Raw genomic sequence first — 57,547 nt, forward strand, 5'->3', positions numbered from 1 at the left:
CGAGCGGCGCAATCGGCAACTCGATGGCGCTGGCCGCCCCTGCCGCGTGGTACACGCGCTGCGTGGCCTTCTTGTAATCGCCTGGCTGGGCCAGGAAGATATTCGGCACGAAGGTTTGCGGGTTGCGGTCGTACAGGGGGAACCAGCTCGACTGCACTTGCACGGCGATGCGGTGGCCGGGCAGGAAGACGTGATTCGCATTCGGCAAGGCGAAACGGTAGCGCTCCACTTTGCCCGCCGGAATGGCCGTCGGATGTTCGAGGCTGTCCCGATAACGGCCGCGGAAGATATCCATCGCCACGCCCAGTTGATAGCCGCCCATGGCCGGCTGCGACGGCACTTCGTCAGGATACACATCGATCAGTTTCACCACCCAGTCGGCGTCCGTGCCGCTGGTGGCGGCAAACAGATTGACCACAGGCGCGCCGGCGATGCGCACGGCCGTCTTCAACGGTTCGGAAACATAGCTGAGCACGTCCGTGCGGTCCGCATAGCCGCGCTGGTCGCTGACCAGCCATGGCTTCCACTGCTCGCCATCGCTCAGGCGCACGGGACGCGCGACAAACGGCACGGGTTTCGCCGGATCGGCCACGTATTCGTCGTACGCGCCACTGGCAGAGTCTGATGCCGCTGGCGCCGGCGCAAAGCCCAGCTTGTACCCATCCTGCAGGTAGATCGGCGTCAGCTTGGTTTCGCAGGTCTCGCAAGCCAGCGGCCACTGCCACAAGCGCTGCCACTGGTTCGTGCCGCTCTGGTAAGACGTCACTGGCGGCGTATTGGCTTCCGGTGCGCCATCCTTCAGGTATTGATTGAGGAAGGGCTGCATGACTTTTTCGCGGAACTGGCGCGCCGTGTCGCCGTCAAACTTCAGGGCGCCCAGGCTGGAGCCTTCATAGTTGACGCCGCTGTGGCGCCACGGACCGATGGCCAGGTAATTGAGGTTGTTGCGCGTGTCGCGCCCCTCCATTGCCCAGTAGGTGGCATAGGGACCATAGATGTCTTCCTGATCCCACTGCCCCACCACGTGCATGGTCGGCACGATCAACGGGCGCTTGGCCAGGATCTTGTCGAGCGCCTGTTCCTGCCAGTAACTGTCGTAAGCCGGATGTTCGAACAGTTTTTTCGTGTAGGCCAGCTTGTCGATGCCGAACTTTTTCGCGTAGTCGGCGGCCGAGCCGATGCGCAGATACCCGTCGTAGTCGTCGTAGACGCCCGTCACGGGCGCGTCGCCGCTGCCGCGCACGCTCGTCTGCCACGCCAGGTAAGACAGGCTGGGCATGCGGAAGGCGCCGTTATGGAACCAGTCGTCACCGCGCCAGCCATCGACCATGGCGCTCATGGGTATGGCCACCTTCAGCGCCGGATGCGGGTCCACCAGGGCCATCAGCACCGTATGTCCCTCGTACGATGAACCCACCATGCCTACCTTGCCATTGCTCTCCGGCACGTTTTTCACGAGCCAGTCGATCGTATCCCAGGCATCGGTCACGTTATCGACCTTGGTATTGTTCAGTGGCCCCCGCACGGGGCGCGTCATGACGTAATCGCCTTCGGAGCCATGCTTGCCGCGCACGTCCTGGAATACGCGGATGTAGCCGTTTTCCACCAGGGTATCGTCGCCCTGCGGCAAGGTGGCCAGCATGCTGGCGCTGGTCGCGCGCTGGGCGCGACGGGCCGCATTGTATGGCGTGCGCGTGAGCATGATGGGCGCCCGTTTGGCCTCTTTCGGCACGACGATCACCGTGTACAGCTTGACACCGTCGCGCATGGGGATCATCACCACGCGCTTGACGTAATCATTGACGTCAGGCATCACCAGCTTGGCGCCGATATCGGGCGTCATCGGTGGCGTTTGCGCCATCGCCGGCGCCACAAAGAGGGAACTGCATAGGGAACTGACAACCAGGGCCAGGCCGGTGAGCCGGACGGGGGACGACACGCGCATACTGTTCTCCAATGATTCATGCCACGCAAAAGTGGCCGAACGGCAATAGTACCCGGAAAGCAAGTTCTACAGAAGGCTAGACTATGGCGCAACGCAGCAGATATATCGGCACGCAACTTGACAGAACGCGCACGAACTGCAACCATAACGCCATGAAATTTATCCCGTCACAACACGCCTGCTTGAATTGGTGGTCCTGCTCACTTTCGCGCGGCCACTGCATAGTGATGTGAATTTGATCCACGCCGCCTCGATCGGTGGCGTAACAGGCTCCAGCCTGGATCATCCCCGATGCAGGCGGCTCAAAAGGAAACTTGATGAGCTTGCCTAGTACCCCCAATACCCAAGACCAGAACGACGCAGTCGCAGCACCGCTGTCGGCCGCCGCCATCGCTTCGCAATCCGTGATCCTGACGGGTGACCGCCCGACCGGCCCCTTGCACCTGGGCCACTACGTGGGCAGCCTGCGCGACCGCGTCGCTTACCAGAACAGCTACAAGCAATTCATCATGCTGGCCGACGCGCAGGCGCTGACGGACAATATGGACGACATCGACAAGGTGCACCGCAATGTTGTCGAAGTGGCGCTCGACTACCTGGCCGTCGGCATCGACCCGACGAAAACCACGGTATTCATCCAGTCGCAAATCCCGGAACTGGCCGAACTGACCTTTTACTACCTGAACATCGTCACCGTGGCGCGCCTCGAGCGCAACCCCACCGTCAAGGAAGAAATCCGCCTGCGCGGCTTCGAGCGCGACATCCCGGCCGGCTTTTTGACCTACCCGGCCAGCCAGGCGGCCGACATCACGGCCTTCAAGGCAGGCGTGGTGCCCGTGGGCGAAGACCAGATCCCCATGATCGAACAAACGAATGAAATCGTGCGCCGCTTCAACCGCATGTACAACCGTGAAGTGCTGATGGAATGCAAGGCGCTGGTGCCGGACATCGGCCGCCTGCCCGGCATCGACGGCAAGGCCAAGATGAGCAAGTCGCTGGGCAATACCATCAACCTGGGCGCGACATCGGCCGAAATCACGGCCGCCGTGAAAAAAGTCTACACGGACCCGCTGCACCTGCGCGTCGAAGACCCGGGCCACCTGGAAGGCAACATCGCCTTCACTTACCTGGACGCGTTTGACCCGGAAAAAGCGGCGCTGGCCGACATGAAAGCCCATTATGTGCGTGGCGGCCTGGGCGACAGCATCGTCAAGAAGCGCCTGGACCTGGTCTTGCAGGAAATGCTGGCGCCTATCCGCGCCCGCCGCGAAGAGTTCGCCAAGGACAAAGGCCAAGTCATCCAGATGTTGAAAGAAGGCACCTTCAAGGCACGCGAAGTAGCGGCCCGCACGGCAGATGAAGTCAAGTCGGCACTGGGCCTGAACTACTTCTGATCACAGACAGGAATAGCAAACTGATGCGCCCAGGCGGAGTCGGGTAAAATCCCGCTTTCGCCTGGGCGCAATTCGTTTGTCACCGTGGCATCAGCAATCCGTAGAGAAGACAAAGCGCCATGAACGATACCCCTGTCGAACAGCTGCTGCAGCAGCATTTTTCCATCGATGCGCTGCAACGCTCGCCCGCGCCCCTGCAGCAGGCGCTGCGCATGCTGGGCGGCTGGCTGGCCGCCGAGCGCGACACGCCGTATCCGCACACGCCATACGCGGAACTGCTGACGCAACTGTCCGACACCTGCCTGCCCGCGCACGGCATGCCCGTGGCGGCATTCCTGCAAGAACTCGACGCTACCGTGCTGGCCAATACGGCCCAGCTGAACCACCCGCAATACATCGGCCACATGACGCAGGCCCTGCCCTGGATCAGCGTGCTGGCCGAAGCGTTTACGGCCACCCTGAACCAGAACCAGGTAAAGATCGAGACAGCGTATGTGTCGACCCTGATCGAAAAACAGATCCTGGGCTGGCTGCACCGCCAGGTGTACCAGCACGCCGATAGCGTCTACACGCAGGCGATGGCCGCCACCAGCGGCGCGCTGGGCAATGTCGTCAATGGCGGCACCATGGGCAACTTGACGGCGCTGGCCGTGGCGCTGGAACAGCAGCTGCCCGGCACGCGCAAGCGTGGCCTGTTTGCCGCCATGCAGGAATCGGGCTACGCGGGACTGGCCGTGATCGGCTCGGCCCGCAGCCATTATTCCGTGAAAAAGGCGCTGGCGACCCTGGGCCTCGGTGAAAACGCCCTGCACCTGGTAGCCGTTGACCGCGACAACCGCATCGATATCGCCGCGCTGGAAGCGACGATTGCCGAATTGAAGTCGCGCAAGATCAAGGTCATCGCCATGATCGGCATCGCCGGCACGACGGAGACGGGCGCCATCGATCCGCTGGCCGCCATGGCGGCCATTGCCGCCCGAGAAAGCATCTGGTTCCATGTGGATGCGGCCTGGGGCGGCGCCCTGCTGATCGCGGAACAGTACCGCGCGCTGTACGACGGCATCGCTCTGGCCGACTCCGTCGTCATCGACGGGCATAAGCTGCTGTGGGTGCCGATGGCCCAAAGCATGGTGCTGTTCAAGGACAGCGCCAGCCTGAACCTACTCAAACACAACGCCAACTACATCTTGCGCGACAACTCGGGCGACCTGGGCCAGACGTCGCTGGAAGGCTCGCGCCGCTTCGACGCCTTGAAACTGTGGACCTCGTTCAAAGTGCTGGGCGTGTCCGGCTACACGACCTTGCTGCAGCAGGCGGCCACGTTGTCCGGCCAGTTGCAGGATTTATTGGCTGACCAGCAGGATTTCGAACTCGTCACGCGTTCGGACACCTTCATTCTGACCTACCGCTACCTGCCCGCACACTTGCGCCAGCGTATGGAAAGCTTGCTGGCTGATGGCCAGGTGGAGGCGGCGACCGAACTGAACAAGCAGTTGAACACACTCAACGCCAAGCTGCAAAACCGGCAAAAAGCGCAGGGCCACAGCTTTGTCTCGCGCACGGTACTGGAATCGACGCGCTATCCTGGCCCCACCAATGTGCTGCGCGTGGTCATGACGAATGTCAAGACGCGCCCCCACCACTTGCGCGCCATCCTGGCCGAACAGCGCGCCATCGGGCAGGCGTTGGTGGCGGAACTGGGCCTGCAAGGAATCTCCCCCAATCAGCCTTGACTGGATGTCCGATGCAGCGTCTTAGCGCCCTTACCGATCTGTTACGGCATCTGTTGAAATGGCTGCTGCTGGCCTTGGTCGTGGCCGTGCTGGCCGGCTCGGCCTCGGCCGGTTTCCTGTTCTCACTGGACTGGGCGACGCGCACCCGGATGGCGCACGCCTGGCTGATCTGGCTGCTGCCCGTGGCCGGCTTTGCCGTCGGCTGGCTGTATTTGCGCTACGGCAGCAGTGTCGAAGGCGGCGCGAATCTGCTACTCGATGAAATCCACGACCCGAAAAAAATCATTCCGCTGCGCATGGCGCCGCTGGTGCTGGGCGGCACCGTCATCTCGCATTTGTTCGGCGCTTCTGTCGGGCGCGAAGGCACTGCCGTGCAGATGGGCGGCGCGCTGGCCGACCAGCTGACGCGCATGTTTCGTTTGAACAATGACGACCGACGCATCATCCTGATGGCCGGCATCAGCGCCGGCTTTGCCTCCGTCTTCGGCACGCCGCTGGCGGGCGCCATCTTCGGCCTGGAAGTGCTGGCCATCGGCCGCCTGCGCTATGAAGCCATGCTGCCCTGCCTGCTAGCTGCCGTCATCGCCGACCAGGTGGGCCTGTGGTGGGGTGTGCAACACACGCATTACGCCGTGCCTTTGACCCCCGCCCTCTCTGCCTGGCCCCTGTGCGCCATGGTAATCGCGGGCGTGCTGTTCGGCGTGACGGGCAAGGTGTTTGCGCAAGCCACGCATGGCTTGAGCGGGCTGATGAAACGCTGGATCGGCTACGCCCCGTTGCGTCCGCTGGCCGGCGGCCTCGCCGTCGCCATCGCCGTGTGGCTGCTGGGCACGGATCGCTACATCGGCCTGGGCATTCCCACCATCGTTGACGCCTTGAAGCAGCCGCTGCCAGCCTACGATTTCCTCGGCAAGATGGCGTTTACCATCGTCTCTCTGGGCACGGGCTTCAAGGGCGGCGAAGTGACGCCCCTGTTTTACATCGGCGCGACCCTGGGCAATGCGCTGGGCCCGCTGCTGCACCAACCCGTCACCCTGCTGGCCGCCATCGGCTTCGTCGCCGTGTTTGCCGGCGCGGCCAACACGCCCATCGCCTCGACGCTGATGGCCATGGAGCTGTTCGGCGCCGAGATCGGCGTCTATGCCGCCATCGCCTGCGTCGTGGCCTATCTGTTTTCCGGCCACGCGGGCATTTACCGGGCACAGCGCAGCGGCCACGCCAAACGCACCATACACAAGGATACGGACACATGACACAGAACATCTACGACAACGACACCTTCTTTACCGGCTACAGCCAACTGCCCCGCTCCGTCGGCGGCCTCGATGCGGCGCCCGAATGGCCAGCCCTGCGCGCCATGCTGCCCGACTTACAAGGAAAAAACGTGCTCGACCTGGGCTGCGGCTATGGCTGGTTCTGCCGCTGGGCAGTGCAAGCCGGCGCGGCGCGGGTGCTGGGCGTGGACGTCTCGGAAAAGATGCTGGCGCAGGCGCGCAGCATGGGCAATCAGGCAGCGCTCGGGTATGCCCGACTCGATATGGAACAACTGACCTTGCCACCGGCCAGCTACGACCTCGTCTACAGCTCGCTGGCCTTCCACTACATCGAAGACTACACCACCCTGCTAGCCACCATCCGCCAGAGTTTAAAGCCAGGCGGCAAGCTGGTATTTTCTATCGAGCATCCGATCTTCATGGCGCCGCGCCAACCCGGCTGGCTGACCGATGCGCAGGGCCGCAAGCACTGGCCCGTCGACAGTTACCAGCAGCAAGGCCCGCGCATCTCGGACTGGCTGGCGCCCGGCGTGATCAAGCAGCACCGCACCCTGGGCACGACCTTGAATGCCTTGCTACACGCCGGTTTCCAGCTGGAACAGGTGGAAGAATGGGGCCCGACAGACGATCAGATTGCGCAGCAGCCGGCGCTGGCCGAAGAGCGCGAAAGGCCGATGCTGTTGCTCATAGGCTGTGGCGCGCCTTAATTTCCCCGCCATGCAGCGCCAGCGGCACGGCCCTGGCCCAGCGGTTCGACGACAGCGAAAACGTCAGCGCGCGGACCTGGTGGTACCAGCCGGCGGGCACGTACAGCATATCGCCCGGCTCGACGAGGCATTCGATCATCAATGCCTGGCGCGCCAGCGGGAAGCGCTCGAAATCGGGCGCTTCCGGGTCGAAGGGTGAACCGAACAGGATGGCGTTCGCCTCGCGCGGATACAGGAAGGCGTCGTGGTGCGGCGGCGATAAAAATAGGCGCTTGCGGCCCCACACTTGCGCGAAGATATTGTCGTCGTAATCGCAATGCAAAGGCGTCACCGTGCCGGCCGGCCCCACCCAGAAACGCGGCGGGCCCATCTTGTCGAAATACGTGGGCCAATGGCACAGGCGGTTCAGCTCGCGCAATTCCAGGTTGCCCAGATACGGCGGCAGCGCGTATTTGCCTTCTGCCACCAGGTCCAGGTATTGCCCCATCGACATGTCCTGCATGGCGCGGTCGGCCGCAAACGCCGTGTTGATGTAGTCGCCCACCCGCGCACGCACGGGCACGTGGCTGAACTGCTCGCGCAAGACGGCAGGCTGCAGCCTGGACAGGGGCCAGCGCTGCACCAGCCCGCGCATCAGGAAAGGCAAGCCCAGCGCGGCGCGCGCACGGAAGGCGGCGGCGTCCAGCATGGCCAGGCGCGGCACCTCGGTGATGGTGGGCAAGTCACGCGCCGTCTGCTTGATGGCCACGCGCATGGCGTCGATGGAGGTGACGCCGCGCACCTGCGCATCCTTGTCTTCGCGCGCCTGCTTGCGCGCGAGTGCCGCTTCGGGCGAACTGAATTCTGCTGGCGGCCTGGGCGGCAACGCGCGCGGCGATATGGGGGTGGCAGCAAACGGGAGCGGCACTTCTTTTTCTACGGACATAAACCTTCTTTGCGATCAGGCGCCGCGCCGCATGGCGCGACAGTGCGCCATTTTAAGCCAGCAAGGCCCGCATGACACACTATCCACGACGCATCGCAAGCCGCCTATGCCGACGCGCAGCAGGTTTGCTCAGGTGTTCCTACACAGGCGTCTTGAATATCGGATCGACGATGAACTGCTGCGCCTTGATGCGCAAGGTGCGCTCCTCGTCCAGTTCGGCGCGCGTTTCGCCCAGCTCTTCGCGCTCCGCTTCCAGTTCCAGGCGCGCGGCCGCCAGTTCCGTTTCCACGCGCGTCAGGCTTTCCAGCTTCAGCTGGGCCTGTATCAGTTCGGCGCGCGCCGCTTCGGCGGCCTCTTCCAGGCGCGGGATGCCTTCGAGCTTGAATTGCGCCTTGGCCAGGTCCATGCGCGCCTGCTCGGCCGCCTCTTCCAGGCGCGGCAAGCCTTCCAGGCGCAGCTGCGCCTTGGCCAGGTCCGTGCGGGCCTGGTTTGCCACTTGCCGCTCCCGTTCCAGCTCCTCGCGCAAGGTTTCCAGCTCGCCCGCTTGCAGGTCGAGCATTTCTTGCTGGCGCTCGTTCTCGCTGGCCAGGTCCATCAATTCCTGCTGATTGTCGTTCATTTCGGCTTCATGCGCGCTGTGGCTGGCGCTTAATTCCTGTCCTACATAATCGAGGATGGCTTGCTGCAGCACGGGCGACAGTTCGGCGGCGGCAGCGATCTGGCGCTGCGCGCCGGCCTTGCGGCGCAGCAAGAGCTTGCTGATGGTACCCAGGCAAGCGCCATGGCCCAGTCGTTCGCGCAAGGCGCGCACCGTGATGGCCTGGCCTTCGCCCGCCATCGCATCCATTGCCGCATTAATCTGTTCCGCGCTTACTTTTGACATTGTCGTGTACTCTTGAGTGTTGCCCAGGGCAATCTTGCCCAAGGGCATTATCTTATGCCAGCGGCGGCAAAGCGTAAAGTATTTCTCAATAGAAATTGCAATTGCACAACGGAAGTGTGTGCAAGCATGCGGCTTGCGGTGATTTACTCTTCCAGCAAGCCATTTTCCGTCAGCATGTCTTGCACCAGTTCCAGGCGCAGCACGGGATTGTCTTGACTCAGCAGCAATTGCTTTTGCATGGCGCTCAGGGACAGCAGCTCGCACCAGCGGTTCGCCACCCAGCCGCACTCGTCGAGCCGGTAAGGCGGCTGTAGCGGCATTTGTTCGGGCGGGATCTTTTGCTCCTGCAAGGTGCGGATCAGGGCACCGAGCGCGTCGGCCACGTTCTGCTGCTCTTGCGGGAGGGGAATGATTTTATCGGGCGGCAAGGTTTCGACTTGCGCCATCCACAAGCCGTGCTTGAGCTGTTCGCTGGAAACGATGTGAAAACGCTGCAAGCCCATGCACTTGATTTGCAGCAAGCCCGACAGGGGCGCCGCCCAATCGACGATACGCGCCATGGTACCCACGGGCGCCAGGGCTTCCTGCTGGCCCGGCTTGCGCACTTCCGTGCCATCGAGCAGCTGCACCACGCCAAATGGCTGCTCGTCCATGATGCACTGACGTATCATGTCAAGATAGCGTACCTCGAAGATCTGCAGGGGCAAATAGCCATCGGGATACAGCACCGTATTGAGCGGGAACAAAGGGATCGAAGTCATAGCCGCATGATGGCACGAATGCCATATCCCTGCAGCGCGCCTTGCGCCTGCGATTATTTATAAAAACGGCGCTTCTTGGCCCGCTCGGCCGCCTTCGGCGCCAGTACCTTGACGGCTTTCTTCTCGATGGTGCCGCCGGCGGACGTGCCCGGCACGCGGTGTTCCGCCTCGAAACCGGGCTCCTCGTTGCGTTTGAGGGTTTGCCGCGTCAGCGCTTCGACGGCCGACAACAATTCCACCTCGTCGGCGCAGACGAGGGAAATGGCGACACCCGAGGCGCCCGCGCGGCCCGTGCGGCCGATGCGGTGGATATAGTCTTCCGCCACGGTGGGCAAGTCGAAATTGACGACGACGGGCAATTGCTCAATATCGAGCCCGCGGGCGGCCACGTCGGTGGCCACCAGCACCTGCACCTCCGCCGCTTTGAAACGGGCCAGCGCACGCAAGCGGTTCGGCTGCGTCTTGTCGCCGTGAATGGCATCGGCGCGCACGCCCTGTTCCAGCAAGGTGTTCACCAGTAACTCGACACCTTTGCGCGTCTTGACGAAGACCAGTACCTGGCCCCAGCGCTTTTTCTTCAGCAAGTGCAAGAACAGTTCCGGCTTGCGTTTCTTGTCACATACGATGAGCGATTGCTGCACGGCCTTGACCGTGCTGTTGCGCGCACTGACCTCCACCGTGACGGGGTCTTTCAGCATGGTTTTCGCCATGGCGCGGATGGCATCCGAGAAGGTGGCCGAGAACAGCAGGGTCTGGCGCTGCTTGGGCATAGTCATCAGCAATATATCGAGCTCACGCTCGAAGCCCAGGTCCAGCATGCGGTCCGCCTCGTCCAGCACCAGCGTCTGCACTTGCTCGAACTTCACGGCGCCCTGCGTCTGCAAGTCCAGCAAGCGGCCCGGCGTGGCCACCAGCACGTCGAGGCCCTTGCGCAGTTTGCTGATCTGCGGCTCGATGGGCACGCCGCCATAGGCGACAAAGCTGCGCAGCGGCAAGTTACCGCCATAGCTGCGGAAGCTGGCATACACTTGCTCGGCCAGTTCGCGCGTGGGCACCAGTACCAGCACCCGCACGCACTGCGGCGCCACCACGCCCTCCAGTGTCAGACGCTGCAGCAGCGGCACGGCAAAGCCGGCCGTCTTGCCCGTGCCCGTCTGGGCGGCAGCCATCAGGTCGCGCCCGGCCAGCACGGCAGGAATCGCTTTCGCCTGCACGGGCGTGGGCTTGGCATAGCCGAGCTCATCGAGTTTGCGGACCAGGGGATCGATCAGGCCGAGGGAGGAAAACGTCATGGGGAAAGCAATCTTGGCAAAGGAAAAGGTGGCGCGCACGAACTGGCCGTGCGCGCAATTGCCGAGATTATAGGCCAGCGTGGAGGCGGGCCGGGGTTTTCAGCACAAAAACATGGCCATCAGAACTTCATTTCCAGGGTCGCGCGCGCCTGCGGCGAGCTCGGTGAAATGCTGTTGCGCAGGATCGTGCCGCTGGCGTCCGTATAGATGGTGTCGCTTTCGAAGTCTTGTGCCAGCAGGTTTGACACAGCCAGGCGCAGCTGGTTCTTCGCATCGAATTTCCACAGCGCATAAATGTCGAGGTCGCGTCGCGGCGAGGTGTAGGCGCTCTGGCGCTCGGTGATGCGCACGGGGCCGCCGTTGCGGAAGTTAAAGCTGCCCCCCGTGGTCAGCATGCCGCCGGGTGTCTTGTAATCGAGACCAAAGTTGCCGCTGACGGGGGTTTGCTGGTCGAGCCGGTTATTCGGTCCCGGTACCTGCTCCACCTGCGACCAGTTGCGGCTGACGCTGGCGCGCAAGTCGATGCCCGGTACGGGCGCGGCCATCACGGCGCGCAGCGGGAACTTCGCCTCCAGCTCCAAGGTCTGCGTATTCGCGCGGCCATCGTTGACGGGCGTAGAGACCCAGCGGTCATTCATGAACAGCAAACCCTGGCGCGTATAGCCGTCGATGCGGCGGGCCGAGGCGCGCGCGCTGAGCAAGGCGCCTTCGGCCCAGTAGTGTTCGTAGGAGGCATCGATGCCCAGCGCCAGCTCCGGTTTCAGGTAAGGATTGCCTTCTCGGTCGGGGTCCGTCTGGCTATTGTTGGTCGAAGTATTGCGACGCGGAATCAGGCTGGACGTCGGTTGCGCCTTGTAGGTGCGCGTCAGGGCCAGGCGTACCTGGTCGCCCTTGGTATCGGGCAACTTCCACAGGGTTTGCAGCAGCGGACTCCAGACGCTGGTGCGCTGATTCACTTCGTCGTAGGTATTGCCTGCGCTGCGCGTATCGATGCCTTCCCAACGCACGCCCGCATACATGGACCAGCGCGGCGTGATGTCCCATTCATCCTGCACGTACAGTGCCAGGCGCTTGATGGTGGCGTCGAAACCCTCGTCGCTGTTGACGGGCGGACGCGCGCCCAGGGCCGCTTCGCGCTGCCGGCGCGCTTCCTCGCGCTCGGTGTAAGCACCATCCCAGCCCATGGACAGGGCATGGCCGGGCAGCAAGGGCGTGGAATACTTGCCGGTCGAACTGACGCCGTTTTCAGTCGCCTTCAAGCCCACCTTGCGCTCCAGCGCCAGGCCGCTGCCATCGATAAAGCCTTGCTGCAAGCTGTCGGACGTATTGCGGGCGGCCGAGGCGCCGATTTTCAATTCCAGTTTGGCGCCGCCGGCCAGCTTGTGCATCCACGTCAGGTCGCTGCGGCCAAAGGCATTGTGATTGCTGGAGTTGCCCGTATTCATGTCGTAGTCGGGGCGCAAGCCCTGCTCCGTCACGGCGCGGCTGACATTGCGGTGGTTCGAGCGTCCGCCATTGAAGAAGAATTGCGCCGTCACGTTGTCGCCGCCGGCCAGCACCCAGTTCAGGCGCGGCGACAGGTTGATGCCTTCCGGGCGGCCATCGCCCGTGCCGCTCGTGCGGCGCAGCAGGTTTTGCCGTCCGTCGGGCGCATAACCGAGTTCCAGCCCGGGATTATCGTAATGGTAATCGTAGCGGTACAGCGAGCCGGCCAGCGAATACGAGAAATTGCCGTCGCGGTCAGACAATTGCACATTGACGCTGGGCGAAAAGCTCACGTCGCTGCCCTGCACGCCCAGCTTGAGCTCGCGCTGCGCTGTTTTGACGGCCTTTTTCAGCACCACGTTGATGGTGCCGGCGATCGACTGCGTGCTGTACTCGGCACTGGCCGCGTGCAAAATCTCGATGCGTTCGATCACGTCCGGCGACAAAGTATCGAGCGAAAAACCGGCCGGCGCGCGCTCGCCGTTGAGCAATATCTGCGTGTAGCCGCTGCCCAGGCCACGCATGCGGATTTCGCCGCCCGAGCGCCCGGCCGCGCCGGACACCGTAATGCCGGGCAAACGCTTGAGCACGTCGGTGACATTGGTATCGCCATACTTGAGGATTTCCTCGCTGCCCACGACCATCTTGCTGGCCGTATCGTCGCGGCGCGGATCATAGCCGCTGCCCTTGACTTCCACGGTTTGCATGGCGGGCGCGGCGGCCTTCTCGGCCTTCAGCGGCGCGACGGCCGGCGTTTCGGATTGCTGGGCCTGGACATTCCAGGCAAACAAGACGGCGGAGGCAATAACGGTGAGGCGGAGGCAACGGCGTGGCATCATGAGCTGGCTAAAAAAAGTTGGCTGAATAAAAATGGCTAAAAGCTAAAAAACTGGCCGCCGTATTGTGCGACAATTTTGCTCTTATGACACAGTTTCTTGAAAATATACCCTATGGCAAATTAAATTCGGCGGCAGACAGTGCTAGGTACCCTTGCATACGGTACATATCATTGCGCGCCACATCGCCGCTATAATGCGTTTTCGCCATTTCCCATCACCCCGTCAAAGGCTCCCCATCGTGTCTGACCGTCTTGCCGTTTTGCCTCAATATCTGCTGCCCAAGGGAGCGTTGACCAATTTTGCCGGCTGGATCGCCGGTGCCAAGGGCGGCGCCATGACGACGCGCCTGATCCGCTGGTTCGTCGGCCACTACAACGTCAACATGGATGAGGCACTGGACCCGGACATCACGCACTACGCCAGCTTCAACGACTTTTTCACGCGCGCGCTGCGCCCCGATGCCCGTCCGCTGGCGGCAGCCGACTACGTCTGCCCCGTCGATGGCCGCATCAGCCAGTTCGGCACGATCGACAAGGACCAGATCTTCCAGGCCAAGGGCCACAACTTCAGCACCACGGCCCTGGTGGGCGGCGATGCGGCCCTGGCGGCCCGGTTCGAACACGGCAGCTTCGCCAACCTGTACCTGAGCCCGCGCGACTACCACCGCATCCACATGCCCTGCGATGGCCGCTTGACGCGCATGATCTATATTCCCGGTGAACTGTTTTCCGTCAACCCGACCACGGCGCGCGGCATTCCCGGCCTGTTCGCCCGCAACGAACGCGTCGTCTGCGTGTTCGACACGGCCAACGGCCCGTTCGTCATGACCCTGGTGGGCGCCACCATCGTCGGCAGCATGGCCACCGTCTGGCACGGCGTCGTCAATCCGCCCCGCACTGGCCAGGTGCGCGACTGGAGCTACGCCAACGACAATGTGGTGCTGAAACAGGGCGAAGAGCTGGGCCGCTTCCTGCTCGGCTCGACCGTCGTCATGCTGTTCCCGAAAGATACCGTGGACTTCAATGCCAACTGGCAAGCGGCCGGCCCCGTGCAACTGGGCGAAGTCATGGGCAACGTGCCCAAATAAGGGACATGCGCCTGTTTAAACAGGCGCGTCCGTCTGATACATTTCTTCCATCAAGTCGAGAAACGCGCGCGTCTTGGCCGGCATCAAACGCCGGCCTGGAAACACAGCCCAGCCCGTGACCAGCGGAAAGCACCACTCGGGCAAGACCCGCACCAATTCCCCCGTCGCCACATACGGCTTGGCGAAGCGGTCCGTGCTGGCCGCGATGCCCACGCCAGTGCAGGCCATGCGCACCAGCAATTCCGGCGAATTGGCCAGCAGGCGCACGGGTAAATCGCGCTCCCACGTCGTCTTGCCACGGATCAAAGTCCAGTGCACCAGGCCATGCACGGCGCGTGGCAAGCTGAGCAAATCATGGCCGTACAGGTCGTCGGGATGCTCGGGCAAGCCGTGCACGCTCGTGTATTGCGGCGAGGCATACAGTGCCAGAGTGCTGAACGCCACGCGGCGCGCCGACAGGCTGGCGTCGTCGGGCAAATTGCCCATGCGGATGGCCAGGTCAAAATTTTCTTCCAGCAAATCCACGCGGCGCGCCGACAAGTCCAGCTCCAGCGAAATGGCCGGGTAGCGGCGCACGAATTCAGCCAGCACCTGGCGCATCAGCGTGTCGCCGAAATCGGCCGGCATGGAAATGCGCAGCAAGCCGCTGGGCCCCGCCTGGCGGTGCTGCGCCAGCGCGCCGGCCGCCTCCGTTTCTTCCACCACCTTGCGCGCATGCTCGAGCAGGCTGGCGCCAAACTCCGTCAGCGCCAGCTTGCGCGTGGTACGCAGCAGCAGCCGTTCGCCCAACTTCGCTTCCAGCAGCGAGATGCGCCGCGACAGGGTTGACTTCGGCAAGTCCACGCGCACGGCGGCGCGACTGAAACTACCGCATTCGACGACGCGCGCAAACAGCAGCAAATCTCCGGGATCGATATCCATCGCCTACCTTTAACTTTATTGTTCCATGAGTGGATTAATGTTATCCATTTTAACGGCTTCCGCATCAATTTTGGAATTGCTATAGTTCATCCATCGCAAGACACCTCACAACGGAGAAAACAAGATGAACATCCTGCAAATTAATTCCAGCGCCCGCAGCACCGGTTCCGCCTCGACCCGTCTGGCTGACGCCATCGTTGCCCGCGTACAAGCGGCCAATCCACAAGCAAGCCTGGCGCGCCGCGACCTGGCAGCCACGCCGCACCCCGTGCTCGACGAGCCGACCCTGCAGGCGCTGTTCACGCCAGCGGACCAGCGCACGGGAAGCCAAGCGGCCCGCATCGCCCTGGATGACGCGCTGATCGCGCAAGTGCAAGCAGCCGACGTCATCGTCATTGGCGCGCCGATGTACAACTTCGGCATCACCGTGCAACTGAAAAGCTGGTTCGACGCGATTGCCCGCGCCAACGTCACCTTCAAGTACACGGAAAACGGCCCTGTTGGCCTGCTGACCGGCAAGAAAGTCTACGTGGGCCTGTCCCGCGGCGGCTTGCACCGCGATAGCGCCAACGATAGCCAGGTGCCTTACCTGAATACCATGTTCGGCTTCCTGGGCCTGACCGACGTGCAATACGTGTATTCGGAAGGCATGGGCATGGGCCCGGAAGCCGTGGCCAAGGCGCAAGCGCAAGCGGACGCCGAGATCAACGCGATCCTGGTGTAATCCCCAGCAGTAAAAAGGGGCGGCGCACTGGCGCCGTCCTGGCCTACAGGAGAGAACAATGAGCGATACCACCACCGTCAAGCAAGCACGCGCCGTCGAGCGCGTGATCGCCGGCCAGGCCGTCATGGATGGCGCCGGCGTGAAGATCAACCGTGTGCTGACACAGCCGTTGCAGCGCCGTCTCGACCCGTTCTTAATGCTCGACAACTTTGCCAGCGACAAGCCGAACGACTATATCGCCGGCTTCCCCGAGCATCCGCACCGGGGTTTCGAAACGGTCTCGTACATGATCACGGGACGCATGCGCCATAAGGACAGCGCGGGCAACGAAGGCTTGCTGACGTCGGGCGGCGTGCAATGGATGACGGCCGGCAGCGGCGTGATCCACTCGGAAATGCCGGAGCAGGAAGAAGGCGTGATGGAAGGCTTTCAACTGTGGCTGAACCTGCCAGCGCGCGACAAGATGCGCACGCCGTGGTATCGCGATTTCACCAGCGATGAAATCCCCCGCTACACGACAGACGCGGGCGTGGCAGTGCAAGTGATCGCCGGGACCAGCCATGGCGTGACGGGCGCCGTGCAGCGCGAACTGACGGAACCGCTGTACCTGGACATCGACTTGCCGGCCGGCAGCAGTTTCGAGCAGCCCTTGCCGCCAGGCCATAACGCCTTCCTGTACACGTTTCGTGGCGAAGTGCAAGTCGATGGCAAGGCCGTGCCCGCCCTGCGCATGGCGATCTTCGCCAACACGCCGGGCAGCGATGGCGTGCGCATCGAGGCGCCCGAAGGCGGCCGCGTGATCCTCGTCGCCGGCCAACCCTTGAACGAGCCGATCGCACAGTATGGCCCGTTTGTCATGAATACCCAGGCAGAAGTGTTCCAGGCCGTACAGGATTTCCGCGAAGGGAAGTTTGGCGAGACGGCGCCGCAGTAAGTCTGTCTCAGTCACATTGCTTGCTACAGGAAAGACCTGCAGTGCCTCTCGGCCTGCAGGTTTTTTTACGCGCCGACTATGTTGTTGCTTTTCAATTACACTGACGGCAACCTCATTCCACAAAGCATTCCATGCAGCCGACGCAGACCGAACACGACGCCACCCATTTGCACGCCCACCGGAAGGGCGACGCCCAGCACACCCACTCGTTCGAAGGGCGCAGCCAGAGCATCCTGGCGTGGGCGCTGGGACTGACCCTGTCGTTTGCCGGCATCGAAGTGATCGCCGGCTTCCTGTCCAATTCGCTGGCCCTGATTTCCGACGCGGGCCACATGGTCACCGACGCGGCAGCGCTGGGCCTGGCCCTGCTGGCGCAAATCATCGCGCGCCGCCCGCCTTCGCCGCGCCACTCGTTCGGCTTTGGCCGCGCCGAGGCGCTGGCCGCCTTCGTCAACGGCCTGGCCATGCTGTGCGTGGTGGGCTGGATCTGCTATGAAGCCGTGCTGCGCTTTTCCGCCCCGCAAGCCGTCAAGGGCGGCATGGTCTTCATCGTCGCCTTCATCGGCCTGGCGATCAACGTGGTAGTGGCGTGGGTATTGTCGAAAGACAAGCAAAGCGTGAATACGCGCGCCGCCCTCGTGCATGTGATGGGCGATTTACTCGGTTCGGTCGCCGCCATCATCGCCGGCGCCGTGATTTACTTTACGGGCTGGATGCAGATCGACCCGCTGCTGTCCGTGCTGGTGTCGCTGCTGATCCTGAAATCCACCTTCGGCGTGCTGCGCGAGTCCTACCATTTCCTGATGGAAGGCGTGCCCATGCACATCGACTACATCGAAGTGGGCACGGACGTGGAGCAAGTCGATGGCGTGGTTGCCGTGCACGATTTACATGTGTGGGACATGTCGCCGGGCCAGCCGGCCCTGATCGGCCACGTGGAAATCGAGCACCTCGACCACTGGCCCAAGGTCTTGCGCGCGATCAAGAAGATGCTGTTGGCCAAACATGGCATCGATCATATTACTTTGCAGCCGGAGACGGCGGCGATGGCGGGCTTGCATGACGGCGACAAGACACATCAGCCAGGACTGGGGTCAGACCCTCGGCCACGTTAGCGCAGGGCTTTACGTTAGCGGCATTGGGGGTCTGCCCCCGGCAGTTCATTGCGTCAGCTACGCCGCGCCTCAAGCACCCCGCTGACGTCCTTGATCACATTCAGCGCCTTCAACAACTGCGCCGTCGCGCTGATCTCGGCCGTAAACGTCATGCGGGCCTGGCCCTTGGCGCTTTGGGTGTTGACGCCGATCACGTTGATCTTTTCGCGCGAAAAGATTTCCGAGATGTCGCGCAGCAAGCCCTGGCGGTCACCGGCCAGAATGAAAATATCGACCGGGTAGACGGTGTCGTGGCCGCCCGTGCTGCCCCACTCCGTGAAAATCACGCGCTCGGGTGCCTTGGCGCGCATTTCCTCGAAATTCTTGCAAGTGGCGCGGTGGATGGAGACGCCCTTGCCGCGCGTCACGAAGCCGACGATGCTATCCGGCGGCGCCGGCTTGCAGCATTTGGCCAGCACCGTCATCAGACCTTCCGTGCCCACCACCAGCACGCCGGACTTGGCGCCCTGCTCCACGCTGGAAGCGCGGCTTTTACCGACCAGCACGGCATCTTCCGGCACCACCACTTCGCCATTGTCGTGCAGCGCCTGCTCCACGTGACGCAGGCTGAATTCATCCTTGCCCACCGACAGGAACAGCTCGTCGACTTTCGCAAAGCCCAGCTTTTGCGCCAGCGCCTCGAGGTTGACCGCTGTCTTGCCTTCGCGCTGCAGCGATTTTTCCACCAGCGCGCGGCCGTGGGCCAGGGTTTCCTGCATGTCGATGGCGTGAAACCAGGCGCGTATCTTCGAGCGCGTGCGCGTGCTGACGGCGTAACCGGTGCCCAGCCAGTCGCGCGACGGCCCGGCCGTGCCTGGCGCACCCTTGGCCGTGATGATTTCGCAGGTCTGGCCGTTTTTCAACTGGGTATTCAAAGGCACCATGATGCCGTCGACCTTGGCGCCACGGCAGCGGTGGCCCACATCCGTGTGCAAGTGATAGGCAAAGTCGACAGGCGTGGCGCCCACGGGCAACTCCAGCACGCGCGCCTGCGGCGTCATGACGAAGATGCGGTCGTCCAGGGTGGCCGATTTTAACTTTTCCACCCATTCGCGCTGGATTTCTTCCTGGCCCACGACGGCGTCTGCCACTTCCGTCTTCCAGGCCAGCAACTGGCGCAGCCAGGCGATCTTTTCGTCGTATTTCTGGCCGGCAAAGTTCGAGCCGCCCTCTTCTTTGTAGCGCCAATGCGCGGCCACGCCGTATTCGGCAAAGCTGTGCATTTCATTGGTGCGGATTTGCACTTCCAGCGGACGGCCATCCTCGGCCGTCACCACCGTGTGCAGCGACTGATAACCGTTCGGTTTCGGCCGCGAAATGTAATCGTCGAATTCTTTCGGGATGGGGGTCCAGATATTGTGGACCACGCCCAATACCGTGTAGCAAGTCTTGACGTCGGCAACGATGACGCGGAAGGCGCGCACATCGTACAGGGCCGTAAAGTCCAGCTCCTTGCCGCGCATCTTGTTCCAGATGCTGTAGATGTGTTTCGGGCGGCCAAACACTTCGGCCTGGATGCCGGCCGAAGCCAGTTCCGTTTGCAGGCGCAGAATCGCCGAGGAAACGAAGCCCTCGCGCATCATGCGCTTTTCTTCCAGCATCTTGGCGATGCGCTTATACGCTTCCGGTTCGATGAAGCGGAAGGACAAGTCTTCCAGCTCCCACTTCAGCTGCCAGATACCGAGGCGGTTGGCCAGCGGCGCGTACAAATCCAGCGTTTCCTTGCCGTATTCGCGCGTCATTTCATTGAATAACTTCAATTCGGCGAAATAGCGCAAGGTCGTCACGCAGGCCGCCAGGCGCACCAGCACGACACGCATGTCGGACGCCATCGCCAGCAACATCTTGCGCAAGGTTTCCACCTGGGCCACGGCTTGCTGTGCCGCATTCTTGCCTCGCCCGCCAGCGCTGCCGTGCTGCGCCTGGGTCAGCGCCCGCAAGCGTATCAGCTGGCGCACGCCGGTCGCCAGGTCGCACACCTGCTTGCCGAAGCGCGGTTCGATATCGGCCGCCGTATCGGGTTCCAGCAGGGTCAGCTCGAACATCAGGCCGGCGATGCGCGTTTCGGCATCGCTGCGCAGGAAAGCCAGAGTGGTAGCCACGCCGAGAGCGAACTCCAGCGCGGAGCGGCCAGCAAAGGTCTGCTTGTCGCCATACGCTTCGGTGGCATACGCGAGCGCGTCCAGCACGCGCGCGCTGTCCGGCGCACTCAAGCCCTCTACCAGTTGTTCCGATGTGGCGCTATTCGGGGCCGAGATGGAAACCATGTAATGCCTTATAAACTTAACAACTAAATAACTGAATGACTTAACGCTCTGCAGCGATGACGACGATTTCAACCAGGCAAGCCGGATTGGCCAGCTTCGCTTCCACCGTGGCGCGCGGCGGCGTGTGGCCGGAGGCGACCCAGTCATCCCACACTTCATTCATGCCGGGGAAGTCTTTCATGTCGGCGATATAGATCTGGCACGACAGGATGCACGTCTTGTCGCTGCCCGCTTCCATCAGCAAACGGTCGACGTGACCGAGCACTTCGCGCGTCTGGCCGACGATGCCCTGCGTGGTGTCTTCGGCGATCTGGCCAGCCAGGTAGATGGTGTTGTTATGTATCGCTACTTCGGAGAGGCGTTTGCCTACGTGCAGTCGTGTAATTTCCATGCTTCTTCTTTCGGTTGTTTCAAAATCTGTACAGCGTTATGGCTACATTGATAGCTGATTACTTGCCCAGCAAAAACTGGCGCGCGATGGCGATCTGGTCGTCGTGGACAAAAGTGGGTGCGTGGCCCACGCCGGCGATTTCCACCAGCTGCGCTTTCGGGCCGCGGCCCAGCATGCTTTGCGCCGTCGCGTGCGACAGCAGATCGGACTCCGACCCGCGCACCAGCAAGGTGGGACAGCGCACGGCATCATACGCGGCCCACAACATGGCTTCGTCGTTGGCGGCCGATTCCGGCGTGGCCGAGCGGAACGGCATGGCCAGCCCCATATCATAGTGGCGGCGCCAATGGCCATCCTTATCCTGGCGCAACACATCGGTGGCCAGTTTATGCCACTCCGCATCCGTATGTGGGCCGAAGCTGGCGGAGACGTCGCGCACAAACTTGGCGCCCTGCTCGAAGGTGTCGAAACGCAAATCCTGGCCGATGTAGTCGCCGATGCGCTGCAAGGCGTCCGGCGCCAGGGTCGGGCCGATATCGTTCAGCACCAGCTTGCTGATCGGGCTGTTGGGCAAGGAAGCCAGACCCAGGCCGATCAAGCCGCCCATCGAGGTGCCGAACCAGTCCACCGTCTGGCGCTCGCCATCGGCGAGCACGCGCGCCAGCAGAGTCACCATGTCGCTCACATATTGCGGTACGCGGTAAAACTGCGGGTTGGCCAGCCAGCCCGAGCGCCCGCGCCCCACCACGTCGGGACAGATGACGCGGTAATCGCTGGCCATGGCGCGCGCCAGGTTGTCGAAGTCGTCCGCCACGCGCGTCACGCCATGGGCGCAGACGAGCACGTTCGGATTGTCGAGCGCCCCCCACTCCTTGTACGACATGGTATGCAAGCCTGCGGGAGAGATGCACTGGACGGATTTGATGCTCGCTTCGATCATGCCAATTCCTTATTTCCTTATGACACCGGAGAAAACCTGCTGCGCGTCGCAGGCCACAATCCCCTTGCGCTCGCTACGGTTTTGTCCGGCGTCGTTATTTGGTAGTAAAAAAGAAGAAACCGGCGATTTGCCGGCTGCCTCGTGCGCGACACTATGGCAGTGTAGCGCAGCGCGGGCAATGCTCCAAGCGCGCGCCTGAAATGCTGCGCCGCAGCACACCATGCCTGGCGCAATACCCGATATAGCGAAACGGCATATCTGCGGTTATCCACAATTGAGCCAGCTCAGCAATGGGCGGATGATCGCAGCATCAACCCGCAAGAGGAGACCACTCATGAAAAAACCATTCTATAAAATCCTGTACGTGCAGGTGCTGTTCGCCATCGTGGCTGGCGTGCTGCTGGGGGTGTTTTACCCTTCCAACGCCGTCGACATGAAACCGCTGGGCGACGGCTTTATCAAATTGATCAAGATGATCATCGCCCCGGTGATCTTCTGTACCGTGGTCTCCGGCATTGCCGGCATGCAAGACGTGAAGAAGATCGGCCGCGTGGGCGGCAAGGCGCTGCTGTACTTTGAAGTGGTCTCCACCTTCGCACTGGGCATCGGCTTGCTGGTTGCCAATATCCTGAAACCGGGTGCCGGCTTCAACGCCGATCCCGCCCACCTCGACGCCAAATCGATCGCGCAATACACGCACGCCGAAGGCCTGTCGACGGTGGACTTCCTGATGAACATCATCCCGAAGACCTTCGTCGATGCCTTCGCCAAGGGCGACATCTTGCAAGTGCTGCTGATCGCCATCCTGTTCGGCTTTTCGCTCTCGCTGCTGGGCGAACGCGGCCGTCCGGTCACCAAGCTGATCGACGAACTGTCGCATGCCATCTTCGGCATGGTCAACATCATCATGAAAGCCGCGCCCGTCGGCGCCTTCGGCGCGATGGCCTTTACCATCGGTAAATACGGACTGGCGTCGCTGATTCCCCTGGCTAAGCTGATGGGTTCCTTCTACCTGACCTGCTTCCTGTTCGTCTTCGTCGTGCTGGGCCTGATCGCCAAGTACACCGGCTTCTCGATCGGCCGCTTCTTGCTGTACATCAAGGAAGAACTGCTGATCGTGCTGGGCACCAGCTCGTCGGAATCGGCCCTGCCGGCCCTGATGAAAAAACTCGAGCGCCTGGGCTGCTCGAAACCGGTAGTCGGCCTGGTCGTGCCTACCGGCTACTCGTTCAACCTGGACGGCACCAACATCTACATGACCATGGCCGCCCTGTTCGTGGCGCAAGCGACCAACACGGACCTGACCATCTGGCAGGAACTGACCATCCTGGGCGTGGCGATGCTGACCTCGAAAGGTGCCTCCGGCATCACGGGGGCCGGCTTCATCACCCTGGCCGCCACGCTGGCCGTGGTACCGACGATTCCCGTGGCCGGCATGGCGCTGATCCTGGGCATCGACCGCTTCATGAGCGAATGCCGCGCGCTGACCAACTTCGTCGGCAATGGCGTGGCCACCATCGTCGTGTCGAAATGGGAAAAAGAGCTGGACATGGACAAGCTGCACAGCGAGCTGGCCCATCCCACCCACCCGACCGACGACGCTTATGTCGCGCCGAGCGTGAATATCGTCAAGTAAGCGGCAACAGCCAGATAGAAGCCCCGCGGAGCGATCCGCGGGGCTTTTTTCATGTGCGCGCACTTTAGCCCATCATCAACAAACAGTAAATCATGCATCAATATTTACCATAATGATCAATGAATAAAAAACCATTACAGTAGTCTCTATGACTCGCCGCCTGGCTCCCGCATAATCACATTGCGTTAATGCAAGCCTGACACCGAGCTATCCACCCTTTTTGAATGGAGTACCTCATGTTCCTCTCGCCCGCCCTCCTCGCCACCTGGACCCCACGCCTGCTAGGCCTGCTGCGCATCATCGTCGGCTTCCTCTACCTGCAGCACGGCACCGCAAAACTGTTCGGCGCGCCACACGTGGCCATGTTCGATGGCTTGCAACTATTTTCACTGATGGGCGCGGCCGGCGTGCTCGAACTGGTGGGTGGCACTCTGCTGCTAGTCGGCCTGTTCACGCGCCCCGTCGCCTTCATCCTGTCGGGCCAGATGGCGGCCGCCTACTTCATGGCGCATGCACCAGCGGCCTTCCTGCCCATCCTGAACGGCGGCGAACTGGCCGTGCTGTACTGCTTCACCTTCCTGTACTTCGCCGCGGCGGGTGCCGGTGCCTACAGCCTCGACGGACTGCGCGGCAAGGCGGGCGCATAAAAAAAGGCGGAAATCGCTGTCCGCCCTTCTTCGTCACGACGCGCCGCTGCTATTGCGCGGCGTATATTGTACTTAGACGGCGGAAACGTCCAGCTCGGCGCCCGTGGCAGCCTGCACCTGTTCCTTGGTCACGCCAGGCGCCAGTTCCACCAGCTTCAAGCCGTTTTCCGTCACGTCGATGACACCCAGGTCGCTGATGATGACGTCGACCACGCCCACGCCCGTCAGCGGCAAGTCGCACTGCTTGAGCAACTTGTGCGACGTCGTGCCATCCTTGGCCGTGGCCACGTGTTCCATCAGCACGACCACGCGCTTGACGCCGGCGACGAGGTCCATGGCGCCGCCCATGCCCTTGACCATCTTGCCTGGAATCATCCAGTTTGCCAGGTCGCCTTTTTCCGACACTTGCATGGCACCCAGGATGGCCAGGTTGATCTTGCCGCCGCGAATCATGCCGAAGGAGTCGGCCGAGCTGAAGTAGGCGGCGCCGGGCAAGGCCGTTACCGTCTGCTTGCCCGCATTGATCAGGTCCGCATCGACTTGCGCATCGGTGGGGAACGGGCCGATGCCCAGCAAGCCGTTTTCCGACTGCAGGAACACTTCCATATTTTCCGGCACATAGTTCGCCACCAGGGTCGGCAAGCCGATGCCCAGGTTCACATAAAAGCCATCCTGCAATTCCTTTGCCGCGCGCGCGGCCATTTCGTCACGTGTCCAAGCCATAATCATCTCCCAATCTTGTATTTAGTCGGCGCGCACGGTGCGCTGCTCGATGCGTTTTTCCGGGTTCGCATTGACCACGATGCGGTGCACGAAGATGCTGGGCGTATGCACCTGGTCCGGGTCGATCTCGCCCACTTCGACCAGTTTTTCCACTTCGACGATGGTAATCTTGCCGGCCATGGCCACGTTCGGGTTGAAATTGCGCGCCGTCTTGCGGTAAACCAAATTACCGGCACGGTCGGCCATGTAGGCTTTCACCAGCGACACATCGGCCACCAGGCTGCGTTCCATCACGTATTGTTCGCCGTCGAATTCGCGGATTTCCTTGCCATCGGCGACGATGGTGCCCACGCCGGTCTTGGTGAAGAAGGCGGGAATGCCGGCGCCGCCGGCACGCAATTTCTCGGCCAGGGTGCCTTGCGGCGTGAATTCCAGCTCCAGTTCGCCGGCCAGGTACTGGCGCGCGAATTCCTTGTTTTCGCCCACATAGGAGGCGATCATTTTCTTGATCTGGCGCGTGGTGAGCAGCTGGCCCAGGCCGAAGCCGTCCACGCCGGCGTTGTTGGAAATGGCCGTCAGGCCCGTCACGCCCGAATCGCGCAAGGCAGCGATCAGCGCTTCGGGAATGCCGCACAGGCCGAAGCCGCCGACGGCGATGGTCTGGCCATCTTGGACGATACCGGCCAGCGCCGAGGCGGCGTCAGGATAAACTTTATTCATGAGTGTCCCTCTATCTTTTGTTAAGCTTAGTTCTTGAGTCCATGACTCAGGTAGCGACTCAGCATAAAATACGCGAGCGGAAAGTACAATACCGTAGAACTACCGGCGCCGTGCCGGCCATCCCACTGTGAGAGTGATACGTATCAGATGAACGCCGCGTCAGCCATCGATTATGAAAGCATCTTCCTGCACGCGCCCGTGGGCATGTGCATGTCGGAAAACCGCATCATGCGCAGCTGCAACGAAGCGCTGGCGGCCATGTTCGGCTATACGCGCGCCCAGCTCGACGACCAGTCCTTCGAAGTACTCTACCCCACGCACGACGAATTCCTGCGCACGGGTGAACGCATCATTCCCATCATGAACGCCAAGGGCCGCTATTCGGACGAGCGCATCATGCGCCGCAGTAATGGTGAATTGTTCTGGTGCCACGTCACGGGCCACGCCATGCTGTCGAACCAACCGCTGGGAGCGGGCATCTGGACGTTCGAGGATGTCAGCGAGAAGCGTCCCGTGACGGCCGAGTTGACCCCGCGCGAGCGCGAAATCGCCGCCCTGCTGGTGGAAGGCAAGACCAGCAAAGTCATCGCCCGCCAGATCGACCTCAGCCCCCGCACGGTGGAAATGCACCGCGCCAAGCTGATGCGCAAATTCGCCGCCGCCACGTCATCCGAGCTGGTGCACAAGCTGGTGGGACTGCAGCTGCAGCGCTAGGGCTGCAGCCAAGGTGACTATCGTTTAACGCCAAGTAAAACCGTCGTGAGCGGCAGCGATTTGTGGCCGAGAAGCGCAACCGTGCTCTAGTACGGTGAGCATCGCAGGCCGCAAAGCGCGACGCGCAGCAGGTTTTATGGCGTTAAAAGGTGCTCATGCCGCCATCGGCGGAGATAATGGCGCCGTTGATGAAATGCGAATCCTCGCCCGCCAGCAACAGCAGCAGGCCGTCGAGGTCTTCCGGCTTGCCAGGGCGTTTGTTTGGCAACATTTCGATCAGCTTCTTGCCCTGCTCGGTGGCAAAGTAATCTTCGTTGATTTCCGTGGAAATGTAGCCGGGGCAGATGGCGTTGGTGTTGATGCCGTACTTGCCCCACTCCACGGCCATGGCGCGCGTCATGTGCACCATGCCCGCCTTGCTCATGCAATACACGCCGATCTGCGGCAACACCTGCAAGCCCGCCATCGAGGCGATATTGATGATGCGGTGCTGTTTCTTCGGGTCGCCCTTGGCGCGCGCGATCATGCGCTTGGCCGTCTGCTGGGCCACGAAGAAGGAGCCGCGCAGGTTGGTGTCCATCACGAACGAATAATCTTCGGGCGTGACGTCGACCAGGCGTTGCGTCGTTGACACACCTGAATTGTTGACGAGGATATCGATGGGGCCCGCTTCCGTTTCCGCATGCGCGATGGCCGACTTGATGCTGGCGAAGTCGGTCACGTCGAGCGACACCACGTGCGCGGCGCCGCCATCGGCTTCGATCTCGGCACGCAATTCCTTCAGGCGTTCGGTGCGGCGCGACGCCAGCACGACCTGCGCGCCGGCCTGGGCCAGCACTTTCGCAAAGCGCGCGCCGAGGCCGCTCGATGCGCCGGTAATCAGGGCAATCTTGCCCTCGAAATTGACTTCTATGCCCACGAGCTACTCCTGTTTTGTTTTAGATAACACTTTACGCCGCGCCACTGGCACAGGGGCAAAATACCCTGCGCCACAGTTGAGCAAAGGTAAACGCCATCATTACACAAAATGGCCGGATTTAGATTGCGGCGAGGGGCAATGTCACGCAAAATGGCGCCAAAGTTGCAATCCTCGCCAAAAACAAGCACACTCGTGCTTAAATTTATTCGAAGATTCCTCACCCACCCATTTAGTGACTAACAATCGAGACCATGACACAGCCTAATAACTTAGTTGAACAGTACGGACCGCGCGAGACCATGGAGTATGACGTGGTGATCGTCGGCGGTGGCCCCGCAGGCTTGGCGGCGGCGATCCGCCTGAAGCAGCTGGCCGCTGAAAAGAGCCAGGAAGTGTCCGTCTGCGTGCTGGAAAAAGGCGGCGAACTGGGCGCGCATATCCTGTCCGGCGCCATCATGGACCCGAAGGCGCTGACCGAGCTGATACCGAACTGGAAGGAACTGGGCGCGCCCCTGAACACGGCAGTGACGGAAGACCGCATCCTGTTCCTGACGGAAACCAAAGCCTACAAGACACCGAACTTCGCCGTACCGGCCTGCTTTGAAAACCACGGCAATTACATCGTCTCGCTGGGCAATGTGGTGCGCTGGATGGGCCAGCAGGCGGAAAACCTGGGCGTGGAAATCTTCCCTGGCTTCCCTGCCGCGGAAATCCTCTACAACGATGACGGCTCCGTGAAAGGCGTGGCGACCGGCAACATGGGCGTCAAGCGCGACGGCGAACCGGGTCCCGACTTCCAGCTGGGCATGGAATTGCATGCCAAGTACACCCTGTTCGCCGAAGGCGCGCGCGGCCACCTGGGCAAGCAATTGATGGCCAAGTATGACTTGAACGCCGGCAAGGACCCGCAATCGTACGGCATCGGCATCAAGGAATTGTGGGAAATCGACCCCGCCCTGCACCAGCCGGGCCTGGTGATCCACTCGACCGGCTGGCCACTGGACGCGAAGACCTATGGCGGCTCCTTCCTGTACCACCTGGAAAACAACCAGGTGATGGTCGGCTACGTGGTCGGCCTGGCCTACGAAAACCCGTACCTGTCGCCGTACGAGGAATTCCAGCGCTATAAAACGCATCCGGAAATCCGCAAGTTCTTCGAGGGCGGCAAGCGCATTTCCTACGGCGCGCGCGCGATCACGGCCGGCGGCCTGCAATCGCTGCCGAAACTGGTGTTTGCCGGCGGCGCGCTGATCGGCTGCGATGCGGGCTTCTTGAACATGAGCCGCATCAAGGGCAGCCACGCGGCCATCAAGAGCGGCATGCTGGCGGCGGACGCGGCCTTCGGCGCGCTGGGCGAACAGCGCCAGCACGACGAACTGTCCAGCTACCCTGTCGCGTTTGAACAATCGTGGCTGCATGAAGAGCTGCACGTGGCGCGCAACGTCAAGCCTTGGCTGTCGAAGGGCCTGTACCTGGGCAGCGTGATGACGGCCGTCGACCAGCTCCTCTTCCGCGGCAAGGCGCCGTGGACCCTGCACCATACGCATGGCGACCACGAATGCCTGAAGCCGGCGGCCCAGTCGAAAAAGATCGTGTATCCGAAACCCGATGGCAAGCTGACCTTCGACAAGATGTCATCCGTCTTCATCTCGAACACGAATCACGCGGAAGACCAGCCCATCCACCTGACGCTGAAAAACGCCAGCGTGCCCGTCGACGTCAACCTGGCCACGTATGCGGGCCCGGAAGCGCGCTACTGTCCCGCCGGCGTGTACGAGTTCGTGAAGAACGACGACGGCGCCGAGCGCCTGCAGATCAATGCGCAAAACTGCGTGCACTGCAAGACCTGCGACATCAAGGATCCGACGCAGAACATCGTGTGGGTGACGCCGGAGGGTGGCGGCGGTCCGAATTATCCGAATATGTAAGTTTGCGATCAGCCGTCTCAGAGGCGGCTGTTGCCGCTTGCATTGGCTGCAATTGAGGACTGACTGCAATAACGGGACTGGCCAGGCGGGCCTGCCCCGGAAGTGCCATGGCTGGCACCGCTGATTCAAGACTAAAGCTAGCCTGACATCTGGATGAAGAGTGCCCCGCCCGAAAAGAAAGCACAGGAAATGCGCATGCCATGCTGTGCCAGGAATTCGTCCGTGGCCCGGCGCGGCCCGTCACCATAAGCCCATGCATAGTCGTCCATCACGATCCAGCCACCCGGCCTGACCAGATCGTACCAAGAAGCAATATCGGCCCGCACTTCGGCGTAGCCGTGGTTACCGTCGATGTGCAGCAGGGCAATTTTTCCACTGTACTGGGTCCGGCCAAAGGCCTCCGTCTCGACCACGCGATCCTGACGGTACGCGAGCGCCGCCTCCACCGATGGCAAGCGCAGATAGTTCACCATACCATTCGCATAGGGTAACAGGTTGATCTGGAAGACGGTCAGCGCTTCACTGGCATCCCACGCAACGTTATCGATCAGGTCACTCTTGTTTTCCTGCACCAGATGCTCGCTTGTCCACGGATCAACGCACAGCAGCTTGCCCGTGCCATGGCAACGCGCCAGGGAAGCGAGCACGAAGGCGGATTTCCCCCACCAGCTGCCCACCTCCACCACGTCGCCTGTCGGGCAATAGCGGAAAACTTCGCACAGGGCGCGTATCTTTTCCTGGTCGCACATACCGGGGATGGTTTCGGCATGCCGGAACAGCGCGGCAATTTCAGAGGCGGCGGTCGGCGGACGCTCGCCGCTGGCGGCCAGTCCGAACGGCTGCGCCAGCACTGCCTTGCCAAATGCGAGGGCGCGGGCATACGGTGCCATTTCACTGGCGAGCGGTGCGCTGTTGATCAGCACCAGGCCTGGAAAATCGTGCCCCAGGCGCCGCTGCAGGTAATCCCAAACCACGGGATTGGGCGTGTAGATACTGCCGACATCATGGGCAGAAACCGCCTGCCGCAAGGCCTCGTCGAATTCCGGCGCGGTAACGTAGGGGAGTTGCACCCAGCGCGAGTAACGCTCGCGCGCCGGGTCGTGCCCGAGCGAAGACGAACCCACCACCTCCATGCCATTCGCCAGCGCCTGGTCGAGGTAGACCAGCGAGCGTGGCATCCCTGCGGGAAAAATCAATACGCGCTTATTTATAATGTCCGCCTTTCCAATATTCATCGATAGCCGATCCAGACAGGGCTACGCCTTGGGACGCGCGATCGCGTACACGTCCGCGCACATATCCGGATACTCGTTGCCCATGCGATACAAGCCTTCCAGCTGCGGCTCGCCGAGGATACCGGAATCAATCATCTTATCCATCTGGAAATCTGCCAGCGGCTTGAAGAAAATCCCCCCCAGCGCCACCACCTCGAAACCGGCAGTCTCGAGTTCACGGTTCAATGTTACGCGGTCGTAGACCCGGCGATGACCGCCACGCAGATCGTTCGGCGTCAGCTCATACAGGTCATTGATCAGCCCCATGTGACGCGCGAGCTGACGCGACATTGCGCGCGCATTCGGTACTGCCACGAGCAGGTGTCCGGTGGGCGACATCTGCGCCTTGACCTGCTTCAAGACCTGTTGCACATCAAGCAGATGTTCAAGTACATGGGAAGCGAACACGGCCTCGTAAGGCTGCTGCGCAACATATTCCTCGAACAGGGAGCAGAAAAAGCGAGCATTGGGAATGTTGCGCGCCCGCGTTCTTTCCAGGAACAACTCGGAAGCATCGACGATGTCCAGTTGGTCGACCAGCGGCGCGATCAGTTCGGACATGTAACCGATTTCGCATCCCAGTTCCAGCGCACGTCCCCTGTTGACATACGGCTTGAATACCCGCATTTCCAGATGGCGCATCAGCCTCTGCTGGCTCGAATCATCCGAAGTAATGTAGTTGGCCGCATAATTCTCCAGCAGCGTTTTTTCCTCATTCAAACCTGTTTGCATTTTCACTACTCCCTCTGCGCAATTATTTATTGTATGTTCATCCTGGCCAGCCCAAAGCCGTGCCGTCCCATCTGATTGCCCAAATAAAGCAGGTAAATCTCGCCATCCAGAGCAAACACGTGCGGGAAGCACACCATTTCCGAGTCCCAGCCCTCTTCGGACACGCTCAGTCCCACCTTGCTGTCGTCGCGCTCCCAGTGCAGCAGATCGTCCGATACCGCGTACCCGAGCTTGTAGCCGCCATCCTTCCCGTGGTAGTTCTCATGCGCACGATAACAGAACAGCATGTGGTATTTGCCGCCAAACTCGAAGACATCGGGACAGGCCTGGCATTCGTTGTCGCCGATCACGCACCCGACCAAGTCGCGATCTTCCTTCACCCAGTGCACTCCATCGTCCGAAGTGGCCATACGTATGTGATACACAGGCTCCGCCCTGCGGCCCGTATTCACCCACCGCTTGCCGGCGCTATACCACATATGCCAGCGCGCACCGAACTTCCGGACCCGCGGAGTCGTCAGAAAAAATGGCTCATTTGGGGTGCAGGGCAAAAGAGGTCCGGGTCCCAGGCGAGTGAAAGTATTGCCGCCATCGCTGCTGACTGCGGCACCTATATTGATGGTAAACGGTACCGATTCGCAACGGGTATAACCTACGTAGTAGGCCATCACGTCATCGTCGCGCGCCACCACCGACGTAAAATAGGCGCCGAATTCGTCAAAAGTGCCGAGGCCGCCCAATTCCAGCAATGGCTGCTCGCTGACGCCGACCAGTTCGAGAAGGTTGTCGCGCCGGAAATCGGCGTAGGAGGAAAGGCTGACATAATTACCCTGCGCATCGGGGGGCGGACGGCAGGCAAAATACACGCGCACCACCTGGTCGATGACCACAACTGATGGCGCCTGGGAAAACTCATTCATCCAGGGACGATCTCTCACTGTCGACGGATCGAACATTTTCCCCAGCTTTTCCCACTTGAACATCGCTCGCTTCTCCAATCGAAAATAGGGCCAGCTCAACTCTGCGCCGCCGTTGTGCAGTGAAAGACAATCTTGCCAGCGGACAAGATTATCGCATATTCCCCTGACAGTGAAAGTGAAATTAGGTCGCATGGGCAATGCCGCGAAGCGCGCCAGGCTCACCGTAAAGAAGTTCGCCAGCCCCCCCATTCACCTGGCGTTCAATGCAGCACGGGAAGCGCCCGCCTGCCGAGGCGTGGTGCTGTTTTTTTCACATCGAAAACGCCCTATTCCCCGGTACTACGACCAACTTGCAACAGCAAGCGGGGCAAGCTACCACGTACGCATGTAAATTCGATCGGGAAAGTTTCTCTTAAGCACTTCCAACAGTTACAATTCCCGTTGCTAAACATTTTTATTCCTGTCCATGAACGCGAACGCTGCTCCGGCTATGCCCATCAACCCTGAACAGATTGTGCATCTGCGCGTCCGTGACACATTCAAAATGGACATTGATATCATGACTGTCGAACTGCCTATTGCATCCGGGAACACGCATGTATCCTGACGCCCTGACCAAGCCGGTCTATGTTACCCAGCCTGTGCTGCCGCCGCTGGAGGATTTCCTTCCTTACTTACAGGAAATCTGGCAAAACAAGATCCTGACGAATGGTGGACCATTCCATCAGCAGCTGGAGCAGGCCCTTTGCGACTACCTCGGCGTCAAACATATCAGCCTGTTTACCAATGGCACGCTGGCCCTGATCACAGCCTTGCAGTCGCTGCGCATCACCGGCGAAGTCATCACGACGCCGTATTCGTTCGTGGCCACAGCGCATTCACTGCTGTGGAACGGCATCAAACCGGTGTTTGTCGATATCGATCCGCACACTTTCAACCTGGATCCCGCAAAAATCGAGGCGGCCATTACGCCGCAGACAACCGCCATCATGCCGGTGCACTGCTATGGTCACCCTTGCGACGTCGATCGCATACAAAAAATTGCGGACAATTACGGTCTGAAAGTCATCTACGATGCAGCTCACGCATTTGGCGTCAGGCATGCGGGCGGCAGCGTGCTCAATGACGGCGATCTGTCCGTACTGAGCTTTCATGCCACCAAAGTATTCAATACCTTTGAGGGTGGCGCGATCATTTCACCGGATGCAAAGACCAAGCAGCGTATTGACCATTTGAAAAATTTTGGTTTTGTCGATGAAACAACCGTCGTTGCGCCTGGCATTAACGGCAAAATGAGTGAAATCAACGCCGCCTTCGGGCTGCTGCAACTCAAGAATATCGATACGACCCTTGCTCAGCGCAAGGAAGTCGACGCGCGCTACCGCAGAAATCTGGCGCACGTGCGGGGCATCGACTGCATCACCCCTCCGCCCAACGTCACCACCAACCACGCATATTTCCCGATACTGGTCAGGCCAGACTACCCGCTGAGCCGCGATGCCCTGTTCACGAAATTGCGCGAAAGTAATATTTACGCGCGACGCTATTTTTATCCGCTTATCAGTGACTTCCCCATGTACCGCGGCATGCCATCGGCTGCGCCAGCGAATCTGCCGGCTGCCCGCGTTGCTGCGGAACAGGTGATTTGCCTGCCGCTGTATCCCACGCTTGAGACGCAACAAATCGACGCCATCAGTGACCTGATTGCGCAATACGGGGCGCCGCCAGTGCTGCTGCAGGCAGTATGAGAGTGGCCATCATGCAGCCGTATTTTCTACCCTACATCGGCTATTTCCAGCTAATCGCGGTCGCGGACCTGTTTATTGTCTATGACAATATCAAATACACCAAAAAAGGCTGGATCAACCGTAATCGCATGCTGCTTAATGACAAGGACACCACCTTCACCTTGCCCTTAAAAAATGCTTCTGATCACTTGCATATTTGCGAACGCGAAATTTCACCGCAGTTCGATGCGGAAAAGCTGCTAAACCAATTCAAAGGCGCATATCAGCGCGCGCCGTATCTGCGCGAGACCATGGCGCTGCTGGAAAGCATCGTGCACCACCCTGCTGCGAACCTGTTTGAATTCCTGCTGCACAGCCTGGTAGAGACCTGCGAGCACCTTGGCATCGCCACACCGTTCCAGCGCTCTTCGGAGATCGCCATCGACCATGCGCTCAAGGGCCAAGACAAGGTTCTGGCCCTGTGCCAGGCCACCGGGGCAGACCGTTACATCAACCCCATTGGCGGCCTGCAACTGTATCGCGAGGCGGATTTCCTCGCCAAGGGCATCGTACTGGAGTTCCTACAGTCGCGCCTGCCCCCCTACCCCCAAAGCGGGGGCGAATTCGTGCCGTGGCTATCCATCATCGACGTGATGATGTTTACTTCTCCGGCATCCTTGCAGACGGCCATTCGCCAGCAATTCGACATGACGCGGCCCACGGCGTGAGGCCGCAGGACTCTGCATGACAGCACACCCAACACAACAGGCACGGGACCTCGCCGCCGCGACATCAGCAAGGCTGGCATCGCCATGGCGCAGCAACCTTGACTAGGCAGCATCGAAAGGACATTACGCATGAACAAAACCATGCAATGGAAGAAACTTGGCCACATATTCGACCCTGCCGATCATGTGCTGGCAAATGACTGCAAGCACTTTGCGCAATCGCCACAAGCGTTGGTCTTCGACGATTTCGTGCGCATCTATTTCTCTACCCGCGCAGTGGATCCCGCAAATGGCAAATACCTGAGCCACGTGTCCTTCGTCGATATGCGCAAGGATCTGCGCACGATCATCGGCGTTGCCAGGCAACCCGTCATCACCCTGGGTGGCCTGGGATGTTTCGACGAACATGGTATTTTCCCAATGAACGTCATGCGCCATGGCGACGCCGTGTATGGCTACACATGCGGCTGGAACCGACGCGTTTCCGTTTCCGTGGATACGGCCATCGGCCTGGCCATCAGCCACGACAATGGGCTGACGTTCGAGCGCATCGGCCCCGGCCCGGTCCTCGGCCCATCACTGCACGAGCCTTGCCTGGTCGGCGATGGCTTCGTCAAGCACATCAACGGTGTCTTTCACATGTGGTACATTTTTGGCACAGGCTGGCGGCGCTACAGCCAGGACAGCGCTCCCGACCGCACCTACAAGATCGGCCATGCCACGTCCAGTGACGGCATCAACTGGACCAAGGAAGAGGCGCGCCAGATCATCACGGACCGTCTTGGCCCCGGTGAAAGCCAGGCACTGCCCACGGTGATTACCATTGAGGGGCGCCACCATATGTTCTTCTGCTACCGGCAATCATCGGATTTCCGCGTGAACAGCGGGCGCGCCTATCGCATCGGCCACGCCTGGTCCGACGACCTGACGAACTGGACGCGCAACGACTACCAGCCAGGACTGGAAGGCACCGAGGGTGAATGGGATGGGGAAATGCAGTGCTATCCGCATGTATTCGAGTGCGACGGCAGCGTCTACCTGCTGTATAACGGCAACCAGTTCGGCCGCCATGGTTTCGGCCTCGCCAAGCTGGAATGATGAATACCGTACTGGACCTGCGGCGCGAACAGGCCTCGGCCGCAGAACTCATGACGCATTTTCTCGCCTGCGATCCCGCATTCCTCGCGTCCTTGCGTGCACGCACCAGTTTGCCTGATTACGCCAGCAAGCTGCACGCACGCGCGCTGCGCTTCGAAGCGTGGTCAGGCGGGCGGCTAGCCGGCTTGCTGGCCGTCTATCATGACGCCACGGCGGGTGTGGCCTACATCAGCAACGTCAGCGTGTTGACAGAATACTGCCGCCAGGGCGTCGCCAGCCAGATGCTCACCACCTGCCTTGCGCATGCGCGCCAGCAAGGGCTGCGCGCAATCACGCTGGAAGTGGCGCGCGACAATCAGCCGGCCATCGCGCTGTATCGCCGCCATGGCTTTTCCCCCCTGCCCGGAGCCGATGACGAGCGCTTGCGCATGCAATTACAATTCAGGCATCCCTAGCCCGGCATTAGCAGCGCAGTACCTTGGCTGCGTATTGTTGCAAAACGGATATAACGAAAAAATTCCACACGGAAACTCTCTATTTCAATTCCCAGCAGTTACAATTCGCGCTGGCACATCTTCCTCCGACATCCATGAGCACCCATACCCCTGAAGCAGTGAACCTCGACGCTGATCTGCAGCGCGCTATCGAACATCACCAGGCGGGGCGCCATGCGGAAGCGGAGGCGCTGTATCTGTCAATAGTGCAGGCACAGCCATATCATGCCATTGCCAACCACAATGTCGGCCTGCTGGCCGGGCAACTGGGCTTTCACGATGCGGCGCTGCCCTATTTGCGCACGGCGCTGTCGGTCAATCCGGACGAAGGCCAATTCTGGATCTCCTATGCAAATGGCCTGCTGGCGGCGGAACAGGCCGAACATGGACTGGAAATCATTGAAAGCGCGATCCAGCGCGGACTCGATAACGCGGAGTCACAGGCATTGTTGGCTCGCGCCCAAGTCGCAGTCGCGCAGCTGCCACAGACCCCACGCGCAGAGGAAATGCAACATGTGATTGCGTTGTATAACGCGGGCCAGTACGCGCAGCTAGAGAGTGCCACGCGCGCCCTGATCGCCAGCTATCCTGAATCGGGCTTTGCATGGAGCGTCCTCGGTACGGCCTTGCAACTGCAGGGGAAAGATGCGCTGTCGACTTTACAAAAAACCGTGGCGCTCACACCACACGATGCGGAAGCCCATGGCAATTTGGGCAATGCCTGGCAAGCTACAGGACAATACGAACAATCCATTGACTCCTATCTGCGAGCACTGGAGATCCAGCCCGACTTTGCCGAAGCGCATGGCAACCTGGGCAGTGCACTGGTGGCGCTGGGGCGGCTGGACGAGGCGGCGCACGCGTATCGCCAGGCCTTGACCATCAATCCGGCCTATGCCATGGCACACTTCAATTTAGGCAACACCTTCAAGTCGCTGGGCGACCTGGACGGCGCCGTTGCCAGTTATCGCCAAGCGCTGGAGATCGTGCCTGACGATGCCGAACTGCACGGCAACCTGGGCAATGCGCTGCAGGCCCTCGGGCAGCTCGACGATGCGGCGGCCAGTTACCGGCGCGCCATCGCGCTAGCGCCGGACTATGCCTTGGTCCACAGCAACCTGGGCGCCACCTTGCAAGACCTGGAGCAGCTGGACGAAGCGTTGGCATGCCATGCAACGGCGGTGCGCCTCGACGCTGGCAATGCCGCTTTCCAGAATGGCTTGGGACTGTGCCTAAATGCGCTGGAGCGGCAGGAAGAGGCGCTCGATGCCTTCCAGCGTGCGCATGACAGCAGCCCCAAGGACATTGGCATCTGCACCAATCTCGGCAGCACGCTGCTGACGCTGGATCGCAAGCCGCAGGCGCTGGAAATCTATCAGGCCCTGGTGGAACTGGATGCGGAAAATGCCCTCAACTATAACAATCTAGGCCTGATTCTGCTGGAGCTGGCACGCCTGGACGACGCCATTGCCATGCACCGCAAGGCGCTGCAGCTGGACCCTGGCTACGGCAAGACCCTGCTACATCTGGCAGATGCCCTGACTGCCGCGCGCGACTTCGACGGCGCGGTCGATTGCCAACGCCAGGCGCTGGCACTGGATCCGGAGTCGGCCGACTTGCACAACCGGCTCGGCATCGCCCTGCAAAAAGCCAAATGCTATGACGAAGCACTGCTCGTGTACGCCAAGGCACTCGAATTTGAAACCGGGCATGCCATCGTGCATAGCAATATCGGTGCCGTGCTGCATGACCAGAAGCGCCACGAAGAGGCGTTGGAGCAATACCGCAAGGCGATCGCGCTCGACCCCGGCTTTGCCGCCGCCCACCTGAACATGGGCATCGCGTATCGCATGCTGAACCACTATGACGAGGCCATCGCCGCGTTCAACCAGGCGATCGCGCTCAAGCCTGCCTACCTGGAGGCGCATGCCAGCCTGGGCGCAACCTTGTGCGAAAAAGGCATGCTGCAGGAAGCCATCGCCAGTTGCCGGGCCGCCCTGGCCATCGATCCGCAATGCGCCCCCGTGTATAGCAACTTGCTGTTTTGCCTGACGCACCTGGATTACCCTGATCCGGCCCTGCTGTTTGCGGAACACCAGAAATTTGCCGACATATTCGAAACGCCGCTGCGCGCCAGCTGGCCGCAACACCGCAATGACCGCGATCCGGAGCGAGTGCTGAAGGTGGGCTTTGTCTCGGGTGACTTCAATAACCACGCGGTGGCTAATTTTGTCCTACCCATCTTCCATCACCTGAGCCCCTCACCACGCGTCGTGTTGTATGGTTACTACACCAATGTGCTCGAGGATGACTGCACCGCGCGCATCCGCGAACTGCTGCACCATTGGCGCCCCGTGAATCACCTCAGCAATACCGAGCTGGCGGCGCAGATTGAAAACGACAGGATCGATGTCCTGATCGACCTGTCGGGCCATACAGGCATCAACCGCTTATTGGCCTTTGCCCACAAACCCGCGCCGGTACAGGCAAGCTGGATGGGCTACCCTGGCACCACGGGCCTGAAAGCCATCGATTACTTCCTGTGCGACCGCTTTTACCTGCCGCCTGGCGAGATGGAAAAGCAGTTCAGCGAAGCCATCGCCTATCTGCCGGCTGCTGCGCCGTTCCTGCCGTCCGCGATGTCGCCATCCGTGAATGCCCTGCCTACGTTGCAGAACGGCTATATGACCTTCGGCAGCTTCAACCGGCCGAACAAACTCAGCCGCGAAGTGATTGCCGCCTGGGCGCAACTGCTGCGCGCCGTACCCACCGCACGCATGCTGATGGGTGCGATGCCAAAAAGCGGCACCTTCGATACCTACATCGACTGGTTCGCCAGCGAGGGCATCGCGCGCGACCGCCTCGAGTTCCATCCGCGCACATCAACCGAGGAATATTTGCATTTGCATCACAAAGTAGACCTGTGCCTCGACACTTTCCCATATACAGGCGGCACCACCACCATGCATGCCCTGTGGATGGGCGTGCCCACGCTGACCATCCCGGGCAACACCTTGCCGGGCAGGGTCACGGCGTGCGCCCTCAGCCACATGGGCCTGACCGCCTTCATCGCGCGCGACACCGATGATTTCGTTGCCAAGGGCACGTATATCGCCAACGATCCGGCGCTGCTGGCCAATATCCGCAGCAATTTGCGCCAACTGATTGAAAATTCGGCCATGGGTCGCTCGGAAGTCATCGCCGCCGGTCTCGAAGGCGCCATGCGCGCCATGTGGCACCGCTGGTGCGAAGGCAAGGCAGCGGCCACCTTCGAGATTGAACTGGATTCTCATGAGGAAGTTGCCTGACAGCACCATGGCCGCATAAATATTTCCAGAAAGCATTTAATAAAAAAGCGCTGATGGTCGTCCTGTAGTGATGGAGAGCGCAAATTTGCAGCTCCCGGCCGAATTTACCCTATTAGGAGTTTTCCCATGCTGAGTTTGCATACCAACAACGCATCGCTGTCCGCACAAAACTCGATTGCAAAAACGCAATCGCAATTGTCGACCTCGATGACCCGCCTGAGCACCGGCTACCGCATCAATTCGGCTATGGACGACGCCGCCGGCCTGCAGATCGCCACACGTCTGAAAGCCCAGACCAGCGGCATGACCGTTGCCATGAGCAACACGCAAAACAGCACCTCGATGCTGCAAACGGCCGAAGGCGCGTTTGGCGAAGTGACCAACATGCTGGTGCGCATGAAGGATCTGGCTACGCAAGCGGCCGATGCCTCGTCGAACACGGATGATCAGAAAGCCATGCAGGCAGAGTTCGACGCCCTGGGCCAAGAACTGTACAACATCATGAGCAACACCACGTTCGGTGGCAGCAAGCTGCTGGGCGACGGCGCCGGCACCGCCGGTTCGCCGACCCTGTCGACCACCATGACGTTCCAGATTGGCGCAAGCTCGACGGAAAAAATGTCGATCGACGTCTCGGGCGGCATGTCGACCCTGAACACGGCGCTGAAATCCGTGTCGACCAAATTCTCGTCGGTTGCCACGACGACCGCCGGCGCCGAAATCTCCACGGGCACCGCCGCCAATACCATGATCAAGACGCTGGCCGATGCCATCGACAACGTCGGCACCGTGCGCTCCGCACTGGGCGCCGCAGCCAACCGTCTGGACCACATCAACAGCAACCTGTCGAATATCTCGACCAACACCAAGGCCGCGACCGGCCGCATCATGGACGTTGACTTCGCCACCGAAAGCTCGAACATGACGTCGTCGCAAATGCTGCTGCAAGCCGGCACCGCAATGCTGAAACAAAGCAACAGCATGTCCTCGATGGTCATGTCCCTGCTGCAATAATCGACTGCGCTTCAAGACTAGCCCCGGCAAGCGATTGCCGGGGCTTTTTTCATCCAGCAACATCCATATAAAAAATTTCCATATGGCATTTAATAAACGTCGAGGCATGGTCGTCTTGTACTAAGGAGAGCGCGATGGTTCGCGGCTCCCGACCGAACATACTTATTAGGAGTTTTTCCAATGCTGAGCCTGCATACCAACAATGCGTCGCTGTCCGCGCAAAATTCGATTGCTAAAACGCAATCGCAACTGTCCACCTCGATGACCCGCTTGAGCACAGGCTACCGCATCAATTCAGCCATGGATGACGCGGCCGGCCTGCAGATCGCCACGCGCTTGAAAGCCCAGACCAGCGGCATGACCGTTGCCATGAGCAACACCCAAAACAGCACCTCGATGCTGCAAACGGCTGAAGGCGCGTTTGGCGAAGTCACCAACATGCTGATCCGCATGAAGGACCTGGCCACCCAAGCTGCCGATGCCTCGTCGAACGTGGACGACAAAAAGGCCATGCAGGCAGAATTCGATGCCCTAGGCTCGGAACTGGCCAACGTCATGACCAACACCACCTTCGGCGGCAGCTTGTTGCTGGGCGATGGCACGGGCGCCACCGGCACGCTGTCGTCGGCCATGACCTTCCAGATCGGCGCGAGCTCGACGGAAAAAATGTCGATCGACGTCACCGCCGGCATGACCGGCCTGGCAGCTGCCCTGAAAGCCGTATCGGCCAGCTTCTCCACCGCCGGCGCCGCCGGTACGGAATTGACGGCAGCGGCCAACGCCGCCATCGGCAACCTGACCACCGCCATCGACAAGGTTGGCACCGTGCGCTCGGCCCTGGGCGCCGCCGCCAACCGCCTTGACCACATCAACAGCAACCTGTCGAACATCGCCACCAACACCAAGGCCGCGACCGGTCGCATCATGGACGTTGACTTCGCCACCGAAAGCTCGAACATGACGTCGTCGCAAATGCTGCTGCAAGCCGGCACCGCGATGCTGAAACAAAGCAACAGCATGTCCTCGATGGTCATGTCCCTGCTGCAATAATCGACTACGCTTCAAGAACAGCCCCGGCAAGCGATTGCCGGGGCTTTTTTCATGGCCATACGCGATTATGAAAAATTTCCATACAGCATTTAATAAGCCGGCAGATCTGGTCGTCTTGTACTATTGAGGGCAAGAAACGTTGCCCCTCGACGAATTAACCTTACAGGAGCAACACCATGCTGAGCCTTCACACCAATAACGCATCGCTGTCCGCACAGAACTCGATTGCCAAGACCCAATCGCAGCTGTCGACCTCGATGACACGCCTGAGCACCGGATACCGCATCAACTCCGCCATGGATGACGCTGCCGGCCTGCAGATCGCCACGCGCCTGAAAGCCCAGACCAGCGGCATGACCGTTGCCATGAGCAACACGCAAAACAGCACCTCGATGCTGCAAACTGCTGAAGGCGCGTTTGGCGAAGTCACCAACATGCTGGTACGCATGAAGGATCTGGCCACCCAAGCTGCCGATGCCTCGTCGAACGCACAAGACAAGACCGCCATGCAGGCAGAGTACAACGCCCTGGGCCAGGAACTGTACAACGTCATGACCAACACCACTTTCGGCGGCAGCTTGCTGATGGGTAATGGCACAGGCACCACCGGCACGCTGTCGGCCGCCATGACCTTCCAGATCGGCGCGAGCTCGACGGAAAACATGACGATCGACGTCAAGACCAACATGGTCACCCTGTCGGCATCGCTACTGGCCGCGACGAAGAACTTCGCCGCCGCTGCCTCGACCGGCGCGTCGGAACTGACCACCACCGCCAACGCCACCATCGACCTGCTGGCCACGGCCATCAACGACGTGGGTACCGTACGCTCGGCCCTGGGCGCTGCCGCCAACCGCCTCGACCACATCAACAGCAACCTGTCGAACATCGCCACCAACACCAAGGCCGCGACCGGCCGCATCATGGACGTCGATTTCGCCACCGAAAGCTCGAACATGACGTCGTCGCAAATGCTGCTGCAAGCCGGCACCGCGATGCTGAAACAAAGCAATAGTATGTCCTCGATGGTCATGTCCTTGTTGCAATAATTTTCTTCCTGTAGTTTCCGCTGGTACCGGCCAGCAAGAAAGCCAGGCCGCGCGTCTGGCTTTCTTACACCCATCGCATTCCATTAAATAATTTCCACACGGCATTTAACGTTTACCTCCAAGTGGTCGCCTGTTTTGCTTGAGGACGAAAAATACTACCGTCCTGCAATGCATTTACCACAGGAGTTACCATATGCTGAGCCTACACACCAACAACGCATCGCTGTCCGCACAGAACTCGATCGCCAAGACCCAATCGCAACTGTCGACCTCAATGACACGCTTGTCCACCGGCTACCGCATCAACTCAGCCATGGACGACGCCGCTGGCCTGCAGATCGCCACGCGCCTGAAAGCGCAGACCAGCGGCATGACCGTTGCCATGAGCAACACGCAAAACAGCACCTCGATGCTGCAAACGGCCGAAGGCGCGTTTGGCGAAGTCACTAACATGCTGGTACGCATGAAGGATCTGGCTACGCAAGCGGCCGATGCTTCGTCGAACGGCCAGGACAAGACCGCCATGCAAGCCGAATACGACGCGCTGGGCCTGGAACTGTACAACGTCATGACCAACACCACCTTTGGTGGCCAGACCCTGCTGGGCGACGGCACCGCCGGTAAGGGTACGCTGTCGGATGCGATGACCTTCCAGATCGGCGCAAGCTCGATGGAAAAAATGAGCATCAACGTATCCACTGACATGGGCGCGCTGAACACCAAGCTGATGGCGCTGTCGGCCAACAACTTCAAGGCCAGCACCGCAGGCGTGGGCACCGAACTGACTGCCGCCGGTACCGCCAATACCACCATCGACAAACTGGCAGCTGCCATCGACAACGTCGGTACCGTGCGTTCCGCTCTGGGCGCCGCCGCCAACCGTCTCGACCACATCAACAGCAACCTGTCGAACATCGCCACCAACACCAAGGCCGCTACCGGCCGTATCATGGACGTCGATTTCGCTACCGAAAGCTCGAACATGACCTCGTCGCAAATGCTGCTGCAAGCCGGCACCGCGATGCTGAAACAAAGCAACAGCATGTCCTCGATGGTCATGTCCTTGCTGCAATAATCTTTGCCTGGCCGCTTGCGGCCAGCAACGCCAAGCCAGGCTGCGGTCTGGCTTTTTTTATGTGCGAAACATATTAATTTGACTATATTGCCTTTCGATTTAACAATGCTGGCGCCACAGTCGCCTATACAAGATAGACCCGTTTCACCCTCACCGCCCACCGGAGCCGCCACGTGCTGAGCATTCACACCAATATCGCCGCACTGTACGCACAACGCGCGATGGGATGGGCACATAGCCAGTTATCCACATCGATGCAGCGCCTCTCCACCGGCGTTCGCATCAACTCGGCCATGGACGACGCGGCTGGCCTGCAAATCGCCACGCGCCTCATTGCCCAGGTGAGCGGCATGACGGTGGCCATGCGCAATACGCAGAACAGCACCTCGATGCTGCAGACGGCCGAAGGCGCGTTTGGCGAAGTGACCAGCATGCTGGTACGCATGAAAGACCTGGCCACGCAGGCGGCCGACGCTTCGGCCAACCAGACCGACCGCGATGCCATGCAATCCGAGTACGATGCGCTGGGGCTGGAGCTATACAACGTCATGACGAATACCACCTACGGCGGCAGCTTGTTGCTGGGCAACGGTGGCGCAGGCAAGGGCACGCTGTCGGAGGCGATGACGTTCCAGATCGGCGCCAGCAGCAGCGAAACCATGAAGTTCGACGTGTCAGGCAAGATGGGCGGCCTGGACACGGTACTCAAAGCCATTTCGGCCAACTTTGCGCCAGGCGCCACGGCCGGCAGCGAAATCGGCACGAATGGCAGCGCCAACAACATGATCGACCAACTGGCAGCGGCGCTCGACCAGGTCGGCGGCGTGCGCTCGGCCCTGGGCGCGGCGGCCAACCGCCTCGACCATGTGCACAACAACCTGGCCAATATGGTCACCAATACCAAGGCCGCCATCGGCCGCATCATGGATGTCGATTACGCGGCGGAAAGCGCCAACATGGTGTCAGCACAAATGTTGCTGCAGGCCAGCACGGCGATGCTCAAGCAAAGCCAGAGCATGCAGAAAATGATACTGTCACTGTTGCAGCCATGACGGCTGATACAGACTGATTCACCAGCTCGTATAGACTCTCTTCCGGACATAGTGGCATGGCGATAGACCGCATCTCATCGGGCAATCCGGTACCCCTGATTACCCAGCGTTTCGACGTCAGCCCCGCGACGCCGATGGTGCCCGGCGTGGTGCAGCCGCTGGTGCCCATCGGGCCCTATATGGCGCCTGCACCCGATGCGGGCACCCTGCCGGCACAACTGCAACAGGGCCAGGACAGCCTGGCGTCCCTCATCAAGCCCAATGCCGATGGCACGGGCGGTGCCATGCCGCGCGACAGCAGCGCCATGCAAGTCAATCAGCTGTTCTTCACGCGCCAGCTGGTCTGGCAGCCGCCCGACGCGGCGCAACTGGCCGCCTCGTGGCGCGTGATGGTCAAAACCTACGGCGAGCAATACGCGGCCCTGCAGGAACAGGCGCGCGGCCAGCACGTGCCGGGCAATCTGTTCATGGCCGAGCAGCAACCAGCCCTGCTGCGCGAAGGCGCCCGTCCGCCTCTGACGGTCGACAGCGAAGCGTGGCGCTTTGCCGTGTATGGCTGGGGCGGCCAACGCCTGCTGCTGCGCGTGCTGGCCAGCGACGAGGAGGAAGATGCAGCGCCCAGGCGGCGCGGCAAGGTGGCGCTGCGCGTCGAACTGATCATCATCGGCATCGGCCGGGTGGTGATCCAGATGGAACCGTCCGGCGACGGCGTGCTGCTGGAGCTGGCGGCCGACGAGGAAGCAGCACTGCGGCATTTGCGCCTGGCCCTGCCCGAGATCGCCGACGCCGTGCGCCGCGCCGGCCTGCGCGTGCTGCGCTGCCGCCTGAATCGCCAGTTGCATGCGCAGCGCGTGCACGGCAATTACCCGATGCAGGCGGGCGCCGCCTCGCTGTCGCTGGCCCTGTTCCGCGCCATGGCCGAAGTGGCGTTGCTGTTGACGCAGCCGGAAGCGGAAGCGGCGAGCAATCCAAATGCGCCTGCGGCACCTGTGGCAGAAGACGAAGAAGAGACCGTCGTCGCCTCGAAGGAAGTGGCTGCGCCGCTCGGTTACGACTATGGCGACGAGGAAGACGCTGCACAAGGCAGCACCGTGCTGCTGCTGGCCGACGGCCAGGAGCATGACCTGCTGCCCCCCATCGACGAGCAGGATTGAGGCAGCATAAAAAACGGCGCACGCAGCGCCGTTTTTGCTGATACTCCCCTTGTTGCAGCGTTTACCCCACCGTACCGATGATACTCACTTCGCGGTTTTCCGGAATTTCGTTGTACGACAGCACATGCAGGCCAGGCGCGAACAGGCGCGCGTAGCGGGCCAGCAGCGGACGGATTTGCGGCAGCACCAGCAATAGCGGCGGCGTGGCCTGCTGCTTCATCTGCTCGCGCGCCACCGGCATGTTCACCTGCAATTGCGACAGCAGATGCGGGTCGATCGGATAGTTATCCAGGGTGACCTTGCCAGACTGGCGTGCCTGGTTCAGGGAACCGAGCAACATGTTTTCCAGCTCGCCGCCCAGGTTAAACGCCTGCATTTCCATCTTTTGACCAAACAGGCCGCTGACGATCTGGCGCCGCAGCGCGCAGCGCACTTCGGCCGCCAGCAAAATTGGGTCCTTGGTCGTTTCCGAACTGTCGAGCAATGTGGTGGCGATGGGCACGATATCTTTCAGCGACACATTTTCCGCCAGCAAGACGCGGAACACGCGCAGCAGCTGCGTGTGCGTCAGCGCCTTGTCCAGCGCGCCGGCCAGCTTGGGCGACAGGGCTGTCAGGCGCTCCATCATGTTCGACACGTCTTCATGGCGGAACAGTTCCGGCAGGTATTCGCGCACCATTTTCGACAAATGCGTGGCGATCACGCTGGGCGCCTCGATGACCTGGTAACCGAGGCCCAGCGCATGCGCCTTTTCGCTCGGTTCGATCCAGGTGACGGGCATGCCGTAGGCAGGCTCGATGCCGGGAATGCCATCGAGCTGGCCATACACGTTCGGCGACGGGATCGCCATCAGCCGGTCGGCCTGCACCTCCGCCTGCGCCACCACCGTGCCCGACAGCACGATGGCATACTGCGACGGCTTCAGGGCCAGGTCGTCGCGCACGCCGATATTCGGCAGCAGCAAGCCCATCGCTTCGGACAGGCTCTGGCGCACGCCCTTGACGCGCTTGTTTAACGGTTCGCCTTGCGTTTTATCCACCATGCCGACCAGCTTGTAGCCGAGCATCACCATCAGCGGCTGCACGGCGGGCAATTGCTGCCATTCCAGCTCGGCAGGCTTGTCATCGCGCAGGGCCGCCTGGATGGCCGCCATGCCGGCCGCATCTGGCCCCTTCACGCGCTTGGTCAGGCGCCAGGCGACAAAAGCCAGCACACCCGCGAAGGTCATGAACATGAACCATGGCATGCCCGGAATCAGCGCCAGCGCCACCATCATGCCGGCGGCGCTGTAGATCACCGTTGGCGAGGTCAGCACCTGGCCTGCCACCTGCTGCTCGAAGTCGCCCGAATCGCTGATACGGGTGACCAGGATGGCGGCTGCAGCCGACAGCAGCAGTGCCGGAATTTGCGCCACCAGACCATCGCCGATGGTCAGCAGCGCGTATTGACGGAAAGAATCGCCGAAAGACAAGTCGTGCATCAGCGAGCCGATGGCCACGCCGCCCACCATATTGATGATCAAAATGAGGATACTGGCGACGGCATCGCCGCGCACGAATTTCGACGCGCCGTCCATGGCGCCATAGAAATCCGCCTCGGCTGCCACATCCTTGCGGCGCAGCTGGGCTTTTTCCTGGTTGATCAGGCCGGCGTTCAGGTCGGCGTCGATCGCCATCTGCTTGCCCGGCAAGGCGTCAAGGGTGAAACGCGCGGACACTTCCGAGATGCGCTCGGCACCCTTGGTGACGACGGCGAAGTTGATGATCATCAAGATCACGAAGACGACGATACCGACGACGAAGTTACCGCCGATCACCACGTTACCGAAAGCCTCGATCACCTTACCGGCCGCGTCCGCGCCCGTATGGCCGTGCAGCAGCACCACGCGCGTGGACGCCACGTTGAGGGTCAACCTGAGCATGGTGGTAGCCAGGATCACCGTCGGGAAGACAGAGAAATCGAGCGGCCGCTTGGCCGACACGCTGACGAGGATGACGATCAGTGCCAGCACGATATTGAAAGTGAACAAGATATCGAGCAGCACCGGCGGCAGCGGCAGGATGATCATTGCCAGGATCACCAGCAGGAACAGCGGCGTGGCGAACTTGTGGCGGCGCATTTCAGCAACCACTCGGTTCAGGAAATTCATGAAGGTACTACCTCGCTCAAATGAGATGGCACGACCACCTCGGTGGGAAATGGGGGCTGGGCGGCACGCTGCCCAGTACGGAATGCTTTCAGCTGGAGTATGTAGTTGAGCACCTGCGACACGGCCTGATACAGCTGCACGGGAATCTGCTGCTGCACCTGGCTGGTGTTGTAGATGGCGCGCGCCAGAGGCGGCAACTCCAGCGTTTCGATATGGTATTCCTTCGCCACTTGCCGGATATACAGCGCCATTTCGTCGACGCCCTTGGCAACGACAAACGGCGCCTCGGCGCGGTCCTGGTCATACTTCAGCGCGACGGCGTAATGCTCGGGATTGACGATCACCACGTCGGCGTCGGGCACCGTCTTGCGCACGCTGCGCCGGCCGATCTGCTGCTGCAACTGGCGGATGCGCTGACGCACTTCGGGGCGCCCTTCGCTGCTTTTATGTTCTTCCTTGACATCCTGCTTGCTCATGCGCTGGTTGCGGGCAAAGAAAAACGCCTGTGCCGGCACATCGATGATGGCAAACAGGACGAAGACGGAAATGAGTGCCATCAAGCCATCGAGCATCAAGGCCGAGCCATCGAGCATGGCTTGCTGCAGCGGCCGGTGCTGCAGGTCCACGTACTGCGTCAGGCTGGAGCGGCTCACATGCACCAGCACCATGCCCAGCACGACGGCCTTGGCAATGGACAAGCCGAATTCAAAACCATGCTTGGGCGCAAACAGACGACCCAGATTCTTGGCCGGGCTCAAGCGCTCCATCTTTGGCATCCAGTTCTTCGTGCTGATGACCCAGCCGCCCGGCACCAGCGAGCCCAGCACCACGAACAGGGGCACGCAAAACAGCGGCACGATCATCTTGATCAGCAAGCCCACCGACGTGGTGAACGCCATCGACATGGCATTCTCCAGCGCGCCCTTGCTGTCGAGCGGCATGAAGGCCATGGCGAACAGTTCGCGAAAACTTTGCAGGTAGCCAGGCAGCAGGTAAATGAAGACTTTCATGCTGATCAGGATGCCCAGCGCCGTCGACAGGTCGCGCGAACGCACCACCTGCCCTTCCTGGCGCGACTTCTTCAGCTTCTGCGCTGAAGCCTTTTCTGTCTTGTCGCCAGTGCTGTTATCCGCCATGGGCCACCCGCATCTGTTCGGTGAGCATGTCCAGCACGCGATTCGTCATGGCGATATAGTGTTCCGGAATAAAGCGCACGATCTGCGCCAGCATTACCAGCCCGAACATGGTGATCATGGAAAAGCCCAGCGAAAACAGATTCAGCGACGGCGCCACGCGGTTCAGGAAGCCAAAGCCCAGTTGCACCACCATGGTGGAAAAAACGATGGGCAAGGCCAGCAGCAAGGCGGCGGCGAAAATCCACGCCACGTTATAGGCCACCGTCTGCAGCAGCAGCGGCCCGTAGCCCTGCCCCACTGGCCAGGCCGTGAAACTGGCGCCAATCACGCCCGTCAACACAAGGTGGCCGTCGATGGCGAAAAACACGATCATGCACATGATGGTGAGTAAACCCGTGATCACGTCCGACGAAGTGCCATTGAGCGGGTCGTTCATGACGGCCATGGAAAAGCCCACCTGGCTCGATACCAGGTAACCGAGCACCGACATGACCGACATGGCGAAGTGGAAGGCCAGGCCCAGGATGAAGCCGATGATGGCCTGCTCCAGCGTGGCGACGACGGCGTGCAGCGAAAACGGATCGATTTTCAGCAATTCGTGCGAGGCGCCCGACGCTTGCATCACGGGCAGCATCAGGATCGCCAGCACCAGCGACAGCAGCACCCGCACGGGGACGGGCACCATGGCGTCACCGATCACAGGCGAGGCGCTGAGCATGGCCAGGATGCGGCAGAACGGCCACCACACGGCCAGCAGAAACGGCAGCACCTGATTGAAAATCTGATCCATGGGCGCGCGGCGCTATCCGACCAGGGTGGCGGCGCGCTGAAAAATGGACACGCAATAATCCATCAGGTATCCGGCCATCCAGCGTCCCGCCAGGATCAGCGCCAGCAGGGTGACCAGCAGACGCGGCAGGAAACTCATGGTCTGTTCATTGATCGAGGTGGCCGCCTGCACCAGCGCGACCAGCAGGCCCATGAGCAAACCCGGCACGACCAGAATCACCACCAGCAGCATCACGACATGCAGCGCTTCGATGATCAGGTCGACGGCGACTTCAGGGGTAAACATCGGTCAATAGCCCTGTATGCTGGTAACTAAGGTGTTGACGGTCAGGGTCCAGCCATCGACCAGCACGAACAGCAACAGCTTGAACGGCAGCGAAATGACCAGCGGCGACAGCATCATCATGCCCATGGCCATCAGCACGGACGCCACCACCAGATCGATGATGAGGAACGGGATGAACAGCATGCAGCCGATCTGGAACGCCGTCTTGAGTTCAGACAAGACAAACGCGGCCAGCTTGACCGTGAAGCTATGGTCTTGCGGACGCATGGTCGACGGTTCGCCGGCCAGGTGCGCGATCTGCGCCAGCGCAGCCTTGCTCGTCTGGGCCAGCATGAAGCGCGAAATCGGCACTTCGGCGATCTTCAAAGCTTCCTGCATGCCGATCTGGTCGCGGTCGTAAGGCATGAACGCTTCCTTCCACACCTGGTCGCCGATGGGACGCATGACCAGCAGGGTGAGAATCAGGGCGATGCCGGTGACGATGCGGTTGGGCAAGCCCTGCTGCAAGCCCAGGGCCTGGCGCAGCAGGGACAGCACGATGACGAAGCGGGTAAAGCTGGTCATCATCATGACCATTACGGGCAACAGCCCGAGCAGGGTCATGACGACGAGGATCTGCATCTTCACCGACAGGTCGGTCTTCGCGCCCGGCACCACACCGGACAATAAATCCTGCGCCCCGGCAGCACTACAGCACAGCATCAGAACGGGAACAGCCAGCGCGGCAACCAGCGCGCCGCGGCGCCGGCTCAAACCGGGTACCGCCAGCTTCATGCTGTCATCAGGTCGAGATTGAGGCCGTCGAGGTCGATGACTTTCAGGCCATAGTTCTCGCCGGCCACCACCACTTCGGCACGGCCGATCGGCGTGCCGTTGACCTTGATCACCAGCGGTTCGCCGGCCAGCATGTCGAGTTCGATCACGCTTTCCGGCCCGATGGCCATCAATTCTTCCAGCGAAATACGGGCCGAGCCCACTTCCAGGGTCAGGGTCACGGGAATCTTGCGCATCATCTGCGGAATGTCGCGTCGCGCACGCGTGCTGGCCACGTCGGACACATCGCCCTGGTCGATGATCATGTCATCACCCAGGTCTTCCAGCAGGGTTTCGCTCTGGTTGCTATCGGTCATATTCATATTATTCGACATCTTCAAAGGAGGTTAAACAGAGCTTGCCCTTGTGTTCGGAAACAGCAGCTGTAAATAGACGGGAGTCGTCGAGCATGACGTCGGTGCGGCTCAGGCTGACGGGAATGACGTCGCCCACGCGCAGGTCGAACAAGGCGCCCAGTTGCACCTGCTTGCTGACCAGTCGGCCTTCCAGAGTCACTTGCAGGCGCGAAGCGAGAGGACGCACGCTGCCACGCAAGGCTTTCTTCGCTTGTGCGCGCTCAGGCAGCAGGCCGCGCAGCACGTCAGCCATCAGGCGCTTGTCCAGCGAGAACCAGAACTGACCGCTCTGTCCGGCTTCGACGTCGCTCAGCGCCACGGTGACGATCCAGCTGCCGCGCACCGGGTGCACGCCAGTCTGCACGGCAACCTCGGCACTGCTGTCGAGCTCGCTGCTCTTGCCCAAGGTTTGCAGGTTCTTGTGGACGCGGGTGAGCAAACTGTTTACCAACTGTTGTCCCAGCACCACAGCGAGACGCTCCTCCGTGGCCGTCACGCGCACCTGCGCCGGATCGGGCAGCGCGCCCTTGGCGCCGGCACTGCCGTAACGATAGTTCAGTACGCTCAAGAGTATCTGCCGTTCGAGCGCAAAGCCCGTCTGGCCGGCCGGCGTGGAAAAACTCAACCAGCGATTCACGCTGTCCTCGTTTTCCACGCGCGACAAGGTCACGCCATCGATCTGGAAATTGCCCCAGTAGCGACGACTCATAGGCTGGCGCAGGGCCACGGCCAGGTCGTCGCGCAGCTGGGCGCCGAAGACATGCAGCAAGTGGACAGGACGTCCAAGCAGACAGGAATCGAGGACTTGATGGCGCACAGTTTGATCTGTCTTAGTGGTTATCATGAGGGTCATGTCGTATTGCGGTGTGGCAGAACAAATTATACGGATCGCCCGGAATTAAATACAGCATCATCTTTACCTGCTTTACAAGTGCGCAAGCAAACGATTGCGTATCGTATCGCATGCTGGATGACTACGGTGCTGAACAATACATGAAAAAGCCAAATATTGCCATGTATCAATATTCCTTGAGGCAATTCTCTCTTTACTTTATAGTTGCTGCGAGGTAAGCTTATAGCGATGAAATAGTGATTTGCAGTGCGCCATTCCGCTTACCTGATTCCGGTTTTTATGGCAGTTTCCAGTTCCGTTTATTGCCACCAGAAGAAACTTTTATCAGATAATTATTAGTTGTCATGGCCATGTAAATCATATCGGCGCGAGTCTGCCGGGTTTGTTTGAATCTGCTCAAGCGGGTGGTGTGGCAACTGATAAAACTGATGGGCCTTGTAAATCGGGCCGGACAAGATGGCATTCGATGGAATGCCTGCCGGGATGGCAACACCAGTAATTTCTGATTGATACGTCACCGCATATTGAAAGTAGAGGGTACGATGAGCAACGAACTCGCAGGTCTGATCAAGGCCGATCTGGCAGCACTGAGCAATGACGCGCACGCCCTGGGCGCCAGCATCGCGCCCGCCGCCCAGTTCGGCGCACCGGAACAATCCGGTTTTTCTTTTGCGCAAAGCATGAAAGACGCCATCGGCAAGGTCAATGGCGACGACCGCATGGCCGCACAAAAAATGAGCGACGTCGACAGCGGCAAGAGCGACGACATGGTCGGCGCCATGCTGGCCAGCCAGGAAGCAAGCCTGTCCTTTTCCATGTTGATGCAAGTGCGCAACAAGGTCATGGGCGCCGTCGACGAACTCATCAAACTGCCTCTGTAATCTTCACGTCCTGATCCACGCCCAGCCTCCCAGCGAAAGTTACCCCAAGTGATTACCACCATGAAGTCCGCATTTGCGCGCTGGCGCCCTGGCGCCCAGCCCGCCATTCCGCCCGCCCTGCTGAAAAACCTGGTTCCCATCGTCGTGCTGGCCATCGGCATCACCGCCATGGTGACCATGTATGCATGGCGCGACCAGGCCAGCTACAAGCCGGTGTTTGGCGCGCGCGAAAAAGTGGCCGTGACGGACATGATGGCCACCCTGGACGCCGAGCACATTCCCTACCGTTTGCATCCGGACAGCGGCCAGGTGCTGGTGCCCGACGCCATGCTGGGCAAGGTGCGCATGCTGCTCGCCTCGAAGGGTGTGACGGCGCAACTGCCGGCCGGTCTGGAGCTGATGGACAAGAATGACCCGCTGGGCGTGTCCCAGTTCGTGCAGGACGTGCGCTTCCGCCGCGGCCTGGAAGGCGAGCTGGCGCAAAGCATCATGACGATGGACGCGATCGCTTCGGCGCGCGTCCATCTGTCGATTGCCAAGTCGACTTCGTTTGTCGCCAGCGACGGCGACAAATCGTCCGCCTCCGTGGTGGTGGCCTTGAAACCGGGCCGCACCCTGGCGCCGGAGCAGATCGCCGCCGTCATCAACATGGTGGCCGGCAGCGTCGCCAGCCTGGCGCCAACGCGCGTGAGCCTGGTCGATCAGGGCGGCAACCTGCTGTCTTCGCACATCGACCTGACGGACGGCTTCGATGCCTCGGCTGCCAGCAATGAAGGCGCGAAACGTTTCCAGGATGAGATCCGCCGCAACATCACGGGCCTCCTGGGTCCTGTCATCGGCGAAGACAACTTCAAGCTCAGCGTGACGGCCGCCGTGAACAACGACCGCGTGGACGAAACGCTGGAAAAATACGGCGAAGCCCCGAAAGTGACGAGCGAAGCGATGCGTGAAGAGCAGGAACGCAACCGCACCGTGGCCGGCATCCCGGGCAGCCTGTCGAACCGTCCGCCAGCGGCCGCCGTGCCGGCACCGGCCGATGCCAATGGCGCCGCGCCTGCCGATGGCGCGCCCAAGCCTTCCGACGACGGCACGGCCCGCAAGAACGCCACCACGCGTCAGTACGCCTACGACCGCAGCATCACGCAGATCAAGCGTAGCCGTGGCCGCCTGGAAAAACTCAGCGTTGCCGTCGTCCTCAACAGCGCCGCCGCACCGAATCCAAAAACTGGCTGGACCCCTGCCGAACTGGGCAATATCGAAAAAATGCTGAGCAGCGGCCTGGGCATCAACGCCCAGCGCGGCGACAGCCTGAGCCTGACGGCGCTGGCCTTCCCTGCCAAGCCGCCCGTGGCGCAGTGGTGGGAAGAACGCGATACCGTCGTCGATTTCAGCGGCTGGCTGCTGTACGCCCTGGGCGCCGTGCTCGGCTACTTCCTGATCCTGCGTCCGCTGCTGCGCCTGCTGACCACGCGTTTGGCGCCGCCGCCGTTGAAACAGCTCGATCCTGCCCTGGCATTGGGCGGCAGCAACGCCGCCGGCGCCAATGGCGTGGCCGCTGCCGGCGCGCCAGCGCTGGGCCTGAATGGCGCCGCACTGGCGCTGGAAGGCGAGACCAGCGCAGGCAACATGCCGGTCGTGCCCCTGCTGGAAAACTATGACTTGCCGCCACCAGGCTCGGCGGTCGACGTGATGGTCGATCACCTGAAAGTGCTGGCTGAAAAAGAACCCGAGCGTGTCGCCGAAGTCGTCAAACAATGGATGCAGAAAAATGGCCGAACTCAACAACAATAATCCCTCCGACGGCGCCGAGTACGAAAGCGTCAGCCTGAATCCCGTGGAACAGGCCGCCATCGTGCTGCTGAGCATCGGCGAGGAGCAGGCTGCCAACGTGCTGCGCTGCCTGTCGCGTGAAGAATTGCTGGAAGTCACGCAAGTGATGTCGCGCATGAGCGGCATCAAGGTCGAATCCGTGAAAACGGCCATGCAGACCTTCTTCGACGACTACCGCCAGCAAAGCGGCGTGCACGGCGCCTCGCGCAGCTACCTGAAGCGCTCGCTGGACATGGCGCTGGGCAGCGATATCGCGAATAGCGTGCTGAACAACATTTACGGCGACGCCATCCGCCCCAAGATGGCGCGCCTGCAGTGGGCCTCGCCAAAGTGGCTGGCCGAATACATCGTCAACGAGCACGTGCAGATGCAAGCCGTGTTCCTGGCCTTTTTGCCGCCCGCGCTGGCCGGCCAGATCCTCGATGCCCTGCCCGTCGAAGGACGAGACCTGGTCTTGCTGAACCTGGCGCGCCTGGACGAGATCGACCGCGACCTGCTGGTCGAGCTCGACGAACTGGTGGGCCGCTGCCTGGGCACGCTCGACACGCAAAGCACCAGCGTGGAAGGCATCCGCCAGGCCGCCGAAATCCTCAACCGCATGCCGGGCAACCGCGCCGCGCTGGTCGAACTGCTGCGCGCGCACGACCCGGACGTCGTCTCGGAAATCGAACTGAGCATGTACGACTTCCTGATCCTGGCCACGCAGAGCGATGTCACGCTCACGCGCATCCTGGAAGACGTGCCGATGGAACAGTGGGCCATCGCCCTGAAGGGTGCGGAACCGTCAATACGCGACGCCGTGCTGAAGACCATGCCGCGCCGCCAGGCACAGAGCTTCGAAGACATGATGCGCCGTTCCGGCCCCGTGCCACTCTCCCGTATCGAACAGACGCGCCAGGAAATCATGGCGACCGTCAAGGGCCTCGCCGATGCGGGCGAGATCGAAGTGCAACTGTTTGCTGAAGCGGTGATCGAATGAAACACTTCCGCTCGTATCGTTTCCCCCCCCTGTCGCAATTCATCGCCGCCGGCCAGCGCGCCTCCAACGAGGATACGGACGGCCAGTGGCAGGCGTCCGTCTCGGAAGGTTTCGAGCAGGGTCAGCGCGACGGCTACGAAGTGGGCCTGGTGCAAGGCCAGCAGGACGGCTACGACTCCGGGCGCAGCGATGGCATCGTGCAGGGCCGCGAAGAAGGCCGCAATGAGACCCTGGTGGCGCTGGACCGCCTGGCGCGCCCTGTCGACGCCATCTTGCGCGACCTGAAAAAAGTGCGCGCCGATTACCGCGAAGCGCAGCGCAAGGAAGTGGTCGACCTGGTGGCCAAGGTGGCGCGCCAGGTGATCCGCGCCGAACTGGCGCTGCAACCGGTGCAACTGCTGGCCCTGGTCGACGAGACACTGGCCTCGATGCCGCCCACGCGCGAAGAAATCGACGTCTTCCTCAATCCGGAAGAATTGAAACGCATCAGCGAACTCGATCCGAAGCGCGCCAAGCGCTGGAACCTGATCGCCGACGCGCGCCTCGACGCAGGCGAATGCCGCATCAAGGCGGGCGACAATGAAGTCGACGCGGGTTGCCATCAGCGCCTGTCGGCCTGCATGGAACAGGTCAGCAGCCACCTGGCGCTGGCCGCCGAACACGCGGACCAGGGCACGCCTGCATGATCGCCGACACGCTGCGCAGCTTCGAGATCGGCGATATTCCGGTCGCGACGCCGACCGGCCGCCTGGTCGGCGCTTCCGGCCTGCTGCTGGAAAGCGCCGGCTGCCGTCTGCATACGGGCCAGCGTTGTCAAATCGAAACTGTGAGCGGCGAGTGGCTCGATGCGCAAGTCGTCGGCTTCCGCGAAAAACTCTCTTACCTGATGCCGTTCAAGAAAGCCACGGGCCTGACCACGGGCGCGCGCGTGCTGCCCCTGCCCGACAAGGCCAGCCTGCAAATCGGCCCGTCGTGGCTGGGCCGCATGGTGAATGGCCTGGGCGAACCGATTGATGACCTGGGCCGCCTCGGTGGCGAACACATCCTGGAAGTCACGCCGCCGAAAATCAATCCCCTGAAGAAACAACCGGTGATCGAGCCGCTGGACGTGGGCGTGCGCGCCATCAACAGCATGCTGACCCTGGGCAAGGGCCAGCGCGTGGGGCTGATGGCCGGTTCCGGCGTAGGAAAAAGCGTGCTGCTGGGCCTGATCACGCGCCAGACGGTGGCCGATGTCGTCGTCGTCGGCCTGATCGGCGAGCGGGGCCGCGAAGTGCGCGAATTCGTCGAAAAGTCGCTGGGCGCCGAAGGCTTGAAAAAGGCCGTGCTGGTGATCGCGCCGGCCGACGAGTCGCCCTTGATGCGCATCATGGCCACCGAACTGTGCCATTCGATTGCCGCCCACTACCGCGACCAGGGCAAGCACGTGCTGCTGCTGGTCGACTCGCTGACGCGCTATGCCATGGCCTTGCGCGAAGTGGCGCTGGCCCTGGGCGAGCCGCCGGCCACGCGCGGCTATCCGCCATCCGTGTTTTCGAACCTGCCACAACTGGTGGAAAGCGCCGGCAATGGCGCCCACCTTGACGGCAGCATGAGTGCCATCTACACGGTGCTGGCCGAAGGCGACGACCAGCAAGACCCCGTGGTCGACACGGCGCGGGCGATTCTTGACGGCCATATCGTGCTCACGCGCGAACTGGCCGAGCGGGGCCACTACCCCGCCATCGACATTGCCGCCTCGATCAGCCGCTGCATGGCGCAGGTGATCACCCCCGAACACATGCAGGCGGCGCGCGCACTGAAGGCCTCGATGGCGCGCCATGCGCGCGTGCGCGACCTGATCCCGCTGGGCGCCTA

Annotated in this window: 51 protein-coding genes (1 of these 51 cut by a window edge); 28 read left to right on the plus strand and 23 right to left on the minus strand. The window is 61.2% G+C overall.

The genetic code is table 11. From position 1 onward, the window contains the following. Window positions 1–1,945 (minus strand): CocE/NonD family hydrolase (locus tag K0F85_RS17100; protein WP_219117172.1); only part of this gene is annotated, 1,945 nt, incomplete at its 3' end. Between the two features lie 317 nt (window positions 1,946–2,262). On the opposite strand from K0F85_RS17100, the gene trpS reads away from it, so the two are divergent. The 4 genes from trpS to K0F85_RS17120 all read left to right on the plus strand — a co-directional run bounded on the left by trpS (window position 2,263) and on the right by K0F85_RS17120 (window position 7,053). After that, complete coding sequence (trpS, locus tag K0F85_RS17105) at window positions 2,263–3,339, plus strand: tryptophan--tRNA ligase (protein WP_219117173.1); 1,077 nt, start codon at window positions 2,263–2,265, stop codon at window positions 3,337–3,339. A 119-nt stretch (window positions 3,340–3,458) separates the two neighbouring features. Then, window positions 3,459–5,072: a pyridoxal-dependent decarboxylase gene (locus tag K0F85_RS17110; protein WP_219117174.1), complete on the plus strand. Its 1,614-nt coding sequence runs from the start codon at window positions 3,459–3,461 to the stop codon at window positions 5,070–5,072. 11 nt (window positions 5,073–5,083) lie between these two features. After that, the gene (locus K0F85_RS17115; RefSeq protein ID WP_219117175.1) at window positions 5,084–6,325 is read left to right on the plus strand and encodes a voltage-gated chloride channel family protein; all 1,242 of its coding nucleotides are present in this window, start codon (window positions 5,084–5,086) and stop codon (window positions 6,323–6,325) included. Then, window positions 6,322–7,053, plus strand: a complete 732-nt coding sequence (locus K0F85_RS17120; RefSeq protein WP_219117176.1) for a bifunctional 2-polyprenyl-6-hydroxyphenol methylase/3-demethylubiquinol 3-O-methyltransferase UbiG — start codon at window positions 6,322–6,324, stop codon at window positions 7,051–7,053. Before K0F85_RS17115 ends, K0F85_RS17120 begins: the two co-directional genes overlap by 4 nt. On the opposite strand, the gene K0F85_RS17125 is transcribed toward K0F85_RS17120, so the two are convergent. The 5 genes from K0F85_RS17125 to K0F85_RS17145 form a co-directional block, all read right to left on the minus strand. Next, window positions 7,031–7,978: a cupin-like domain-containing protein gene (locus K0F85_RS17125; RefSeq protein WP_219117177.1), complete on the minus strand. Its 948-nt coding sequence runs from the start codon at window positions 7,976–7,978 to the stop codon at window positions 7,031–7,033. The two genes, K0F85_RS17120 and K0F85_RS17125, sit on opposite strands and share 23 nt — an antisense overlap. A 139-nt stretch (window positions 7,979–8,117) precedes the next feature. After that, the gene (locus K0F85_RS17130; protein WP_219117178.1) at window positions 8,118–8,861 is read right to left on the minus strand and encodes a DNA-binding protein; all 744 of its coding nucleotides are present in this window, start codon (window positions 8,859–8,861) and stop codon (window positions 8,118–8,120) included. Window positions 8,862–9,004: 143 nt separating this feature from the next. Continuing rightward, the gene (locus tag K0F85_RS17135; protein WP_219117179.1) at window positions 9,005–9,622 is read right to left on the minus strand and encodes an LON peptidase substrate-binding domain-containing protein; all 618 of its coding nucleotides are present in this window, start codon (window positions 9,620–9,622) and stop codon (window positions 9,005–9,007) included. Window positions 9,623–9,675: 53 nt separating this feature from the next. After that, entirely contained in the window at window positions 9,676–10,914 is a 1,239-nt protein-coding gene (locus tag K0F85_RS17140) for a DEAD/DEAH box helicase (protein WP_219117180.1), read from the minus strand. Between the two features lie 119 nt (window positions 10,915–11,033). Then, entirely contained in the window at window positions 11,034–13,238 is a 2,205-nt protein-coding gene (locus tag K0F85_RS17145; RefSeq protein WP_257572842.1) for a TonB-dependent siderophore receptor, read from the minus strand. Window positions 13,239–13,476: 238 nt separating this feature from the next. Between K0F85_RS17145 and asd the strand changes: the two genes are divergently transcribed. Beyond that, complete coding sequence (asd, locus tag K0F85_RS17150) at window positions 13,477–14,325, plus strand: archaetidylserine decarboxylase (RefSeq protein WP_219117181.1); 849 nt, start codon at window positions 13,477–13,479, stop codon at window positions 14,323–14,325. 15 nt (window positions 14,326–14,340) lie between these two features. On the opposite strand, the gene K0F85_RS17155 is transcribed toward asd, so the two are convergent. Continuing rightward, window positions 14,341–15,246, minus strand: a complete 906-nt coding sequence (locus tag K0F85_RS17155) for a LysR family transcriptional regulator (protein ID WP_219117182.1) — start codon at window positions 15,244–15,246, stop codon at window positions 14,341–14,343. Between the two features lie 124 nt (window positions 15,247–15,370). Between K0F85_RS17155 and K0F85_RS17160 the strand changes: the two genes are divergently transcribed. The 3 genes from K0F85_RS17160 (at window position 15,371) to K0F85_RS17170 (ending at window position 18,019) form a co-directional block, all read left to right on the plus strand. After that, complete coding sequence (locus K0F85_RS17160; protein WP_219117183.1) at window positions 15,371–15,970, plus strand: FMN-dependent NADH-azoreductase; 600 nt, start codon at window positions 15,371–15,373, stop codon at window positions 15,968–15,970. A gap of 58 nt (window positions 15,971–16,028) precedes the next feature. After that, window positions 16,029–16,904 carry a pirin family protein gene (locus K0F85_RS17165; RefSeq protein ID WP_219117184.1) on the plus strand — a complete coding sequence of 292 codons (876 nt, stop codon included), beginning with the start codon at window positions 16,029–16,031 and terminating at the stop codon, window positions 16,902–16,904. Between the two features lie 131 nt (window positions 16,905–17,035). Then, complete coding sequence (locus K0F85_RS17170; RefSeq protein WP_219117185.1) at window positions 17,036–18,019, plus strand: cation diffusion facilitator family transporter; 984 nt, start codon at window positions 17,036–17,038, stop codon at window positions 18,017–18,019. Between the two features lie 53 nt (window positions 18,020–18,072). On the opposite strand, the gene K0F85_RS17175 is transcribed toward K0F85_RS17170, so the two are convergent. From K0F85_RS17175 to K0F85_RS17185, 3 genes are read right to left on the minus strand one after another with little or no spacing between them, the layout of a single operon-like run. Next, the gene (locus K0F85_RS17175) at window positions 18,073–20,325 is read right to left on the minus strand and encodes a bifunctional (p)ppGpp synthetase/guanosine-3',5'-bis(diphosphate) 3'-pyrophosphohydrolase (RefSeq protein WP_219117186.1); all 2,253 of its coding nucleotides are present in this window, start codon (window positions 20,323–20,325) and stop codon (window positions 18,073–18,075) included. Window positions 20,326–20,365: 40 nt separating this feature from the next. Then, window positions 20,366–20,716, minus strand: a complete 351-nt coding sequence (locus K0F85_RS17180; RefSeq protein WP_034752339.1) for a RidA family protein — start codon at window positions 20,714–20,716, stop codon at window positions 20,366–20,368. A 58-nt stretch (window positions 20,717–20,774) separates the two neighbouring features. Next, on the minus strand, window positions 20,775–21,656 hold the full coding sequence (locus tag K0F85_RS17185) for an alpha/beta fold hydrolase (protein ID WP_219117187.1): 882 nt from the start codon (window positions 21,654–21,656) through the stop codon (window positions 20,775–20,777). Between the two features lie 334 nt (window positions 21,657–21,990). Here K0F85_RS17185 and K0F85_RS17190 point away from each other — a divergent pair, with 334 nt between their 5' ends. After that, window positions 21,991–23,292: a dicarboxylate/amino acid:cation symporter gene (locus K0F85_RS17190; protein ID WP_219117188.1), complete on the plus strand. Its 1,302-nt coding sequence runs from the start codon at window positions 21,991–21,993 to the stop codon at window positions 23,290–23,292. Window positions 23,293–23,528: 236 nt separating this feature from the next. After that, window positions 23,529–23,939, plus strand: a complete 411-nt coding sequence (locus K0F85_RS17195) for a DoxX family protein (protein ID WP_219117189.1) — start codon at window positions 23,529–23,531, stop codon at window positions 23,937–23,939. Window positions 23,940–24,011: 72 nt separating this feature from the next. Here K0F85_RS17195 and K0F85_RS17200 read toward each other — a convergent pair whose 3' ends face one another. After that, window positions 24,012–24,662 (minus strand): CoA transferase subunit B, encoded by a 651-nt coding sequence (locus K0F85_RS17200; protein ID WP_219117190.1) that lies wholly within the window; start codon window positions 24,660–24,662, stop codon window positions 24,012–24,014. A gap of 21 nt (window positions 24,663–24,683) precedes the next feature. Continuing rightward, the gene (locus K0F85_RS17205) at window positions 24,684–25,382 is read right to left on the minus strand and encodes a CoA transferase subunit A (protein WP_219117191.1); all 699 of its coding nucleotides are present in this window, start codon (window positions 25,380–25,382) and stop codon (window positions 24,684–24,686) included. A gap of 147 nt (window positions 25,383–25,529) precedes the next feature. On the opposite strand from K0F85_RS17205, the gene K0F85_RS17210 reads away from it, so the two are divergent. Continuing rightward, window positions 25,530–26,096 carry a LuxR C-terminal-related transcriptional regulator gene (locus K0F85_RS17210; protein WP_219117192.1) on the plus strand — a complete coding sequence of 189 codons (567 nt, stop codon included), beginning with the start codon at window positions 25,530–25,532 and terminating at the stop codon, window positions 26,094–26,096. 142 nt (window positions 26,097–26,238) lie between these two features. On the opposite strand, the gene K0F85_RS17215 is transcribed toward K0F85_RS17210, so the two are convergent. Continuing rightward, window positions 26,239–27,015 (minus strand): SDR family oxidoreductase, encoded by a 777-nt coding sequence (locus tag K0F85_RS17215; RefSeq protein ID WP_034752351.1) that lies wholly within the window; start codon window positions 27,013–27,015, stop codon window positions 26,239–26,241. Window positions 27,016–27,266: 251 nt separating this feature from the next. Between K0F85_RS17215 and K0F85_RS17220 the strand changes: the two genes are divergently transcribed. Next, complete coding sequence (locus K0F85_RS17220; protein ID WP_219117193.1) at window positions 27,267–28,943, plus strand: electron transfer flavoprotein-ubiquinone oxidoreductase; 1,677 nt, start codon at window positions 27,267–27,269, stop codon at window positions 28,941–28,943. Window positions 28,944–29,080: 137 nt separating this feature from the next. Here the strand turns inward: K0F85_RS17220 and K0F85_RS17225 are convergent, their stop codons facing one another. Genes K0F85_RS17225 through K0F85_RS17235 form a run of 3 tightly spaced genes read right to left on the minus strand, consistent with a single transcriptional unit; the run spans window position 29,081 to window position 32,061 of the window. Next, window positions 29,081–30,178, minus strand: coding sequence for a class I SAM-dependent methyltransferase (locus tag K0F85_RS17225; protein ID WP_219117194.1), 1,098 nt, complete (start codon window positions 30,176–30,178; stop codon window positions 29,081–29,083). Between the two features lie 21 nt (window positions 30,179–30,199). Further along, window positions 30,200–30,949 carry a class I SAM-dependent methyltransferase gene (locus K0F85_RS17230; RefSeq protein ID WP_133992154.1) on the minus strand — a complete coding sequence of 250 codons (750 nt, stop codon included), beginning with the start codon at window positions 30,947–30,949 and terminating at the stop codon, window positions 30,200–30,202. 26 nt (window positions 30,950–30,975) lie between these two features. Further along, window positions 30,976–32,061 carry a hypothetical protein gene (locus tag K0F85_RS17235; RefSeq protein WP_219117195.1) on the minus strand — a complete coding sequence of 362 codons (1,086 nt, stop codon included), beginning with the start codon at window positions 32,059–32,061 and terminating at the stop codon, window positions 30,976–30,978. Window positions 32,062–32,465: 404 nt separating this feature from the next. Between K0F85_RS17235 and K0F85_RS17240 the strand changes: the two genes are divergently transcribed. From K0F85_RS17240 to K0F85_RS17290, 11 genes are all read left to right on the plus strand, one after another. Next, the gene (locus K0F85_RS17240) at window positions 32,466–33,617 is read left to right on the plus strand and encodes a DegT/DnrJ/EryC1/StrS aminotransferase family protein (protein WP_306985171.1); all 1,152 of its coding nucleotides are present in this window, start codon (window positions 32,466–32,468) and stop codon (window positions 33,615–33,617) included. Continuing rightward, the gene (locus K0F85_RS17245) at window positions 33,614–34,324 is read left to right on the plus strand and encodes a WbqC family protein (protein ID WP_219117196.1); all 711 of its coding nucleotides are present in this window, start codon (window positions 33,614–33,616) and stop codon (window positions 34,322–34,324) included. The genes K0F85_RS17240 and K0F85_RS17245 overlap by 4 nt, the downstream gene beginning before the upstream one ends. A gap of 129 nt (window positions 34,325–34,453) precedes the next feature. Beyond that, complete coding sequence (locus tag K0F85_RS17250; RefSeq protein ID WP_219117197.1) at window positions 34,454–35,422, plus strand: hypothetical protein; 969 nt, start codon at window positions 34,454–34,456, stop codon at window positions 35,420–35,422. After that, entirely contained in the window at window positions 35,419–35,877 is a 459-nt protein-coding gene (locus K0F85_RS17255) for an N-acetyltransferase (protein WP_219117198.1), read from the plus strand. Before K0F85_RS17250 ends, K0F85_RS17255 begins: the two co-directional genes overlap by 4 nt. A gap of 134 nt (window positions 35,878–36,011) precedes the next feature. Next, window positions 36,012–39,224 carry a tetratricopeptide repeat protein gene (locus tag K0F85_RS17260; RefSeq protein WP_219117199.1) on the plus strand — a complete coding sequence of 1,071 codons (3,213 nt, stop codon included), beginning with the start codon at window positions 36,012–36,014 and terminating at the stop codon, window positions 39,222–39,224. A 126-nt stretch (window positions 39,225–39,350) separates the two neighbouring features. Next, window positions 39,351–40,238, plus strand: coding sequence for a flagellin (locus K0F85_RS17265; RefSeq protein WP_219117200.1), 888 nt, complete (start codon window positions 39,351–39,353; stop codon window positions 40,236–40,238). A 180-nt stretch (window positions 40,239–40,418) separates the two neighbouring features. After that, window positions 40,419–41,288: a flagellin gene (locus tag K0F85_RS17270; RefSeq protein ID WP_219117201.1), complete on the plus strand. Its 870-nt coding sequence runs from the start codon at window positions 40,419–40,421 to the stop codon at window positions 41,286–41,288. Between the two features lie 176 nt (window positions 41,289–41,464). Beyond that, window positions 41,465–42,337, plus strand: coding sequence for a flagellin (locus K0F85_RS17275; protein ID WP_219117202.1), 873 nt, complete (start codon window positions 41,465–41,467; stop codon window positions 42,335–42,337). A gap of 193 nt (window positions 42,338–42,530) precedes the next feature. Next, a complete protein-coding gene (locus tag K0F85_RS17280) occupies window positions 42,531–43,412 on the plus strand; it encodes a flagellin (protein ID WP_219117203.1) in 882 nt (293 codons plus the stop codon). Between the two features lie 173 nt (window positions 43,413–43,585). Then, window positions 43,586–44,464 (plus strand): flagellin, encoded by an 879-nt coding sequence (locus K0F85_RS17285; protein ID WP_219117204.1) that lies wholly within the window; start codon window positions 43,586–43,588, stop codon window positions 44,462–44,464. Window positions 44,465–44,520: 56 nt separating this feature from the next. Next, the gene (locus K0F85_RS17290; protein ID WP_219117205.1) at window positions 44,521–45,618 is read left to right on the plus strand and encodes a hypothetical protein; all 1,098 of its coding nucleotides are present in this window, start codon (window positions 44,521–44,523) and stop codon (window positions 45,616–45,618) included. A gap of 61 nt (window positions 45,619–45,679) precedes the next feature. Here the strand turns inward: K0F85_RS17290 and K0F85_RS17295 are convergent, their stop codons facing one another. Genes K0F85_RS17295 through K0F85_RS17325 form a run of 7 tightly spaced genes read right to left on the minus strand, consistent with a single transcriptional unit; the run spans window position 45,680 to window position 51,964 of the window. Then, complete coding sequence (locus K0F85_RS17295) at window positions 45,680–47,767, minus strand: flagellar biosynthesis protein FlhA (RefSeq protein WP_219117206.1); 2,088 nt, start codon at window positions 47,765–47,767, stop codon at window positions 45,680–45,682. After that, the gene (locus tag K0F85_RS17300; protein WP_219117207.1) at window positions 47,764–48,903 is read right to left on the minus strand and encodes a flagellar biosynthesis protein FlhB; all 1,140 of its coding nucleotides are present in this window, start codon (window positions 48,901–48,903) and stop codon (window positions 47,764–47,766) included. The genes K0F85_RS17295 and K0F85_RS17300 overlap by 4 nt, the downstream gene beginning before the upstream one ends. After that, window positions 48,893–49,693 (minus strand): flagellar biosynthetic protein FliR, encoded by an 801-nt coding sequence (locus K0F85_RS17305; RefSeq protein WP_219117208.1) that lies wholly within the window; start codon window positions 49,691–49,693, stop codon window positions 48,893–48,895. The genes K0F85_RS17300 and K0F85_RS17305 overlap by 11 nt, the downstream gene beginning before the upstream one ends. A gap of 12 nt (window positions 49,694–49,705) precedes the next feature. Continuing rightward, the gene (locus tag K0F85_RS17310; protein ID WP_034757874.1) at window positions 49,706–49,978 is read right to left on the minus strand and encodes a flagellar biosynthetic protein FliQ; all 273 of its coding nucleotides are present in this window, start codon (window positions 49,976–49,978) and stop codon (window positions 49,706–49,708) included. 3 nt (window positions 49,979–49,981) lie between these two features. After that, entirely contained in the window at window positions 49,982–50,752 is a 771-nt protein-coding gene (gene fliP / locus K0F85_RS17315) for a flagellar type III secretion system pore protein FliP (RefSeq protein ID WP_219117209.1), read from the minus strand. Continuing rightward, the gene (locus K0F85_RS17320; protein ID WP_219117210.1) at window positions 50,749–51,114 is read right to left on the minus strand and encodes a FliM/FliN family flagellar motor switch protein; all 366 of its coding nucleotides are present in this window, start codon (window positions 51,112–51,114) and stop codon (window positions 50,749–50,751) included. Before K0F85_RS17320 ends, fliP begins: the two co-directional genes overlap by 4 nt. Before the next feature lies 1 nt (window position 51,115). Then, window positions 51,116–51,964 (minus strand): FliM/FliN family flagellar motor switch protein, encoded by an 849-nt coding sequence (locus tag K0F85_RS17325; protein ID WP_306985179.1) that lies wholly within the window; start codon window positions 51,962–51,964, stop codon window positions 51,116–51,118. A 578-nt stretch (window positions 51,965–52,542) separates the two neighbouring features. Here K0F85_RS17325 and K0F85_RS17330 point away from each other — a divergent pair. The 5 genes in view from K0F85_RS17330 to fliI are tightly spaced (at most 60 nt apart) and all read left to right on the plus strand, a layout consistent with a single transcriptional unit that may run on beyond the window. Next, a complete protein-coding gene (locus tag K0F85_RS17330; protein ID WP_096235044.1) occupies window positions 52,543–52,881 on the plus strand; it encodes a flagellar hook-basal body complex protein FliE in 339 nt (112 codons plus the stop codon). Between the two features lie 60 nt (window positions 52,882–52,941). Next, window positions 52,942–54,672 (plus strand): flagellar basal-body MS-ring/collar protein FliF, encoded by a 1,731-nt coding sequence (fliF, locus tag K0F85_RS17335; protein ID WP_219117212.1) that lies wholly within the window; start codon window positions 52,942–52,944, stop codon window positions 54,670–54,672. Then, on the plus strand, window positions 54,650–55,690 hold the full coding sequence (locus tag K0F85_RS17340) for a flagellar motor switch protein FliG (RefSeq protein WP_035818015.1): 1,041 nt from the start codon (window positions 54,650–54,652) through the stop codon (window positions 55,688–55,690). Before fliF ends, K0F85_RS17340 begins: the two co-directional genes overlap by 23 nt. Next, window positions 55,687–56,376, plus strand: a complete 690-nt coding sequence (gene fliH / locus K0F85_RS17345) for a flagellar assembly protein FliH (protein WP_219117213.1) — start codon at window positions 55,687–55,689, stop codon at window positions 56,374–56,376. The genes K0F85_RS17340 and fliH overlap by 4 nt, the downstream gene beginning before the upstream one ends. After that, on the plus strand, window positions 56,373–57,547 hold the 5' portion of the coding sequence (fliI, locus tag K0F85_RS17350; protein ID WP_219117214.1) for a flagellar protein export ATPase FliI. Its footprint extends 136 nt past the window's final position; the window shows 1,175 of its 1,311 coding nt (coding positions 1–1,175); the start codon lies at window positions 56,373–56,375; its stop codon lies beyond the right edge, outside the window. The genes fliH and fliI overlap by 4 nt, the downstream gene beginning before the upstream one ends.

Source organism: Janthinobacterium sp. UMAB-56, from assembly GCF_900095265.1.
Taxonomy (GTDB): domain Bacteria; phylum Pseudomonadota; class Gammaproteobacteria; order Burkholderiales; family Burkholderiaceae_D; genus Janthinobacterium.

What these genes read in the sequence shown, in the direction of transcription:
- trpS (WP_219117173.1), top strand. Translation starts at nt 2,263, where the DNA reads ATGAGCTTGCCTAGTACCCCCAATACCCAAGACCAGAACGACGCAGTC.
- K0F85_RS17110 (WP_219117174.1), top strand. Translation starts at nt 3,459, where the DNA reads ATGAACGATACCCCTGTCGAACAGCTGCTGCAGCAGCATTTTTCCATC.
- K0F85_RS17115 (WP_219117175.1), top strand. Translation starts at nt 5,084, where the DNA reads ATGCAGCGTCTTAGCGCCCTTACCGATCTGTTACGGCATCTGTTGAAA.
- K0F85_RS17120 (WP_219117176.1), top strand. Translation starts at nt 6,322, where the DNA reads ATGACACAGAACATCTACGACAACGACACCTTCTTTACCGGCTACAGC.
- K0F85_RS17125 (WP_219117177.1), bottom strand. Translation starts at nt 7,978, where the DNA reads ATGTCCGTAGAAAAAGAAGTGCCGCTCCCGTTTGCTGCCACCCCCATA.
- K0F85_RS17130 (WP_219117178.1), bottom strand. Translation starts at nt 8,861, where the DNA reads ATGTCAAAAGTAAGCGCGGAACAGATTAATGCGGCAATGGATGCGATG.
- K0F85_RS17135 (WP_219117179.1), bottom strand. Translation starts at nt 9,622, where the DNA reads ATGACTTCGATCCCTTTGTTCCCGCTCAATACGGTGCTGTATCCCGAT.
- K0F85_RS17140 (WP_219117180.1), bottom strand. Translation starts at nt 10,914, where the DNA reads ATGACGTTTTCCTCCCTCGGCCTGATCGATCCCCTGGTCCGCAAACTC.
- K0F85_RS17145 (WP_257572842.1), bottom strand. Translation starts at nt 13,238, where the DNA reads ATGATGCCACGCCGTTGCCTCCGCCTCACCGTTATTGCCTCCGCCGTC.
- K0F85_RS17155 (WP_219117182.1), bottom strand. Translation starts at nt 15,246, where the DNA reads ATGGATATCGATCCCGGAGATTTGCTGCTGTTTGCGCGCGTCGTCGAA.
- K0F85_RS17160 (WP_219117183.1), top strand. Translation starts at nt 15,371, where the DNA reads ATGAACATCCTGCAAATTAATTCCAGCGCCCGCAGCACCGGTTCCGCC.
- K0F85_RS17165 (WP_219117184.1), top strand. Translation starts at nt 16,029, where the DNA reads ATGAGCGATACCACCACCGTCAAGCAAGCACGCGCCGTCGAGCGCGTG.
- K0F85_RS17170 (WP_219117185.1), top strand. Translation starts at nt 17,036, where the DNA reads ATGCAGCCGACGCAGACCGAACACGACGCCACCCATTTGCACGCCCAC.
- K0F85_RS17175 (WP_219117186.1), bottom strand. Translation starts at nt 20,325, where the DNA reads ATGGTTTCCATCTCGGCCCCGAATAGCGCCACATCGGAACAACTGGTA.
- K0F85_RS17180 (WP_034752339.1), bottom strand. Translation starts at nt 20,716, where the DNA reads ATGGAAATTACACGACTGCACGTAGGCAAACGCCTCTCCGAAGTAGCG.
- K0F85_RS17185 (WP_219117187.1), bottom strand. Translation starts at nt 21,656, where the DNA reads ATGATCGAAGCGAGCATCAAATCCGTCCAGTGCATCTCTCCCGCAGGC.
- K0F85_RS17190 (WP_219117188.1), top strand. Translation starts at nt 21,991, where the DNA reads ATGAAAAAACCATTCTATAAAATCCTGTACGTGCAGGTGCTGTTCGCC.
- K0F85_RS17195 (WP_219117189.1), top strand. Translation starts at nt 23,529, where the DNA reads ATGTTCCTCTCGCCCGCCCTCCTCGCCACCTGGACCCCACGCCTGCTA.
- K0F85_RS17200 (WP_219117190.1), bottom strand. Translation starts at nt 24,662, where the DNA reads ATGGCTTGGACACGTGACGAAATGGCCGCGCGCGCGGCAAAGGAATTG.
- K0F85_RS17205 (WP_219117191.1), bottom strand. Translation starts at nt 25,382, where the DNA reads ATGAATAAAGTTTATCCTGACGCCGCCTCGGCGCTGGCCGGTATCGTC.
- K0F85_RS17210 (WP_219117192.1), top strand. Translation starts at nt 25,530, where the DNA reads ATGAACGCCGCGTCAGCCATCGATTATGAAAGCATCTTCCTGCACGCG.
- K0F85_RS17220 (WP_219117193.1), top strand. Translation starts at nt 27,267, where the DNA reads ATGACACAGCCTAATAACTTAGTTGAACAGTACGGACCGCGCGAGACC.
- K0F85_RS17225 (WP_219117194.1), bottom strand. Translation starts at nt 30,178, where the DNA reads ATGAATATTGGAAAGGCGGACATTATAAATAAGCGCGTATTGATTTTT.
- K0F85_RS17230 (WP_133992154.1), bottom strand. Translation starts at nt 30,949, where the DNA reads ATGCAAACAGGTTTGAATGAGGAAAAAACGCTGCTGGAGAATTATGCG.
- K0F85_RS17235 (WP_219117195.1), bottom strand. Translation starts at nt 32,061, where the DNA reads ATGCGACCTAATTTCACTTTCACTGTCAGGGGAATATGCGATAATCTT.
- K0F85_RS17240 (WP_306985171.1), top strand. Translation starts at nt 32,466, where the DNA reads ATGTATCCTGACGCCCTGACCAAGCCGGTCTATGTTACCCAGCCTGTG.
- K0F85_RS17245 (WP_219117196.1), top strand. Translation starts at nt 33,614, where the DNA reads ATGAGAGTGGCCATCATGCAGCCGTATTTTCTACCCTACATCGGCTAT.
- K0F85_RS17250 (WP_219117197.1), top strand. Translation starts at nt 34,454, where the DNA reads ATGAACAAAACCATGCAATGGAAGAAACTTGGCCACATATTCGACCCT.
- K0F85_RS17255 (WP_219117198.1), top strand. Translation starts at nt 35,419, where the DNA reads ATGATGAATACCGTACTGGACCTGCGGCGCGAACAGGCCTCGGCCGCA.
- K0F85_RS17260 (WP_219117199.1), top strand. Translation starts at nt 36,012, where the DNA reads ATGAGCACCCATACCCCTGAAGCAGTGAACCTCGACGCTGATCTGCAG.
- K0F85_RS17265 (WP_219117200.1), top strand. Translation starts at nt 39,351, where the DNA reads ATGCTGAGTTTGCATACCAACAACGCATCGCTGTCCGCACAAAACTCG.
- K0F85_RS17270 (WP_219117201.1), top strand. Translation starts at nt 40,419, where the DNA reads ATGCTGAGCCTGCATACCAACAATGCGTCGCTGTCCGCGCAAAATTCG.
- K0F85_RS17275 (WP_219117202.1), top strand. Translation starts at nt 41,465, where the DNA reads ATGCTGAGCCTTCACACCAATAACGCATCGCTGTCCGCACAGAACTCG.
- K0F85_RS17280 (WP_219117203.1), top strand. Translation starts at nt 42,531, where the DNA reads ATGCTGAGCCTACACACCAACAACGCATCGCTGTCCGCACAGAACTCG.
- K0F85_RS17290 (WP_219117205.1), top strand. Translation starts at nt 44,521, where the DNA reads ATGGCGATAGACCGCATCTCATCGGGCAATCCGGTACCCCTGATTACC.
- K0F85_RS17295 (WP_219117206.1), bottom strand. Translation starts at nt 47,767, where the DNA reads ATGAATTTCCTGAACCGAGTGGTTGCTGAAATGCGCCGCCACAAGTTC.
- K0F85_RS17300 (WP_219117207.1), bottom strand. Translation starts at nt 48,903, where the DNA reads ATGGCGGATAACAGCACTGGCGACAAGACAGAAAAGGCTTCAGCGCAG.
- K0F85_RS17305 (WP_219117208.1), bottom strand. Translation starts at nt 49,693, where the DNA reads ATGGATCAGATTTTCAATCAGGTGCTGCCGTTTCTGCTGGCCGTGTGG.
- K0F85_RS17310 (WP_034757874.1), bottom strand. Translation starts at nt 49,978, where the DNA reads ATGTTTACCCCTGAAGTCGCCGTCGACCTGATCATCGAAGCGCTGCAT.
- fliP (WP_219117209.1), bottom strand. Translation starts at nt 50,752, where the DNA reads ATGAAGCTGGCGGTACCCGGTTTGAGCCGGCGCCGCGGCGCGCTGGTT.
- K0F85_RS17320 (WP_219117210.1), bottom strand. Translation starts at nt 51,114, where the DNA reads ATGAATATGACCGATAGCAACCAGAGCGAAACCCTGCTGGAAGACCTG.
- K0F85_RS17330 (WP_096235044.1), top strand. Translation starts at nt 52,543, where the DNA reads ATGAGCAACGAACTCGCAGGTCTGATCAAGGCCGATCTGGCAGCACTG.
- fliF (WP_219117212.1), top strand. Translation starts at nt 52,942, where the DNA reads ATGAAGTCCGCATTTGCGCGCTGGCGCCCTGGCGCCCAGCCCGCCATT.
- K0F85_RS17340 (WP_035818015.1), top strand. Translation starts at nt 54,650, where the DNA reads ATGGCCGAACTCAACAACAATAATCCCTCCGACGGCGCCGAGTACGAA.
- fliH (WP_219117213.1), top strand. Translation starts at nt 55,687, where the DNA reads ATGAAACACTTCCGCTCGTATCGTTTCCCCCCCCTGTCGCAATTCATC.